The sequence below is a fragment of the Hymenobacter cyanobacteriorum genome, from assembly GCF_022631375.1.
GTDB classification, from domain to species: Bacteria; Bacteroidota; Bacteroidia; order Cytophagales; family Hymenobacteraceae; genus Hymenobacter; species Hymenobacter cyanobacteriorum.
Map to the genome: position 1 here is coordinate 802,800 of NZ_JALBGC010000003.1, position 56,254 is coordinate 859,053.

At 61.4% G+C, this 56,254-nt stretch carries 52 protein-coding genes (2 of these 52 only partly in view); 19 read left to right on the plus strand and 33 right to left on the minus strand.

The genetic code is table 11. The features are described from left to right. A protein-coding gene (locus MON38_RS13030; protein WP_241936610.1) for an acyl-CoA dehydrogenase crosses the window boundary here: on the plus strand, window positions 1–716 show its 3' portion. The gene continues 445 nt to the left of window position 1, outside the view; only the last 716 of its 1,161 coding nucleotides appear in the window; its start codon lies off the left edge, out of view; the stop codon is at window positions 714–716. Between the two features lie 158 nt (window positions 717–874). After that, window positions 875–1,801 (plus strand): helix-turn-helix domain-containing protein, encoded by a 927-nt coding sequence (locus MON38_RS13035; RefSeq protein ID WP_241936611.1) that lies wholly within the window; start codon window positions 875–877, stop codon window positions 1,799–1,801. A 92-nt stretch (window positions 1,802–1,893) separates the two neighbouring features. Here MON38_RS13035 and MON38_RS13040 read toward each other — a convergent pair whose 3' ends face one another. Then, the gene (locus MON38_RS13040) at window positions 1,894–2,712 is read right to left on the minus strand and encodes a hypothetical protein (RefSeq protein WP_241936612.1); all 819 of its coding nucleotides are present in this window, start codon (window positions 2,710–2,712) and stop codon (window positions 1,894–1,896) included. 142 nt (window positions 2,713–2,854) lie between these two features. Continuing rightward, window positions 2,855–3,205, minus strand: a complete 351-nt coding sequence (locus MON38_RS13045; RefSeq protein ID WP_241936613.1) for a DUF4157 domain-containing protein — start codon at window positions 3,203–3,205, stop codon at window positions 2,855–2,857. A 337-nt stretch (window positions 3,206–3,542) separates the two neighbouring features. Between MON38_RS13045 and MON38_RS13050 the strand changes: the two genes are divergently transcribed. From MON38_RS13050 to MON38_RS13065, 4 genes are all read left to right on the plus strand, one after another. After that, entirely contained in the window at window positions 3,543–4,256 is a 714-nt protein-coding gene (locus MON38_RS13050; protein WP_241936614.1) for a C40 family peptidase, read from the plus strand. Window positions 4,257–4,473: 217 nt separating this feature from the next. After that, complete coding sequence (locus MON38_RS13055; protein WP_241936615.1) at window positions 4,474–6,213, plus strand: DUF1800 domain-containing protein; 1,740 nt, start codon at window positions 4,474–4,476, stop codon at window positions 6,211–6,213. Between the two features lie 101 nt (window positions 6,214–6,314). After that, window positions 6,315–7,892 carry a DUF1501 domain-containing protein gene (locus MON38_RS13060; RefSeq protein ID WP_241936616.1) on the plus strand — a complete coding sequence of 526 codons (1,578 nt, stop codon included), beginning with the start codon at window positions 6,315–6,317 and terminating at the stop codon, window positions 7,890–7,892. Between the two features lie 185 nt (window positions 7,893–8,077). Then, window positions 8,078–8,317 (plus strand): hypothetical protein, encoded by a 240-nt coding sequence (locus MON38_RS13065; RefSeq protein WP_241936617.1) that lies wholly within the window; start codon window positions 8,078–8,080, stop codon window positions 8,315–8,317. 101 nt (window positions 8,318–8,418) lie between these two features. On the opposite strand, the gene MON38_RS13070 is transcribed toward MON38_RS13065, so the two are convergent. The 4 genes from MON38_RS13070 to MON38_RS13085 all read right to left on the minus strand — a co-directional run bounded on the left by MON38_RS13070 (window position 8,419) and on the right by MON38_RS13085 (window position 13,532). Then, the gene (locus MON38_RS13070) at window positions 8,419–9,540 is read right to left on the minus strand and encodes a TonB family protein (RefSeq protein WP_241936618.1); all 1,122 of its coding nucleotides are present in this window, start codon (window positions 9,538–9,540) and stop codon (window positions 8,419–8,421) included. A gap of 48 nt (window positions 9,541–9,588) precedes the next feature. After that, window positions 9,589–9,801, minus strand: a complete 213-nt coding sequence (locus MON38_RS13075; RefSeq protein ID WP_241936619.1) for a hypothetical protein — start codon at window positions 9,799–9,801, stop codon at window positions 9,589–9,591. Between the two features lie 256 nt (window positions 9,802–10,057). Beyond that, window positions 10,058–12,505, minus strand: coding sequence for a penicillin acylase family protein (locus tag MON38_RS13080; RefSeq protein WP_241936620.1), 2,448 nt, complete (start codon window positions 12,503–12,505; stop codon window positions 10,058–10,060). Window positions 12,506–12,668: 163 nt separating this feature from the next. Further along, window positions 12,669–13,532, minus strand: coding sequence for a septal ring lytic transglycosylase RlpA family protein (locus tag MON38_RS13085; RefSeq protein WP_241936621.1), 864 nt, complete (start codon window positions 13,530–13,532; stop codon window positions 12,669–12,671). Window positions 13,533–13,877: 345 nt separating this feature from the next. On the opposite strand from MON38_RS13085, the gene MON38_RS13090 reads away from it, so the two are divergent. Further along, entirely contained in the window at window positions 13,878–14,801 is a 924-nt protein-coding gene (locus tag MON38_RS13090) for a DUF72 domain-containing protein (protein WP_241936622.1), read from the plus strand. Between the two features lie 66 nt (window positions 14,802–14,867). Here the strand turns inward: MON38_RS13090 and MON38_RS13095 are convergent, their stop codons facing one another. The 12 genes from MON38_RS13095 to MON38_RS13150 form a co-directional block, all read right to left on the minus strand. Next, window positions 14,868–15,440 (minus strand): arylesterase, encoded by a 573-nt coding sequence (locus MON38_RS13095; protein ID WP_241936623.1) that lies wholly within the window; start codon window positions 15,438–15,440, stop codon window positions 14,868–14,870. 192 nt (window positions 15,441–15,632) lie between these two features. Continuing rightward, window positions 15,633–15,935, minus strand: coding sequence for a DUF4286 family protein (locus MON38_RS13100; RefSeq protein WP_241936624.1), 303 nt, complete (start codon window positions 15,933–15,935; stop codon window positions 15,633–15,635). Between the two features lie 154 nt (window positions 15,936–16,089). Beyond that, window positions 16,090–16,536: a DUF6526 family protein gene (locus MON38_RS13105; protein WP_241936625.1), complete on the minus strand. Its 447-nt coding sequence runs from the start codon at window positions 16,534–16,536 to the stop codon at window positions 16,090–16,092. Window positions 16,537–16,673: 137 nt separating this feature from the next. Next, the gene (locus tag MON38_RS13110) at window positions 16,674–17,078 is read right to left on the minus strand and encodes a hypothetical protein (RefSeq protein ID WP_241936626.1); all 405 of its coding nucleotides are present in this window, start codon (window positions 17,076–17,078) and stop codon (window positions 16,674–16,676) included. Window positions 17,079–17,194: 116 nt separating this feature from the next. Further along, window positions 17,195–18,445, minus strand: a complete 1,251-nt coding sequence (locus MON38_RS13115; protein ID WP_241936627.1) for an MFS transporter — start codon at window positions 18,443–18,445, stop codon at window positions 17,195–17,197. Between the two features lie 92 nt (window positions 18,446–18,537). Further along, on the minus strand, window positions 18,538–19,503 hold the full coding sequence (locus MON38_RS13120; protein ID WP_241936628.1) for a cation diffusion facilitator family transporter: 966 nt from the start codon (window positions 19,501–19,503) through the stop codon (window positions 18,538–18,540). 71 nt (window positions 19,504–19,574) lie between these two features. Next, the gene (locus MON38_RS13125) at window positions 19,575–20,264 is read right to left on the minus strand and encodes a ClpP family protease (protein ID WP_277881465.1); all 690 of its coding nucleotides are present in this window, start codon (window positions 20,262–20,264) and stop codon (window positions 19,575–19,577) included. Between the two features lie 175 nt (window positions 20,265–20,439). Next, window positions 20,440–20,694 carry a hypothetical protein gene (locus MON38_RS13130; RefSeq protein ID WP_241936629.1) on the minus strand — a complete coding sequence of 85 codons (255 nt, stop codon included), beginning with the start codon at window positions 20,692–20,694 and terminating at the stop codon, window positions 20,440–20,442. 3 nt (window positions 20,695–20,697) lie between these two features. Continuing rightward, window positions 20,698–21,276: an RNA polymerase sigma factor gene (locus MON38_RS13135; RefSeq protein ID WP_241936630.1), complete on the minus strand. Its 579-nt coding sequence runs from the start codon at window positions 21,274–21,276 to the stop codon at window positions 20,698–20,700. Between the two features lie 118 nt (window positions 21,277–21,394). Then, window positions 21,395–23,098, minus strand: a complete 1,704-nt coding sequence (locus MON38_RS13140; RefSeq protein WP_241936631.1) for a flavin monoamine oxidase family protein — start codon at window positions 23,096–23,098, stop codon at window positions 21,395–21,397. A gap of 170 nt (window positions 23,099–23,268) precedes the next feature. Continuing rightward, on the minus strand, window positions 23,269–25,698 hold the full coding sequence (locus MON38_RS13145) for a TonB-dependent receptor (RefSeq protein WP_241936632.1): 2,430 nt from the start codon (window positions 25,696–25,698) through the stop codon (window positions 23,269–23,271). A 129-nt stretch (window positions 25,699–25,827) separates the two neighbouring features. After that, a complete protein-coding gene (locus MON38_RS13150) occupies window positions 25,828–26,178 on the minus strand; it encodes a hypothetical protein (RefSeq protein WP_241936633.1) in 351 nt (116 codons plus the stop codon). A gap of 177 nt (window positions 26,179–26,355) precedes the next feature. Here MON38_RS13150 and MON38_RS13155 point away from each other — a divergent pair, with 177 nt between their 5' ends. Further along, window positions 26,356–26,841 (plus strand): hypothetical protein, encoded by a 486-nt coding sequence (locus tag MON38_RS13155; RefSeq protein WP_241936634.1) that lies wholly within the window; start codon window positions 26,356–26,358, stop codon window positions 26,839–26,841. A 123-nt stretch (window positions 26,842–26,964) separates the two neighbouring features. Then, entirely contained in the window at window positions 26,965–28,794 is a 1,830-nt protein-coding gene (htpG, locus tag MON38_RS13160) for a molecular chaperone HtpG (RefSeq protein ID WP_241936635.1), read from the plus strand. Window positions 28,795–28,933: 139 nt separating this feature from the next. Here the strand turns inward: htpG and MON38_RS13165 are convergent, their stop codons facing one another. Beyond that, a complete protein-coding gene (locus MON38_RS13165; protein ID WP_241936636.1) occupies window positions 28,934–29,848 on the minus strand; it encodes a class I SAM-dependent methyltransferase in 915 nt (304 codons plus the stop codon). A 105-nt stretch (window positions 29,849–29,953) separates the two neighbouring features. Here MON38_RS13165 and MON38_RS13170 point away from each other — a divergent pair, with 105 nt between their 5' ends. Next, a complete protein-coding gene (locus tag MON38_RS13170) occupies window positions 29,954–30,919 on the plus strand; it encodes a YpdA family putative bacillithiol disulfide reductase (RefSeq protein ID WP_241936637.1) in 966 nt (321 codons plus the stop codon). Window positions 30,920–31,015: 96 nt separating this feature from the next. Here the strand turns inward: MON38_RS13170 and MON38_RS13175 are convergent, their stop codons facing one another. Both MON38_RS13175 and MON38_RS13180 read right to left on the minus strand, forming a co-directional pair. Then, window positions 31,016–32,422 (minus strand): SGNH/GDSL hydrolase family protein, encoded by a 1,407-nt coding sequence (locus tag MON38_RS13175; protein WP_241936638.1) that lies wholly within the window; start codon window positions 32,420–32,422, stop codon window positions 31,016–31,018. A 32-nt stretch (window positions 32,423–32,454) separates the two neighbouring features. Continuing rightward, window positions 32,455–33,750, minus strand: a complete 1,296-nt coding sequence (locus MON38_RS13180) for an OmpP1/FadL family transporter (RefSeq protein ID WP_241936639.1) — start codon at window positions 33,748–33,750, stop codon at window positions 32,455–32,457. A gap of 149 nt (window positions 33,751–33,899) precedes the next feature. Between MON38_RS13180 and lptB the strand changes: the two genes are divergently transcribed. The 3 genes from lptB to MON38_RS13195 all read left to right on the plus strand — a co-directional run bounded on the left by lptB (window position 33,900) and on the right by MON38_RS13195 (window position 36,720). Further along, a complete protein-coding gene (gene lptB / locus MON38_RS13185; protein WP_241936640.1) occupies window positions 33,900–34,631 on the plus strand; it encodes an LPS export ABC transporter ATP-binding protein in 732 nt (243 codons plus the stop codon). 145 nt (window positions 34,632–34,776) lie between these two features. Further along, entirely contained in the window at window positions 34,777–36,327 is a 1,551-nt protein-coding gene (locus MON38_RS13190; RefSeq protein WP_241936641.1) for a GH3 auxin-responsive promoter family protein, read from the plus strand. A 153-nt stretch (window positions 36,328–36,480) separates the two neighbouring features. Then, complete coding sequence (locus MON38_RS13195) at window positions 36,481–36,720, plus strand: hypothetical protein (RefSeq protein WP_241936642.1); 240 nt, start codon at window positions 36,481–36,483, stop codon at window positions 36,718–36,720. Between the two features lie 14 nt (window positions 36,721–36,734). Here the strand turns inward: MON38_RS13195 and MON38_RS13200 are convergent, their stop codons facing one another. Further along, window positions 36,735–37,517, minus strand: coding sequence for a TIGR00266 family protein (locus MON38_RS13200; RefSeq protein WP_241936643.1), 783 nt, complete (start codon window positions 37,515–37,517; stop codon window positions 36,735–36,737). A gap of 154 nt (window positions 37,518–37,671) precedes the next feature. Between MON38_RS13200 and MON38_RS13205 the strand changes: the two genes are divergently transcribed. Beyond that, window positions 37,672–38,280, plus strand: a complete 609-nt coding sequence (locus MON38_RS13205; RefSeq protein WP_241936644.1) for a toxin-antitoxin system YwqK family antitoxin — start codon at window positions 37,672–37,674, stop codon at window positions 38,278–38,280. 23 nt (window positions 38,281–38,303) lie between these two features. Here the strand turns inward: MON38_RS13205 and MON38_RS13210 are convergent, their stop codons facing one another. The 6 genes from MON38_RS13210 to MON38_RS13235 all read right to left on the minus strand — a co-directional run bounded on the left by MON38_RS13210 (window position 38,304) and on the right by MON38_RS13235 (window position 45,454). Then, a complete protein-coding gene (locus tag MON38_RS13210; protein WP_241936645.1) occupies window positions 38,304–38,693 on the minus strand; it encodes a hypothetical protein in 390 nt (129 codons plus the stop codon). Between the two features lie 167 nt (window positions 38,694–38,860). Next, a complete protein-coding gene (locus MON38_RS13215) occupies window positions 38,861–40,876 on the minus strand; it encodes a tetratricopeptide repeat-containing sensor histidine kinase (protein ID WP_241936646.1) in 2,016 nt (671 codons plus the stop codon). Between the two features lie 295 nt (window positions 40,877–41,171). After that, a complete protein-coding gene (locus tag MON38_RS13220) occupies window positions 41,172–42,890 on the minus strand; it encodes an FG-GAP-like repeat-containing protein (protein WP_241936647.1) in 1,719 nt (572 codons plus the stop codon). A 222-nt stretch (window positions 42,891–43,112) separates the two neighbouring features. Continuing rightward, entirely contained in the window at window positions 43,113–44,663 is a 1,551-nt protein-coding gene (gene gltX / locus MON38_RS13225) for a glutamate--tRNA ligase (protein WP_241936648.1), read from the minus strand. A 155-nt stretch (window positions 44,664–44,818) separates the two neighbouring features. Next, on the minus strand, window positions 44,819–45,010 hold the full coding sequence (locus MON38_RS13230) for a hypothetical protein (protein ID WP_241936649.1): 192 nt from the start codon (window positions 45,008–45,010) through the stop codon (window positions 44,819–44,821). A gap of 60 nt (window positions 45,011–45,070) precedes the next feature. Then, the gene (locus tag MON38_RS13235) at window positions 45,071–45,454 is read right to left on the minus strand and encodes a RidA family protein (RefSeq protein WP_241936650.1); all 384 of its coding nucleotides are present in this window, start codon (window positions 45,452–45,454) and stop codon (window positions 45,071–45,073) included. A gap of 331 nt (window positions 45,455–45,785) precedes the next feature. Here MON38_RS13235 and MON38_RS13240 point away from each other — a divergent pair, with 331 nt between their 5' ends. Further along, complete coding sequence (locus MON38_RS13240) at window positions 45,786–46,220, plus strand: 3-hydroxyacyl-CoA dehydrogenase family protein (RefSeq protein WP_241936651.1); 435 nt, start codon at window positions 45,786–45,788, stop codon at window positions 46,218–46,220. A 40-nt stretch (window positions 46,221–46,260) separates the two neighbouring features. On the opposite strand, the gene MON38_RS13245 is transcribed toward MON38_RS13240, so the two are convergent. The 4 genes from MON38_RS13245 to MON38_RS13260 form a co-directional block, all read right to left on the minus strand. Continuing rightward, the gene (locus MON38_RS13245) at window positions 46,261–47,709 is read right to left on the minus strand and encodes a hypothetical protein (RefSeq protein ID WP_241936652.1); all 1,449 of its coding nucleotides are present in this window, start codon (window positions 47,707–47,709) and stop codon (window positions 46,261–46,263) included. Between the two features lie 57 nt (window positions 47,710–47,766). Beyond that, window positions 47,767–49,602: a glutamine--fructose-6-phosphate transaminase (isomerizing) gene (gene glmS / locus MON38_RS13250; protein ID WP_241936653.1), complete on the minus strand. Its 1,836-nt coding sequence runs from the start codon at window positions 49,600–49,602 to the stop codon at window positions 47,767–47,769. A gap of 61 nt (window positions 49,603–49,663) precedes the next feature. Continuing rightward, window positions 49,664–51,196, minus strand: coding sequence for a DUF4270 family protein (locus tag MON38_RS13255; RefSeq protein ID WP_241936654.1), 1,533 nt, complete (start codon window positions 51,194–51,196; stop codon window positions 49,664–49,666). Further along, a complete protein-coding gene (locus tag MON38_RS13260) occupies window positions 51,180–51,992 on the minus strand; it encodes a glycogen/starch synthase (protein WP_241936655.1) in 813 nt (270 codons plus the stop codon). Before MON38_RS13260 ends, MON38_RS13255 begins: the two co-directional genes overlap by 17 nt. Before the next feature lie 121 nt (window positions 51,993–52,113). Between MON38_RS13260 and panC the strand changes: the two genes are divergently transcribed. The 4 genes from panC to MON38_RS13280 all read left to right on the plus strand — a co-directional run bounded on the left by panC (window position 52,114) and on the right by MON38_RS13280 (window position 55,433). Then, entirely contained in the window at window positions 52,114–52,962 is an 849-nt protein-coding gene (gene panC, locus MON38_RS13265; protein WP_241936656.1) for a pantoate--beta-alanine ligase, read from the plus strand. A gap of 116 nt (window positions 52,963–53,078) precedes the next feature. Further along, window positions 53,079–54,125 carry a lysylphosphatidylglycerol synthase transmembrane domain-containing protein gene (locus MON38_RS13270; protein ID WP_241936657.1) on the plus strand — a complete coding sequence of 349 codons (1,047 nt, stop codon included), beginning with the start codon at window positions 53,079–53,081 and terminating at the stop codon, window positions 54,123–54,125. Window positions 54,126–54,215: 90 nt separating this feature from the next. Continuing rightward, window positions 54,216–54,695 carry a D-glycero-beta-D-manno-heptose 1-phosphate adenylyltransferase gene (gene rfaE2, locus MON38_RS13275; RefSeq protein ID WP_422388745.1) on the plus strand — a complete coding sequence of 160 codons (480 nt, stop codon included), beginning with the start codon at window positions 54,216–54,218 and terminating at the stop codon, window positions 54,693–54,695. A gap of 69 nt (window positions 54,696–54,764) precedes the next feature. Further along, window positions 54,765–55,433 (plus strand): zinc metallopeptidase, encoded by a 669-nt coding sequence (locus MON38_RS13280; RefSeq protein WP_241936659.1) that lies wholly within the window; start codon window positions 54,765–54,767, stop codon window positions 55,431–55,433. An 81-nt stretch (window positions 55,434–55,514) separates the two neighbouring features. Here MON38_RS13280 and ettA read toward each other — a convergent pair whose 3' ends face one another. Further along, window positions 55,515–56,254, minus strand: the 3' end of a protein-coding gene (gene ettA / locus MON38_RS13285) for an energy-dependent translational throttle protein EttA (RefSeq protein WP_241936660.1). Its footprint extends 925 nt past the window's final position; the window shows 740 of its 1,665 coding nt (coding positions 926–1,665); the start codon falls outside the window, past its right edge; its stop codon occupies window positions 55,515–55,517.

Here is a 56,254-nt window from a genome sequence, read left to right on the forward strand (position 1 = left end):
AAGACAAAGGCGACTACTACCTCCTCAACGGCACCAAGAACTGGATTACCAACGGCACCACCGCCTCGGTCTACCTCGTTATCGCCCAAACCAACCCCGAACTGAAGTCGCGCGGTATCAACGTCCTCATCGTGGAGAAGGACATGCCCGGCTTCATTCAGGGCCCGAAGGAGAACAAGCTCGGCATCCGCGGCTCCGACACCTGCTCGCTGATGTTCACCGACGTGAAGGTGCCCAAGGAAAACCGCATCGGTGCCGACGGCTTCGGCTTCAAGTTCGCCATGCAGGTGCTGGCGGGCGGCCGCATTGGCATCGCTTCGCAGGCCCTCGGCATCGCTTCCGGCGCGCTCGAGCTCAGCCTGAAGTACTCGAAGGAGCGCAAGGCTTTCGGCGTGCCGATTTCGCAGCACCAGGCCATCCAGTTCAAGCTGGCCGACATGGCCACCAACATCGACGCCGCCCGCCTGCTTTGCCTGCAAGCCGCCGCCGATAAGGACAACGGGGCCGACTACGCCAAATCGGGCGCCATGGCCAAGCTCTTTGCTTCAAAAGTGGCCATGGATTCGGCCGTTGAGGCCGTCCAGATTCACGGTGGCTACGGCTTCGTGAAGGAGTACCACGTGGAGCGCCTGATGCGCGACGCCAAGATTACCCAGATTTACGAAGGCACTTCTGAGATTCAGAAAATTGTGATTTCTCGGGAATTGCTCAAATAAACTCGGAATTGCCTAAAAAACAGATTCATTGCACTAAACCCAGCCGGTTTTCGGCTGGGTTTCTTGTTTTTGTGAATTTCAAGGTGTTATCTTGCACTGCGGTAGCCAGCTTGTTACCCATTCCGCACCTTACATCGGTCTTTTAGACCAGTTCAATTATGGAAGATTACAATAAAGTCATCGAGTCGTTGGGCGTCCGCTACATCAAGGCCAAAAACCTGGTGTTGCACCAGCCTTTCACTGTGCGCAATTCTTATGATGTTGGTAATAACCTGATTCTGTTGCACAAAGGCCACCTCACTTTCGGCGAAGAGCAGCTTGTGGTGGAGGAAGGCGAGATGCTGTTTATTCCCGGTGGCCGCCCCACCCGCGTGAGCTACGGCGTGGATACGAAAAACCGCCTCATCAGCAACGACGACCTGATTTCGAACAAGGACAAATTCTTTCATTCCAACGACAGCCTCGACCTCATTGGCGACGCCCCCGAAAGCCACAGCTTCGTGAGCTTCGAAGCCAAGGTGTTCGACTCGGTGAACTTCTTCGCCTCGCTCGACGTGCCGGCCTTCCTCATCTCGGGGCAGCCCAAACTGGCCAACCTCGTTATTAAAGTGGTGGAAGAGAGCATGCAGGACCTGCCCGGCCGCGAGCGTCTCATCAACATCTACACCGAGAACATTGTGGTGGAAGTGGTGCGCTACGTGCTGCGCAACAACATGTTTGTGGAGCAGTTGGCCACCAACAGCACCTATTTCAAAGACCCGCGCCTCATCGACCTGTTCAACTACATTAAGGAGAACCTCGGCGGCGACCTCTCGAACAAGGTGCTTTCCGGCGTTGCCAACGTGAGCGAGGACTACGTGGGCCAGTATTTCAAGATGCTGACCAACATCAACCCGCAGGACTACATCGAGTACCAGCGCATGGAGCGCGCCGTATTCCTGCTGCGCACCACCAAGAAGAGCATCCGCGACATCGGCAAAGAAGTGGGCTACAAAGACACCGCTTACTTCTGCCGCCGCTTCAAGATGATGTTCGGCATCCCAGCCGGCAAGATGCGCCGTCGTGAGTCGGCCATGAACATCTAAGCAAATGACTGGCAGTAAGGCTGCCAGCAGTTCACAAAAAAGCCCCGCTTCAGCAATGAAGCGGGGCTTTTTCGTTTTGCTAATCAGGCAGACTACTCAATGCTGCGGTAGTCGGTGCTTTTAGCCTTGTAATCGGTGCTTGAGGAAGACTGCGAGCCGTGGTCGGTGCGAGCCGAGGCGTGGCCGTACGCGGCGCCGCTGTCGTCGCGGCCGCTGCCCGCCTTAATTCCGGTATTGCTGGCCGAGCTGGCGTCGGTGTTGTAGCTGCCGCTGCTGCCGAAGCGGCTGCCGCTGTTGCCGTAGGGCGAACCGCTGTCGGTGCGGCGGCTGGCGCTGGCGTCGGGGGCCTGATAGCCGTAGCTCTTGCGGCCGTAGCTGCCGGCGTCGCGCTGCCGGCCGTAGTTGTAGGCGCTGCTGTCGCTGCTGCCCGACGACTTGCCTTTGCGGGTAGCCAGCCAGCCAATGCCAGCGGCCAGAATAGCACCGCCCACTACTTTTTGGGTGGTGCTCAGGCCATTCACGCGGTCGAGGGCGCGGTTGCCGAGGTCTTTCAGCGACTGGGGCAACTGGTTCACGCTGTTAAGTACGCCGGAATCTTCAATCCATTTTTTGCCGCTGTTCAGCGCGGTGTCGAGCAGGGTGCCTTCCTGGTCGTTGGTTTGCTGGCCTTCGCCCTGGCGGTTGGTGCCGGCGTTGGCGGTGTTCTGCGATTGGGCGTTGGGCGTGGCGGCCGTGCTTTGCGAAGTGAGGTTCGAAGTTGAATCCGAAGCGCTGGGCATCGGGGCCGACTTGCGCGAGGCGGCCGAAGCACCGCTGGCCGTGGGGGCTGCAGTGGGGTTGTTAGCGTTGGTGTTGCGGCTGGCGTTGGTCTGGTCCGGCGTGGTGCCGAACTGGTCTTTCTGGTTATCCATGATGTTTGGGCGGGAAAAGGAGATGAAAGGAATAAAACGCGGCCCCGCTGCCGAAGCTGGGTGGGGCGTGGGGTTTTATTCGTAATCGCACCCCGCGGGGTTGCTGAATGCCCACTTTATTTTCGAGCCTGCGCAGTCAGAGTCAGGGCTGTTGTGCATGGCGCGGCAGCGGGCGCAACACGTGGTTGGGGTCGGCGAGCACCACGCGGCGGGCTTCTTCGCGGGCCTCGGCCTCGAACTTGTTGTGGTAGTAGCCCACGCGGGCCGACTCAATCAAGTATTTCCAGAGGAAGGGGAGGAGGCCGTGCTCGCGGTACTGGCGCAGGTGCACGGCCTCGTGGGCCACCCATTCGGCATCGGCCAGAAACTCATCGCGGGTAGTGCCGCTCAGGTGCACCGTCTGGCCCACCACCATGGCCACGCGCGGGGCTTTGAGCACCAGCCGGGCAATGCGGGCGAGGGGCGAATTGACGTGAGTGCGAAGGTTTTGCATGCGAGCAAGATAACAAGGAATTGGCAGCGCGCGTTTACGAAGCCGCCCGGGGGATGGTTGCAAGTTGTAAAGGTGCTTTTCCTGTATAATATTATATTTAATGAAGAATTTTAGAATTTTTTTTATCAAAAGGGATGATGGTCTGGATTATTAGCCCTAGTTTTACCCAGCGACCCGTGCTAATACCAATATAATTTCAACGGGTTGCAGTTGATTTTCCACTTCTTCACTCGGCTGCATTCAGCCTTGCCTATCGCCTAAGAAAGCTACTAGCCGGCTCTTCCTCTTCACCAATCGGAACCCGGATTTTGCCCCTACTACCCTCTAACGACGGACAATGAAAAACAGCCTCCTGTATTGCCTCGCCGCTGGTTCGCTAGCCCTCTCCTTCTTCTTTGAACGTCCGGCCGATGCTTCGGCTGCGTCCCGTGCCTCCGTGGCACCGGTCGCGGCCGAAGCATCGTTGCTTCCGGACCTGATGACGGTGCTGCCCGCTAATGACCCTACGCTGCCCGGCACTACGCCCGCTGCGGAAAAGCCCGCCCCCACGCCCGCCGAACTGGCCGCCTCGCGCGACTCGCTCGCTTACCATTACTACGCCCAGACGCTGGGCCTGCACCTGTCCTTCGACGAGAACAAGGACCTGCTGCGCACGGTAACCGACTGGATTGGCACACCTTACAGCTTCGGCAGCAACTCGCGCCGCGGCACCGACTGCTCGGGCTTTGTTACCCGCGTGTTCCGCGAGGTGTATGGCATCACGCTGCAGCGCTCGTCGCGCTCGATGTTTGGCACCACGCAGCGCGTGCCCAAAGCCGAGATGCAAACCGGCGACCTCGTGTTTTTCCGTCGCGGCAAAGGCCCCATCTACCACGTGGGCATTTACCTGAAGGATGGCAAGTTTGCCCACTCGGCCTGCAATGGCGGCGTGATGGTGAGCTCGCTGAACCAGCCCTATTACCACCACAATTTCTACGCCGCCGGCCGCGTGCCCGCCGTGGCAGCCGCCGCTACCCGCGCCGCCGAGGCCCTGATGGCCCGCGCCGAGTAGCCATTCTGGCTTTTCGCCTTCCTACGACGCCCGACCCTTACCGGTCGGGCGTTTTTTTTGGGCCAATCGCCGGGCTTCACGCGGCATTCACCGAAACAAAAGTAGGCTTGCATTAAACTTGGCAGCGGCAGCAGTATCATAGCTAATAAATTGGCAATGAGGCCTGCGCGGAGCTGTCGGGCCGGGTTGCTACTTTCATCTTTGATGGTGTTTCGCAATGAATCGTAGACATTTCCTCGAACGAAATTCGGCCGTATTAGAGAAGTCAGTGCGGGCGGTGGCAGCCCCGGCCGCGCCAGCCGCTGCGCCGTTGCAGCAGGACCCGCCCGAAACCATCAGCCGCTACGCCAACAAGACCCTGCCGACCGGGGTAGCCCGCACTGCGAGCACGCTGGCCCCCTACACCGGCACCTGGGGCTACGCGCAGGCGGCGCACCTGCTGCGCCGCAGCCTGTTCGGGCCCACCCGCACCGAGATTCTGGCGGCGGCTGGCTCCAACCTCACGGCCGTCCTCAATACGCTGCTGACGCCGGCCGCCACGCCGGCTCCGCCCGTGAACGTGTCGGCCACCGATACCAGCGTGGCCATCGGGCAGACCTGGGTGGCGCAGGCCTTCGACCAGAATTTCGAAGGCGTGCGCCGAACCTCGCTGCGCGACTGGTGGCTGGGCCTGCTGCTGAACCAGAACACCTCGCTGACGGAGAAGATGACGCTGTTCTGGCACAACCACTTCGTGGTCGAGCTGGCCGACATCAACGATGCGCGCATGGGCTACGAATACTGCCGCCTGCTGCGTCAGCACGCCCTCGGCAACGTGAAGCAGCTGGCCAAGGACGTGACCGTGACGCCCGCCATGCTACGCTACCTCAACGGCAACCAGAGCACCGCCGGCGCGCCCAACGAGAACTACGGCCGCGAGCTATTGGAGCTGTTCACGGTAGGGAAGGGGCCGCTGATTGGGCCGGGCAACTACACCAACTACACCGAGGCCGACGTGCAGGCCGCCGCCAAAGTCCTCACCGGCTGGCGCGACCAGGCCACCGTGCCCATCGGCAGCTACTACACCGCCAGCCGCCACGATACCAGCACGAAGGTGTTTTCGGCCGCCTTCGGCAATGCCCGCATCGCGGCCAACGGCGCGGCTGAGTACCAGGATTTGGTGAACCTGATTTTCCAGCAGGCCGAAACGGCGCGGTTTCTGGTGCGCAAGCTCTACCGCTGGTTTGTTTATTATCTGATTGATGCCCAGGTCGAAACCGACATCATTCAGCCGCTGGCGACCATTCTTATCAACAACAGCTTCGACATCGTACCGGTATTGCGGGCGTTGCTGGGCTCGCAGCATTTCTTCGATGTGCTGAACATGGGCTGCCTCATCAAAAGCCCGCTCGATTTCACGGTGGGCCTGCTGCGGCAGATGGAGGCGGTGTTCCCGACGGCCGCCAGCAACCTGACGGCGCAGTACGGTATGTGGAACTACCTGAACTCGGCCAGCTTCGTGATGCAGCAAACCCTGGGCGACCCGCCCAACGTGGCCGGCTGGGCCGCCTACTACCAGACGCCGCAGTTCCACGAGCTCTGGATAAACGCCGTGACGCTGCCCCGCCGCAACCAGGTTACGGACCTGTTCATCGGCACGGGCTACACCCGCAGCGGCGTGAAACTGGTGATTGACCCGGTGGCGCTGACGCAGTCATTCCCGGCCGCCACGGCTTCGGATTGCAACCTGCTCATCGACGAGTTTGTGCGGCTGATGCTACCCATTGCCCTTACCGCCAATCAGCTGGCTTATCTTAAAGGAGCGCTGCTGCCGGGCTTGCCCGATTTTGAGTGGACCGTGGAGTGGCAGGCTTTCCTGGCCGCGCCCACCAACACTGCCAAAAAAGCGGCCGTGACGACCAAGCTGCAAGCCATGCTGCGCGCCCTAATGGGCCTGGCCGAATATCACCTCTCTTAAGCTGTTAGCTGGCAGCTATTAGCTGTTAGCCCTCCCACTATCCATCCCGTCAATTGAAGCCATTAGCTAATAGCTAACGGCTAATAGCTAACAGCTTAATCATGAAACGTCGCGAATTTCTCCAGACTACGGCTGCGGCTACGGTGGGCACTGCTTTCCTGAGCGGGCTGCCCATTGGCGCTTACGGCTACTCGGCCCAGCTGGCGGCCCTCACCAACGCCACCACACAATCTGATAAGGTGTTGGTCATCATTCAGCTGCAGGGCGGCAATGATGGGCTGAACATGATTATCCCGCTCGACCAGTACCCGGCCCTGATGGCCGCGCGCAGCAACATTGTCCTGCCCCAGAACCAGGTGCTGGGCCTGACGACGGCTACCGGCATTCATCCGGCCATGGCCTCGCTCCATAACATGTACCAGAACGGCAAGCTGGGCGTGGTGCAGAGCGTGGGCTACCCCAACCCCAACTTCTCGCACTTCCGGGCCACCGATATCTGGACGTCGGGCTCCGACTCGAACGTGACCTGGACCACGGGCTGGGCCGGGCGCTACCTCAACGGCGAGTACCCGGGCTTTCCCACCGGCTACCCCAGCACCCAGAACCCCGACCCGCTGGCCATCAGCATCGGCTCGGTGGTGAGCAACTGCGTGCAGGGCCCGACGGTGAACATGGGCATGGCTATTGCCAGCACGTCCTCTTTCTATCAATTACTTAGCGGCGGCGTGGATGCCGCGCCCAACACGCCGGCCGGCCACGAGCTCACCTTTATCCGGCAAGTGGTGAGCCAGACGCAGGTGTACACCACGGCCATTCAGGCGGCGGCCGGCCGTGCCCAAAACCTCTCGCCGCTGTACCCCGCCGCCGGTCAGAATTCCCTGGCTGACCAACTCAAAATCGTGGCCCAGCTGGTGGCCGGCGGTCTGCAAACCCGCATCTACGTGTGCCAGCTCGGCGGCTTCGATACGCACACATTGCAGGTGCCGGCCACGGGCAGCACCACCGGCGGCACGCACGCCACGCTGCTGGGCAAGATTGCCGAGGCCGTGAATGCCTTTCAGGACGACCTGCAGCGGCACAGCATTCAGGACCGGGTGGTGGGCCTCACGTTCTCGGAGTTTGGCCGTCGTATCCGGTCCAACTCGGGCTACGGCACCGACCACGGCGCGGCGGCCCCGCTGCTGGTATTCGGCTCGAAGGTGAACCCCATCGTGCACGGCCCCAATCCCACGCTGCCCGCCAGCGCCGGCGTGAACGACAACATCCCGATGCAGTTCGATTTCCGCAGCATCTACACCAGCATCCTGAAAGACTGGTTCCAGGTGACTCCGAGCACGCTCACGCAGCTATTCGGGCAAACTTTCCCCTACGTGCCGGTGCTGCGTGCGGGCACCGCCACGGCCACGGCCAGCGCCGCCCAAGTCGCCGAATTCACGGTATACCCCAACCCGGCCCCGCGCGACGGCCGCACCACCGTGGCCTACGACTGCGCCGGCGGCCATGTGCAGGTGGTGCTACTCGATGCGCTGGGCCGCGAAGTTCGCCGCGCCGTCGACCGCGTGCTGGCGGCTGGCCCGCAGTTCCTGCCTGTTGACCTGAGCGGTTTGGCGGCCGGGGCTTACTACTGCCAGGTGCGTGAGGCCCAGCGCACCGGCTCGCGCATTGTGGCGGTTGAGTAGTGGGTAATTAATTGTCAGCCAGCCGTTGCACCGGCCGCCTCCGGAGAAGCTGGCTGGTGCAACGGCTGGTTATTTTTTGCCCGGAATCGAAAAAAGACAGCCCGGCCGCAAGCTTTTCCGTACAGGCCTTGCGGGGCTTCGGCCCGGCATTCTTTCATTACTCCTTCTCAAGCCATCCCAGCATCATGGAAGCTAAACTCGAACAAATCGAAAAAATTCTGCCCGAAGACCTGGCCCGCACTTTCGAGAGCGCCTACAACGTATTCCAGGGCAAAACCGAACACGTTGACGACCTGCTGAAGCACGGCGGCGTGCTGCTGCGCAAGGCATCCAACAAGTTCACGCCCACCCAGATGGTGATTGGCATTGCTGCGCTGGCGGCCGTGGCCGTGGTACTCATCAACCGCGCCAGCGACGACAACTAAGCTCCGGCTTTCAGTTTGCGGCCTGCGGCCGTAACCGCCCTAAAAAAGCAGTTTATCCGAACCCGGATAAGCTGCTTTTTTGTGCCCGATAAAGTTGGTTTCTAATGAATCTGGATGCTGACGGGCACCCGTAGGCGCACGGCTACGGCCTGCCCGCGCTGGCGGCCGGGCTCGAAGCGCGGCAGCCGCAGCACGGCATCGAGAATGGCTTCATCGGTGCTGGTGCCGAGGCTGTTGAGCAGCACGGGGCGCGTTACGCGGCCGTCGGGCTCCACCACAAAGCTTACCCGCGTGTCGCCGCTCACTACGTGCTCGGGGTAGTGAATCAGCTCCTGAATGGCCGTCTGAATGGCAGCCTCACCAACACTGCCGGGCAGGCCAGGCATTTGCTCAACCTGGCTGAAAACCTGGTTTTCGGGCACGGGCGGTGCCACGCCAGCTGCTGGCGGCCCGGGCCGGAACCAGATGTGTAATACCTGATATTGAGCCACAGGCTGGTCGTCGTAGCCCAGGGCCGGCTGCCAGCGTGGAAAGCTGCGCACGAGCCGCAGGGCTTCGTCGTCGCAGCTGGGGCAGAGAGAGTTGATGACTTCGGTGGCACCCACACGGCCATCGGGCTTCACCACGAGGCGCACCGATACGCGGCCCTGCAAGTCGCGCTGCTGCACCTCGGCCGGTACGGTTTTGTGCTGTAGCAGCCAGGCTTCGAGCGCCGCGTCGCCGCCGGGGAAACGCGCCGGCCGCGCTACCTCATTGGCCACAAACACGTGGCGCGGCGACAAAAACATGACCGGAATAGTGAGCAACGTAGCCACTGGCTGGCCCTGATAGAGGCCGGGCAGCAGGCGCGGCATGCGCCGCACCGCCGCCAGCGCGGCGGCATCGCAGGCGGGGCTGAGCGACTGCACTACGGTGGCCTTGCGCCCCACGCCGCTCACGCCCACCACTACGCGCACAAACACGCGGCCTTCCACGCGGCCCTCGCGCACCTCGGCGGGCAATTGCAACTGCTTCTGAATGGCTTTCACCAGGGCCACGTTGTCGCCGCCGTCGGGCAGGGTAGGCAATTGGTCGACGTAGCTGAACACCTGGCTGGTGTCGGTAGCATACTGGCCGTAGCGCTGGGCGGCGGCGGAGTGGGCAATGGCCAGCAGCAGGCCGCCCACGAACAGCCGCCGAAGCCAGCCGCCGTGGGGCCGAAAAGGAATAGAGCAGAAGTCCATGCCGCGAATTTACAGTCGGGCTGCACCTGTTGCCAGTGGTGGCAGCCGCTACGGAAAGGGCGGATTGATGGTGCCGTCGCCGCCCCGGGCGGCCGTACTGCCGTCCTCAAGGCCGGGGCGGGTGCGGGCGCTGCGCAGCTTGCTGGGGTCCTCGTCGATTTCCAGCTCCAGGTCGTCGGCGTCTTCTTCCTGCTGGTTTTCCGACTGCTCGCCCGGCCCCACGAGGCGGGGCGTGGGCGGAGTTGCGGCCGTGCCCAGCATGATTGTCCAGCCCGGGGGCAGACAACCGGAATTTGGTCGTCGCGCATCAGTAAGAGACGTTGCAGCTGGCCTGCGCCGGGCTGGCTGCGCGCCAGCTAACAGCCAGCTGGCCAAGCCAGTATCTGGAAACGGTAGTACGGGGAATGGCTTCATCTTATCAGAGAATTAAGAATAAATAATCTTCCACGAGTAGCCGTCGGGCAGAGAGGCTGCTTGAGACAGTGAATATATGAAAATATCTACAATATATTTATTTTCACTGCAATGTCCATGAAGCGCCAACCCGCGAATTCGTTTCCTGGGCCGAGCGCAGGAATACCAGCTCATCGAGCTTACCCACACGCCAGGTTTCAACCAGGTTGTTGTAAAACGGCGAGCCGGGGTTGCCGCTCTGGCCGCCGGGGTACACGCCGTACGCTTTCACCTGCGGGCCCAGCGCCACTACCATGCGCCAGCTCGGGCCGTTGCGCTCGGAAGTGGCGTTCACGATACCCGCACCGCCGCCACATTCAAGGTCCATTTCGCCGAAGCCGGGCAGCTGGAGCAGGTGCAGCACGTCGGTGCTTTTCTGGGCGGACCAGCGCCACTTGGGCGAAAGTGGGCCGAATTTGCGGGTGAGCGAGTCGGTGGCAAAGCGCAGGCTTTGCAGCGCCAGCTGCGGCAGCGTTTCGTGGCCGGGTGTGCGGCGGTCGTCCACCCAGGGCGAATTGGGCTCGCTCAGCAGCAGCGTGTTGGTGCGGTCGCGGCTAGGGTAGCGCAGGGCCGGGCCGGTGGCGGTGATGGGAAAGTCATCATCCCACAGCTTCTTGACCAACGTGTTGTACCAGAGGTTGAAAACGGTCGGACCCACGGCATCGGCAGTGTACTGGTAGGGCCAGCGGCGCAGCTCGGCCAGCACCTGGCCTTCGGCCGAAGTGGCGGCGGGCGGCGTGGCCCCGAGGGCTGGGTCGCTCACGAGGGCCAGCATTCGGGGCAGCATGAGTTGGGCGTTCAGGTCGAGCACATCATTCTGCAGCTGACGCAGGCTGTCGGGCGTCACCCGCGTCATAGCGGCCAGGCGCTGGTTGATGCGGTGGCCGCGCTCGTAGTTGGCGTAGTTCCAGTTGAGGTAGTACGGGTAGTCGGGGCCAGCCGAAAACTGGTTGGCCGAACTCACGAAGCCGCGGGCCGGGTTCTTCACGTGGGGGTTCTGGGCCGCCGGAATCCAGCCCTGCCAGTCGTAGGCCGGGTCGGTGCCGTCGAGGATGAACTTGCCCTGGTCGCGCCATTTCAGCGGGAAGCGGCCGTTGGGCCAGATGGCAATGTCCTTCTCGTTGTCGGCAAAAATGAAATTCTGAGCCGGCGAGCCGTAGGTGGCCAGCGCGGCGGTGTAGTCGCCGTAGGTGCGGGCGTGGTTCAGGCGCACGAACGTGCCTACTTCGTTCGCACCGTCGTGCGCCGTCCAGCGCATGGCATGGCCAATGGGCGTCTGGTTGATAAAGGGCTTCTCGTTCTTGTCGTACACTACCGGGCCGTGGTGGGTGTAGAGCACGGTGTCGAGCCGGTCGGGCTGCCCGCGCACCTTGATGTGCTCCACCACGCGGCGCACGGGTTTCCAGCGGCCGTCGTGCCAGTACTCGCGCTTGGTGTTGTCCTTGAATTTCAGCTGGTAGAAGTCGAGCACGTCGGCGGCCACGTTGGTCACGCCCCAAGCCACGTTCTCATTAAAGCCGATGATGACGGCCGGCGCGCCCGGAATCGTCACGCCGTACACGTTCAGGCCCGGCGCGTTCAGCTGCACCTGGTACCAGATGCTGGGCAGGTTGAGCTGCAGGTGCGGGTCGTTAGCCAGCAGCGGGTAGCCCGAGGCCGATTTCAGCCCGCTCACGGCGAAGTTATTCGAGCCTAGCTCGGCATCGGGCTCGTCGCGCAGTTGCTGCATGGCGTAGGCAGCCTCAAATGACTTGGGCACCGGAGGCGCGGCCAGGGGCTGGAAATCGAGTGGTGTGCCCACCGGCACAATCGGGTCTTCGCGCGTGGGGTAGTCCGGAAACAGGTCCTTCACCACGGCCGGGCCGTACTTGCGCAGAATATTGCTCATGCGCAGGTCGTCGGTGCGGCCGCTCAAATCCCAGGCCATGTACTTGAGCAGCAGGGCGCATTTCAGCGGCTGCCAGGGCTCGGGCCGGTAGTCGAGCAGCTTGTACTCGAAGGGCAATGTGGCGGGCGTGAGCTGACTGATGTAGGCATTCACCCCGGCCGAGTAAGCCTCCAGCACGGTGCGGGTGGCGGGGTCGGCCATCATGGCCTTCAGCGAATTGGCCGCGCCGAAGGGCAGGCCCATGCGCCGGAAAAACCGGTCGGTTTCGAGCCGGGCCGGGCCCACAATCTCACTCAGCCGACCGGCGGCCACGTGGGTCTGAAACTCCATCTGCCAGAGGCGGTCGCGGGCCGTGAGGTAGCCCTGGGCGAAGTAGAGGTCAGCATCGTTCTGGGCAAATACGTGCGGCACACGGTGGTCGTCGTAGCGCACCGTCACGGGCTGGCGCAGGCCGGGCAGGGCCAGCGTCTGGCGGTCTGGGAAGTCGCCGGGCCGCTCGCCGTTTTGCCAGAAGCCGCGGTAGGGGCTCAAGAGCTTGCCAAACGGCGGCAGGTCGCCGTGCTTGGTGTTGAGCATCCATACGAGCGTAATGCTCGCGGCCAGGGCCAGTAGGGCTTTCATCATTCTGGTTGTCAGTTGTTCGTTGTCAGTTGTTAGGCCCTCGGTAAAAGGAAAGGCCAATTAACGACAATGTCATCAATTGGCCTTTATAATAACCGTTTTAGAAGCTTAGCCAGGATATTAATCCTCACTGACAACCAACAACTACTAGCAAACAACTAAAAACTCACCGCAGCGCCACTTCGCGCACCAGCCCGCCGATGCCCCACAGCAGTAGCTGCTGGCGCACGGCTTCGGCCTCGGGGCGCTCGCCGAAGTTGCCCACGAGCACGCGGCTGCGCTGGCGACCATCCACCAAATCCTGGGCGATGGTAACGGCAATATCAGGCAGGTGCGATTTGATGCGGGCCTGCACGGCTTCGGCATTAGCGGCTTCTACAAACGAGCCGGCCTGGATGAGGAAGCCCGCGGGGCAATCCACCGATTCGGCCACGTCAATAACCTCGGCGGTGGTCACGGGGGCGGCGGCTAGCAGGGCGGCCTCGGTGCCGGCGGCGGCCGTCGTTACCTTATAAGTAGTGTAGGCAGCATCGGGGTTGGGGTCGGCGTCGTAGAGGGCGGCCAGGTTGGCGGGCGTGGTGGCCGGCCCGAGGGGCGTTTCGTCGGCTACTACTTCGGCCACCACGGTGGCGGCGCCGCAATCAACCACGCCGAGCGGACGGGCGGCGGCTTCCGACAAATCGAGAATGCGCTGGTGGCGGAACGGGCCGCGGTCGGAAACCCGTACGATGACGGACTTACCGTTTTTCACGTTCGTTACCCGCAGGCGGGTGCCGAAGGGCAGCGTTTTGTGGGCGCAGGTGTAAGCGTGGCGGTTGTAGCGCTCGCCGCTGCTCGTGCGCTTGCCCTGAAAATAACTGCCGTACCAGGAGGCCCGGCCGCGCAGCACGGTGGTGCTGTTGGCGGAGATAGTGGGTTCCGTTTTAGTGGTACGAGGGGCGCGGGCGAAGGCCGGCGAACCCACAAAACCCAGCAGCAAGAACAGGCAGCTGGTAAGGGCGGTTAAAACAGAGCGTCGAACTAAAATCATGCGAATTTGCAGATGGTGAGCAGGACAAACATAGGCCGCCCTACCAAGCAATGCTAAAAAACAGCCGCACGCTACTAAGCCAATTGGATTAAAAATTATCCTTTTCCCATAAAACTTGTATTTAATTAATCTAAGATGAGCTTGCAAAACCGGCCGTGAGGCGGCTCAAACTATATTTTGCTCAAGCCGCCTCCAACCCTTGCGCCGACGCTAAAATTAGATTATGCGACGGGTACAAAATTTCGGCATTAGTCCTAAAACTACCTTTGAAACCGGGTTGCAGAAGTCCGGATTTTTTCGTAAGCAATTGCTTTCCAGCCCTCGCCCCAACCCTACCTTTGCCCCATGGATTTTGGCCGCCTGCCCGACCTGCGCTACGTTGATTTCGGCCTGCCGCCCGACCACCCCGAAACTGCCCGCGTGCTGGCCCGCGCCCGGCCCACGCAGCCCGCGCCGGCTAAACTCTATGTGGGCTGCCCCATCTGGACCAATAAGGAATGGCTGGGCTCCTACTTCCCGCTCGGCATCAAGGAACCCGACTACCTGCGCTACTACGCCCAGCAGTTCAACAGCATCGAGCTGAACACCACCCACTACCGCATTCCAGACGCCACCACCGTGCGGCGCTGGCGCGAGGCCGTGGGGCCCGATTCAGGCTTTAAGTTCTGCCCCAAGCTGCCGCGTAGCATCAGCCACGAGCGGGAGCTGTTTCAGGCCGATGACCTTGTGGTAACCACGGCGCGGGCTTTCGATGGGCTGGGTGAGAACCTGGGCTGGGCCTTTTTGCAACTGCCGCCGCACTTCGGCCCCGAACACCTACCGCGCCTCGAGCGCTTCCTGCTCGACTTCCCCGAAACCGTGCCGCTGGCTGTGGAGCTGCGCCACCCGCGCTGGTTCGCCGACCGCGGGCTGGCCGATGCCGTTTTCGCCACCCTCGAAGCCCTCAACAAAACGCTGGTGATAACCGACGTGGCCGGCCGGCGCGACGTGTTGCCCATGCGCCTGACCACCCCCACGGCCTTCATCCGCTTCAACGGCCACGGCCTGCACAGCACCGACTACCAGCGGGCCGATGCCTGGGCCGAGCGCATTGCCGCCTGGGTAGCCCAGGGCGTGCACGAAGTCTACTTCTTCATTCATCAGAAGGACGTGCGGCACGCGCCCATCTTCACTCAATACTTGCTCGAGAAGCTGAAGGGCCTCACGGGCATTGCCGTGCCGCCGCCGCGCATTATTCCGCAGGCGGTGCAGGGGAGCTTGTTTGGGTAGTAGCGCGAACTTTTAGTCCGCGAGTAGTGTGGCGCGCCCGTTCAACTCGCGGACTAAAAGTCCGCGCTACAGCAGCGGCTCCAGCACCTGCCACACGTTATTGGCCAGAATCTGCTGGCCGGCGGCATTGGGGTGCACACCGTCGGGCAGGTTCAGCTCGCGGCGGCCCAATACTCCTTGTAATAGGAAGGGAATGAAGGGCAGCGAGTTTTTATCGGCCAGGGTGCGGAACAGGGCTTTGAACTCGGTGGCGTAGTGCGCCAGGCGGTGGCCGCCGAGCGGGCCAAGGTCGAAAGGAAACTCCAGGCCGGCCAGTACGATTTGCGCCTGCGGGTATTGGCGCTTCACGGCGTCGATGATAAACTGCAGGTTCTGGGTGGTTTCGCGGACGGGGATGCCGCGGATGCCGTCGTTGGCCCCGAGGGCCAGCACAAATACATCGACCGGATGGCGGGTGAGCACCGAGGCCAGGCGCTGGCGGCCGCCGGCGCTGGTTTCGCCGCTCACGCCGTAGTTGTAGGCTTTATACGGAAGCTGCTGCGCATCGAGGCGCTGCTGTAGGAGACTGGGGAAGCTTTGGGCGGCGGGCAGGCCGTGGCCGGCAGTGAGGCTGTCGCCGAAGAAGAGGAGGTTTTTCATGGAGTGCTGTTTCAACAGCAGGAAGGCCGTTTTCGTGCCGGGCGGCTGGGTTGAACAGGAATCAAAAGAGAACGTCATGCTGAGCTTGTCGAAGCATCTCTACTGTGATAGTAAATGGATTACTACTGCGGTAGAGATGCTTCGACAAGCTCAGCATGACGTGCTAGCGGGTGTTCCAGAGCAACAAGCGACTTACTCCACCACTTCCAGCAGTGTGCGGAACGAGACGTACTTGCCGGCGAAATGCTTTTCCATATCGGCCCGCAGCGCCGGGGCGCAGATGGTCTGGTATTCCTCCAACTGCTCCAAGCTGATACAGTAGTACTGCGCGGCGTAGGTGATGCCGCCTTCTTCCTCGTTCAGTAAGCGCAGGAGCTGGCTTTTGATGAAAAAGCCGGTGTCCATCACCTCCGGAATATGGGTGGAGCGCATGTATTCCAGCCATTCGTCGGCCACGGCGGGCTCGATGCTGGTGGTAACGTTGTAAAGAATCATAGTTGGATGGGTGAATTGTCGGATGGGTGGATTGTTGGGTGGGTGGATAAATTGGCTGGCGGAAGTTGGGTGGTTGTAGCAGCCGGAGACGGTTTAACCATCTATCCATTCACCCATTCACCTATCCAACAATTCACCCATCCACCAATCCTCATCAGACGCGCATCGTGTCGAACTGAAAGTCGGTGATACGGGCCTGAATGTCTTTGGGGCTAAGTTTTTGCTGCGCGGCGGCTTGGGCCAGGGCGGGTAGCTCGGCATCGCCGGCCAGGCGCAGGCTCAGAATCTGGGCCAGGCTGAGCTGCTGTTCGAGCGGAGCGAAGCGCTGGCCGCTTACCTCAAAGTAGCGCTGGCGCACTTCGAGCCGACAGATGCGGTCCTGCAGCTGCAGGGCGTAGTGCTGGCGCATCATGATAAGGGCCCCGAGGCCGATGACGGCCAGGGCGGCCACCGTGAACCAGAGCCGGGCCGTCTGGTCGTCGTCGCCGGCCACTTTAATGTAGCGCAGCACGGCGTAGCCGGCCATGAGCAGGGCCAGCGGCACCAGCACGAAGTGATGCCACGGGTAGTACATGGCGGTGTTTTTAGTTGGCGTGGCCATAATGAACAGAGGTTTGGTGGGCGAAAGTAGACGGCCGGGCCGAAAGCCGGGCCATAAAAAAACTCCGGCCGGGGCCGGAGCTTTTTAGTAGACGGAAAGCGGGCACGCTTGTTTCAGGGGCGCGGCGCTTGCCGTGGTTATTTCATTTCCTTGGCGCGCTTTTTCTCGGCGCGGGCCATGTCACGGGCGGCGCGTTCCTGCTTTTTGGCTTCTTTGGCGGCGTCGCGCTGCTGCTTCAGCTGGTCTTTCTGGGCGCTTTCCTGCTTGCGCTGCTCGCGGAGCTGGCGTTTCAGGTCGCTTTTGGCGTTGGCGGTTTCCTTAATTTGGTTGCGGCTGTCGCGCACGGCCTGGTCGCTGGCGTTGGTTTGCTGCTTCTGGGCGTCGTAAGTGGCTTTGGCATCGGTAGCGCGCTGGGCCTGCTGCTCGGGCGTGAGCACATTGGGCGCGATGGTGGGGTCGGGCGGGTTGGGGGGCGAAGTTTGAGCGTGCGCCGAAAAGGCCGAAACGGCGAGAAAGGCCAGCAGGCCGAGGAATTTTTTCATGGGGAAGGGCGCGGGTGGCCCGGTTAGGTGTGGGCCGTGTACGCCGGGCTTCCGCCAAGGTTTTCAGGAAGTTTCGTCCGAAAATAGTTGAGGCAATATAAGCGGCACCGTAGCAGCTATTCCTCCACGTAGTCCAGGTCTTTGTGGAAGCTCTCGGGCAAGGTGCTCACGGCCCAGAAAGCCACCAGCAGCGTGAGGCCGCCCAGCGCCGCCGCGCCCAGCAGCCGCCCGCCCAGGTGCGCTTCGGCCCAGCGAAAGGCCGGCACCAGCGCCACCACCGAGCCCCGGGCAAAGTTGGGCGCGGTAGTAGCCACCGTGGCCCGCAGGTTGGTGCCAAACTGTTCGGCTGCCACTGTTACAAACAACGCCCAGAAGCCCACCGAAATGCCGATAACAAAGCACGCGGCGTAAAAAACCGTTTGCGAAACGCCGTGCAGGCCGAACAAATACACGCCCACCATCAGGGCGCAGAAGGCGAGAAATAGCTGCAGCGCCCGGTTGCGCGAGCGCAGCACCTGGCTGAGGGCTCCGCTGGCGAAGTCGCCAAACACCAGCCCGAAGTAGCACCAGAACACGGCCAGGCCGGCATCGAGCGGCGCGGGGCCCGGCTGCACGCCCAGCGCCTCGCCAAACTCGGGGGCAAAGGTGATGAGAATGCCCACCACAAACCACAGCGGCACCCCAATCAGCAGGCAGCGCAGGTAGCGCCCCAGCCGGGCGGGGTTGGTGAACAGGCTCAGGAAATTGCCCCGGCTGACGTGCGTGGCCGCCTGCGCCTTCTGAAACATGCCCGACTCGAACACGCTCACGCGCAGCAAGAGCAGTGCCAGGCCCAGGCCGCCGCCCACGAAATAGGCGTTGCGCCAGCCCCAGGCGTGGCCCACCCAGTAGCCCAGCAGGGCCCCGCTCACGCCCACGGTGGCTACTATCATGGTGCCGTAGCCGCGCTTTTCCTGCGGCAGGCTTTCGCTGACGAGGGTGATGCCGGCGCCCAGCTCGCCGGCCAGCCCGATGCCGGCAATGAGCCGCAGCCAGGCGTACTGGTCAAGTGTCTGCACGAAGCCGTTGGCGAGGTTGGCCAGCGAATACAGCAGGATGGAGCCGAACAGCACCGACAGCCGCCCCTTCTTATCGCCCAGAATGCCCCACAGAATGCCGCCGAGCAACATGCCACCCATCTGCATCGAAATCAGGTATTCGCCCTGGGTTTTGAGGGCTTCCTTGCTGACCACGCCCAGCTCTTTGAGACTGGCCACGCGCACGATGCTGAAGAGAATCAGGTCGTAGATATCGACGAAGTAACCCAGCGCGGCCACGATGACGGCAGCGGTGAGGACGGTGTTTTTAGTAGGGTGGGACGCTTGCATGCCCGAAATGTAGCGCGGACTTTGTCGTCCGCGTTTCCGCAGCGCTAAACTCGTTCGGGTTTCCGTCGGGGTCGCGGACTAGAAAATGCGCGCTACTGGTGGGCTACTTCGGCCACTTCGCAGTGGCTGTGGCAGCCGCCGGGTAGCTCGCCATCCTCCACCTGCACGGTGCTGTGGCGGATGTTGAACTGGGTTTCAAGGCCCTTGGTAAGGGTGCCGAGCCAGGCGGCATCGGCCCCGCCGGGGCGCACGAGGTGGGCCATGAGGGCGGCATCGTGGCCGGCGCTGCTCAGGCTCCAGATGTGCAGGTCGTGCACCGATTTGACCTGCGGCTGGGCCAGCAGGTAGGCGCGTACGGCCTCGGGGTCGATGCCGTCGGGCACGGCCTGCAGGCCCAGGCGCAGGCTGTCGCGCAACAAGCCCCACGAGCTGAAGGCGATGATGCCGAGGATGATGAAGCTGATAACCGGGTCGAGCCAGGCCCAGCCGGTGAGCAGCACCAGGCCGCCGCCGGCCACTACGCCCACGCTCACGAGCGCATCGGTCATCATATGTAAGTAGGCTCCGCGCACGTTCACGTCGGACTTTTGCCCACTGCGGAAGAGCAGGGCGGTGATGCCGTTTATCAAAATACCGATTCCGGCGAGTATCATCACCCAGCGGCCGTTCACGGGCTCGGGGTGGCGCAGGTGGTCGATGGTTTCCCACAGAATGAAGCCCAGCGCAGCGTAGAGCAGGGCCGTGTTCAGCAGCGCGGCCTGAATGGTGGCCCCGCGGTAGCCGAAGGTGTAGCGCTGCGTGGCCGGGCGGCCCGCCAGCCAGGCGGCGCCCCAGGCCAGGGCCAGGCTCAGCACGTCGCTCAGGTTGTGGCCGGCATCGGAGAGCAGGGCGCTGGAATTGGCCCAGAATCCGCCAATGGCTTCGGCTATCACGAACACCAGATTCAGGCCAATGCCAATGGCAAAGGCGGCGCTGAACCCGCCGCCGGCCGGCGGGGCGGCGTGCTGGTGGCCGGCGTGCGAGTGGCCGGGGGCCGAGTGGTCGTGGTCGTGAGGCATAGGAGCGGAAAAAACCGTGGGGGCTGCGCTCTAAACGCAGCGCCGCGGCTTTAGATGCAGCGCGGCTACGGCTAGCGGGTCAGCACCTCGTCAATCAGGCCGTAGGTCTGGGCTTCATCGGCGCGCAGCCAGTAGTCGCGGTCCGAGTCGGCGTGGATTTGCTCGTAGGTTTTGCCGGTGCGCTCGGCGTAGATGCCGTAGAGCTCCTCGCGAATTTTAATGACCTCGCGGGCGGTGATTTCGATGTCGGCCGACGGCCCCTGCACGCCGCCCGAGGGCTGGTGAATCATGATGCGGGCGTGGGGCAGGGCCGAACGTTTACCAATGGCGCCGCCGCATAGCAGAAACGCCCCCATACTGGCCGCCAGCCCGGTGCAGATGGTGGCCACGTCGGGCCGCACGTACTGCATGGTATCGAACATCCCAAACCCGGCATATACCGAGCCGCCCGGCGAGTTGATGTAGAGCAGAATGTCCTTGCGCGCATCAACTGATTCCAGAAACAGCAGCTGGGCGTTGATGATGTTGGCAATGTTGTCGTCGACGGCCTGCCCGAGAAAGATAATGCGGTCCATCATCAGACGCGAAAACACGTCGATTTCGCGGAAATTCTGCGGCCGCTCCTCGATAACTGAGCGGGTCATGTTGGTGATGAAGGGCCGGGCCAAGCCTTCGGCGTGGCGGGTGTAGTGGTCCACGGTCAGGCCGTTGAGGCCCCGGCCGTGCACGGCAAATTTGCGGAATTCGCTTTGGTTGAGCATGAGGTTGTTGGTTTGGAAAAGGGCAAGGCGGGGCCAGCCTTGCCGGAAAGCATGGGGATGGAAGCCCGGGGAGGGTAGGGGTGTAGAGACGCGACCCATCGCGTCTCCGGCAGCGGCACCGTTTGGGAATTTTGCAGCGAAATCGTTCAACGCCGAGACGCGAAGGGTCGCGTCTCTACATCGGCCAGAGGCGGCGCAGCCAGGCCCAGCGCCCGCCATAGAGCCGCGCATGAATCTGGCGCAGTTCCTGCCGCAGCTGCTGGCGGCCGGCGGCGCGCAGGCCGTGGTAGAGCTGCTGCTGGGCGGCGGCATCAGCGGCCAGCTCGCCGTCGAATAGCTGGCGCAGTTGCCACTCCCCAGCCGGCAGGGCGGCGGGGCCGTTCAGGAGCTGCTGCTCAATCAGGTGCAGGCGTTCGAGTTCGGGGCGCATGGCTTAGTATTCGATGGTTTCGGTGCAAAAGGCAGCGCGTACCGATGCGCGCAGCCGCTCCAGACACTTGAATTTCTGCACCGTAGCCGAGCGCACCGAGCGGTAGCCGTTGGCTTCGGCAATCTGGGTGAGGGGCTGCTGGAAGTAGTAGAAATTGAGGAGCATATCCCGGCATTTCACGCCCAGACGCTCCACATAGTCGCGCACGGCGAAGGCAGTTTCTTCGGCGGCTTCCGGTTCTTCGGCGGCTAAGGCGTCGGATTCATCCGGCAATGCTTCGTTGGGCAGGCGGGCGCGGCGGCGCAGCTCGTGCTGCCAGCGGTGGCGGGCAATGCTCACCAGGTAAGTGCTGGCCGAAGCCGTGAGCTCCAGCGTGCCAAGTACCGCCTGCTCATAAAACACCACCAGCGCATCCTGAAACACGTCCTGCGCATCCTGGGCCGAACCGCCCTGCCGCTGCACCAGCCGCCGCACCGCCGGAAAAGCCTGCCGGTATAGTTGCGTGAGGGCGCGCGCACGGTCGGCCAGCAGGGCCTGGCGGAGCGTGGTAGCGGGTGGCGCGGAGAGGAGGGAGGTCGTCATCGGAGCAAGCATGTACCAATTAATCCATTTTCGGCGCAACTATCACCCCCTGCCAGTAAAAAAAAGTCGGCCGCACCCCAAGCGGAATGCGGCCGACCAAGCGCAAACGTCATGCAGCCTAAACTGCCAAAACCTGCTCGCGGCGGCGCATAAAGCGGTGCAGCACGGCGGCTGTATTGCCGCGCAGGGCGGCCTGCACGCTGCCGGCGGCCATTCGGCCGGTTTCGGCGGCACCGTTCATGTATCCCTGATACCAGGCGCTGCAATGCTCGCCAGCGAAGAACATGTTGCCCACGGGCTTGATTTCGGCCCCGGCAATGGTGCTGTACTGGCCCACGCGGTAGCAGGCATAGCTGCCCAGCGTGTGCGGGTGCGTGGGCCAGTGGAAGCGCTCGACGGTGCCGTTGAAGGCGGCGCGGGTGCCGGGCCAGGCGGCCTCCAGCACGCGCAGGTGTTGGTCGGCCTGCGATTGGGGCGAGCCCGTGCCCATGGCCACGCCCACCTGGCCGCCCACAAACACGGTGTAGGTGCCCACGCTACCGGGCTGCAGCTGCGAGCCATCCCAGCCGCCCTGCGTCACGGTGTCGGAGAAAAAATAGCCCGTGTAGCCATTGGTGCGCCAGGGCCGGCCGTTGAAGCCGAGGAACAGCTTGGCGTTGGTGCCGTAGCCCAGGTTCTGGATGGCGTTGGTTTTCCAGGCAGGCAGCGGCAGGTTCAGGGCCACGGTGCGGAGCGTGGTGAAGGGCAGCGTGAGCACCACGTAATCGGCCGTTACCACGGTGCGGCTGCGGTCGGGCAGCTCAAAGGTGAGCTGGTACTCGCTGCCGGTCTGGCCCAGGGCCACCAGCTTGCGCTGCAAAGTAATCTGGCCCGGCAGCTGCGCGGCCAGCGCATCGGTGAGCTGCTGGTTGCCGCCTTTTATCTTGTACCGCTCGTCGCTGACGCCGAACATCGCCAGCGTGCCCTTGTTCACGTCGGCCTGAAACATCCACAGGAAGTTGATGGCCGTCTGGTCGTTGGCCTCGCGGCCGTACTCGGTGATGTATGCTTCTTCGAGCAGCGTGCGAATCCAGCCCGTCATGCCCAGCGTGTCGAAGTAGCCCGCAATCGAGAGCTGGTCGAAGCGCGCGGCACTGTTGCTGAGCTGGTCGTAGGTGATGTTATTGTTGGGCAGCGAGCGGCTGTCGGCCTGAATCTGGGCGGCGTAGGGCTGAAGCACCTGAATGACCTGCGCCACGGTATGGTGCTGCCCGCCAAAGAAAAAGGCGTCCTTGATGAGGGCCGTTTCGCTGGGCGCTTCTACGTCGTAGAGCGGCAGGCCAAACTCCTGCACCAGGTTCAGCATGTCGGCGTGGCCCGAGTCGATGAACTCGCCGCCCAGCTCAGTGGTCAGGCCCGGCCCCATCAGCCCGCGGGCCGTGAAGATGCGCCCGCCGGCCCGGTTGCTGGCCTCGTAAATGTCGGCCCGCACCCCGGCCTTCTTCAGCTGGTAAGCGCAGTTGAGGCCGGCCATGCCCGCGCCCACAATGGCCACGCGCGGCGAGGTGCCCTTGGCATCGGCAAAGCCGGTAGCACCAGGCTTGGTGGGCTCGATGGCTACAGTTTCGCAGGCGGCCAGCAGGCTGCCTGCGCCCACCAGCACGCCCAGCTTGGCGGTGGTGGCCAGGAAATCGCGCCGGTTCTGGCTGGTGGCCAGCTCAGCCAGCTCGTCGGCAGACGGCGCGCCCGGCTCGTTGGCCACCACGGCCAGCTGAAAGGCTTTTTGTAGGGAGCGCAGCAGGGTGGTGCGGGCTTTGGGTAAGTGCGTAAGCGGTTCAATCATCGTCGGACAGAAAAAAGAATAAGTTGGGAATTCCCACGAAAGAAAGCGCATTTTCCCGGCATAAAAAAACCGGCCCGCCGCTTCATGCAGAAGCAACGGGCCGGTACAGGGAAAAGCATCGCAACAGCACCTTCGGGAGCTTCAAAAGCTCCTAAATTCCTCCCCAAAAATTACTTAAAACTCAGTGGCACCACCAGCCGCACGCTCACGTTGCGGCCTTGGTTAAACACGCCGGTGCGGCCGTTGGCCACGTTGTAGTCGGCGTATTTCAAGCGGCTGAGGTGGCTCTGGTAGCCCACGTCGAACAGGTTGTTGGCCGTGAGGTAGAGCGAAAACAGCGTGCGCCCGGCGGCCGAAGCCACGTCAGTGCCCACGCCGGCGTTGATGAGCGTGTAGCCTGGCGTGGCCGTTTCGGTGCCGAACGCCGAGTAGAACCGGTACTGGGCAAAGGTGCGCTCCAACTGCACGCGGGCATAGGGGTTGGTGAGGTGCTTGCCCGAGCGGCGGAAGTTGGCCCGCAGCTCCGACTGCAGCCGGTCGCCGGGAATGAAGGGCAGGTACTGCTCGTCGGGCGCCACGTTCAGCTGGCGGGCGCGCACCATCGAAAACGAGTTTTCGAAGTGCAGCCAGTCGAGTGGGTGGGGGTGGAAGTCGAGGCTCACCTCGCCGCCGTAGAGGCGGGCCTGTCCCTGGTCGTACTTATAGGCCAGCGTGCCATCGCGCAGCGAGTCGGCCCCGCCGGCCGCCAGCAGGCGGCGCGTGAAAATGTAGTTACTGATGCTGTTGGTGAAGGCATCAACCCCGAAGCGCACGTGGTCGGTCACGTAGCTCACGCCCGCATCCACCTGCAGGCTGGTTTCAGCGGCCAGGTTGTCGTTGCCTATTTCGTAGCGAATGGTGCCCTCGTGCTGGCCGTTCGAGCCCAGCTCGGCAATATTCGGGGCGCGGAAGCCGCGCGAGAGGTTGGCCTTCACCGTCAGCTTCTCGTTCACGTTATAGGCTGCGCCGAGGCTGCCGCTGTAGTTGCGGAAGGTACTGCGGAAGCCCGGAAACTTCATCTCGGCCGTGGGGTCTTGGCTCGGCCGTTCGTCGCCGTCGAGCATAAGCTTATCAGCTGAAATCTGGCGCACATCGTACCGCAGCCCACCACTAACATCCAGCGAGCCAATATTTTTCTTAGCCACGCCGAACACGCCGGCTTCGTTGGTGCGATAGGCCGGAATCAGGAATTCGACGCCCAGGTTGCGGTTTTGCTGATGCAGGCCGCTGGTGCCCACGGTCAGGTTCCAGCCGTTGCGCTCGGGCAGGAAGTAGCGCAGCGAGTAGTCCACGGTGCGCAGCTGGAAGTAAAGCGAGGTTTCGGCGGGGTCGAGCACGTTGCCATACTCGCGGCGCAGGTTCTGCTGGTAGCTCACCTGCAGGCCCAGCCGGCCGCCATTCGAGCCCAGAATAAAGCTGTTATCGGTGCCCAGGCGCAGATGGTTAATCTGTTGCTGGGGCACGGCCAAGCCGTAACCGCGCAGGTCGCCGTCGGTCACGGGCACGCTCAACGTTGAGTCGCCGCTCGGCACGTCCTTCAGGAAGCGGCCGGTTTGCGGGTCGCGCGCGCCTTCCGTCAGTCCCAGGCGCTGGTTGAAGCTGCTGAAGGTGAGGTGCGAGTAGCCCCAGCTCTTGTTCAGGCCCACGTAGCCGTTGGCATCCCACTCGTTGAAACCCGAGTTATACACCCGGCCATCGTAGCGGTTCTGGTAGTTGCCGGCCACTTTGCGCGTGCCCCGCGCCAGCCAGTTGAAGCCGTTCAGGTTGCCTGCATTCTCAAAGGAATAGGCTTGCAGATGGTTATTGGTTTGATAGTTAGCCGTAGCCGTGCCCTTGATGCGCCCCTCCGCAATGGGGTCGGGGGCCACGAAGTTGATGACGCCCGCCATCGCATCGGAGCCGTATAGCAGCGAGCCCGGGCCTTTAATAATCTCCGCCCGGTCCACGCTGAATTCGTCGATTTCGATGCCGTGCTCGTCGCCCCACTGCTGGCCTTCCTGCCGGGCCCCGTTATTCAGGGTGATGACGCGGTTGTAGCCCAGCCCGCGCACCACCGGCTTGCTGATGGCCGCGCCGGTCGTAATCTGGGCCACGCCGGGCGTGTGGGCAATGGCATCCACTAGGTTCGAGCCCGAGGTCTGGTTCAGCCGCGTGCGGTCGACCACGGCCGTGGGCACCGGCGAGCGCCGTAGCTGCGTGGCCTGCGACACACCCGTGACCACCACCTGCCCAATCTCAGTGGCTGCCACCGTCAGCTTAAACTCCAGCGGTTGGCCGTTGCCCGTGTCCACGGTCTGCGTCACGGTGTTATAGCCCAGCGAGCGCACCTGTACTGTGAAGCGCCCGCGCGGCAAACTGGCGAAGCTAAACGCTCCATCGGGCCCGGTCGCGGTGCCCTGCTTCAAATCATCAAACAACACGGTCGAGCCTGGCAAGGCTTCGCCAGTAGCCGCATCCACCACGCGGCCGGTAAGTGCCGGAGCCGCCGCCCGGCTCCGCGGGGTCGGGGCCACATTCTGCGCAAAAAGCACCGCCGGCCCGATAGCCAGCGCGGCGCTCATAAAAAAACGATAAAAGCCTGAAAACATGAGGATATGCCAAAAACAGCCCGGCCCGCCAGCCAGCTGCATGAAGCCTGGCCGCGGGTGAGGCGGAGTATTACCAAAAAGGAAAAAGGAATGCGCCGATGCTTAGGCGTGGGCGGGCGGCCCCCGCAGCGAGCGCGCAAACAGCGCCTCGCCAGCGGCCGGCCGCACCGGCGGCAGGGCAGTCGCCACTGCGTAGCGCGGGGCTACCGGCGGGCACGGCATCGGCACGGGCACTGCGGCCTGGTAAGCCACGTCGTAGAACTGCTCGACCGGGCAGTGCTGGTGAGCTTTGCTAACCAATGCTTTCCCCTTGTGCCGGAAGGCCGGAGTCTGCGCCGGTTCCTCGGTGGTGTGCTCGTGGCGGTGCAACGCCAGTACCCATGCCTCCGGCAGCAGCGTGCGCACGAGGCACAGCAGCAGCAGCCAGGCTAAGAGGAAACGGAGTGTTTGCACAATGCAAAGATGCAGCTAAAAGTGTGCTTGCACAAAAGGAAGTCAAAGCGCGACCATCTTCATCTGAGCGAACTAAAAAAATAACTTTTACGAGGAAATGGTCATCCGAAAAAACCGAATTTCTCGTTTGGCCATTGTATCTTTCGCACCAAGTGGCTGGTTTGCCTGTGAATTCTTGTGATAATTACCTCAATTCCTGATTTTTCCCTACAGTACGACGAGGAATTGAGCTTGTTGCGCGTAGAGTGGGCGGCGGGCGACGACACCCGCAACCTGCGCGCCAGCGCCACGCAGCTGCTGTGCCTCGACCGCGAGCTGGGCATGCACAACCTGCTGCTCAACATGAACACCTTCCCCGACATTTCGGTGTATGACCAGGTGTGGCTGGGGGCCAACTGGATGCCCGGCATCGTGAAGCTGCCCCTGCAGCGCGTGGTGCTCATCAACAACCGCCACCGCGTGCACAACCAGCTGGCCATCGAGTCGATGCTGGCGCTGGTGCGGCCGTTTATCAAGTTCGACATTCAGTTTTTCCCGAATGCGGCTTCGGGCATGCGCTGGCTCAGCGACTTCTCGCCCCGCCTGCCCGAGGTAATGGCCGAGTGGGACGCCGTGCACGCCCCCGAAGACCTCACGCCCCGGCACCAGTCCGAGCCGCTGTAACTCCCCGCTGTCAACTTGACAGCCAATTACCCCTTGGAACGTCCTTTGAAAGCCAGGCAAGCCGTGGCCGGTGCCCCTGCGCCCGGCCATTCCGTCTGTATTCAACCGTTTCCAACTTATACCATGCAAGAAACCGGCTCCATCTCCATCCACACCGAGAACATCTTCCCGATTATCAAGAAGTTCTTGTATTCCGACCACGAAATCTTCCTGCGGGAGTTGGTTTCGAACGCCGTCGATGCTACCCAGAAGCTGAAAAGCCTGGCCCAGCTGGGCGAGTACCAGGGCGACCTGGGCGAACTGAAAGTGCGCGTGACCGTGGACAAGGAAGCCCGCAAAATCACGATTTCCGACCACGGCCTGGGCATGACGGCCGAAGAAATCAAGAAGTACATCAACCAGATTGCCTTCAGCGGCGCCACCGAGTTTGTGGAGCAATACAAGGAGAAGGACGCCAACGCTAAAGACCAGATTATCGGTCAGTTCGGCTTAGGCTTCTACTCCGCCTTCATGGTGGCGAAGGAAGTCGAAATCTGGTCGAAGTCGTACAAAGACGACACCCTGACGGCGCACTGGATTTGCGACGGTAGCACGCAATTCACCCTCGACGAGCCCACCGGCGAGCACGCCAAGGCCGAGCGCGGCACCGACGTGGTGCTGCACGTGGCCGAAGATTCCGACGAGTTTCTGGAGGAAGCCCGGCTGCGCACCATCCTCACTAAGTACTGCAAGTTCCTGCCCATTCCGATTGAGTTTGAAGGCGAGGTTATCAACCAGACCACGCCCATCTGGACCAAGCAGCCGAGCGAACTGACCGACGAGGACTACAAGAAATTCTACCAGGAGCTGTACCCCATGAGCATGGACGAGCCCCTGTTCTGGATTCACCTGAACGTGGACTATCCGTTCAACCTGACGGGTATTCTGTACTTCCCGAAAGTGAAGGATGAGCTGCAGTTCTCGCGCAACAAGATTCAACTCTACTCGCGTCAGGTGTTCATCACCGACGAGGTGAAGGACGTGGTACCTGAGTTCCTGATGTTGCTGCACGGCGTCATCGACTCGCCGGACATTCCGCTGAACGTGTCGCGCAGCTTCCTGCAGGCCGACGCCGCAGTGCGCAAAATCAACACCTACATCACCAAAAAAGTCGCCGATAAGCTGAGCAGCCTGTTCAAGCAGGACCGCGCCGGCTACGAGGAGAAATGGGGCGACATCGGCATGTTTGTGAAGTACGGCATGCTGAGCGACGAGAAGTTCTACGAGAAGGCCAAAGACTTCGTGCTGCTGAAAAATGTGGACGGCAAGCTGTTCACCCTCAACGAGTACACGGAACATATCCAGGCCAACCAGCAGGACAAGAACGGCAACACCGTGGTGCTTTACACCAACGACGCCGAGCACCAGCACAGCTTCGTGGCGGCCGCCCAGGAGCGGGGCTACGACGTGCTGAACTTCGACCAGGTGCTCGACCCGCACTTCGTGGGCCAGCTGGAGCAGAAGCTGGAAAAAACCAGCTTCAAGCGCGTAGATGCCGACACGGTGAGCAAGCTCATTGAGAAGGACGATGCCACCGAAAGCGTATTGACCGAGGACGACACCAAGAAGCTGGAGGAAACCTTCACCACGGCAATTGCCAACCCGGCCATGCACGTGAAAGTGGCCGCCCTCTCGCCCCAGGATGCCCCGGTGGTCATCACCCAAAACGAGTTTATGCGCCGCATGAAGGACATGCAGCGCACCGGCGGCGGAGGCGGCATGCAGATGTTCGGCGCCTTCCCCGAGTCGTACGACGTGACCGTGAACGCCAACCACCCGCTGGTAACCAAAGTGCTGGCCGACGGCGGCGATAAGCTCGCCAAGCAAGCCTTCGACCTCGCATTGCTGGCCCAGGGCCTGCTGAAAGGCGAGGCCCTCACGGCCTTCGTGAAGCGCAGCACCGAGCTGCTGTAATTGTAGGCAGACGTCTGAAAACCAGAACGTCATGCTGAGCTTGTCGAAGCATCTCTACCGAGGGAGTAAATAATTACTCGCACGGTAGAGATGCTTCGACAAGCTCAGCATGACGTTCTTTTTTATCTGCTGGTTCGCGCTACTTCACGTTCCGCGCCACTACGAACATGCGGTCGCCAAACCGGCCGGTCAGCTTGTTCAGGTAGTAGGTGGGGTATTGCCCGGCCAGCTTGCTCACCTTCTCCACCACGCTGCCGCCCAGGCGAATGTTCTTCGGCGGCTTAACCGGATTTAGCAGCTCTACCACTTCAAAACCCTGCTTCTTGAGCATTTTGGTGATGGTAGCGGGCGTGAACTCAAACAGGTGATAGGGCGGAATGTCCATCTTGCGCTCCTTGCCCAGCGCGCCGTAGGCCGCGAAGCCCAGGCGAACGGTGGGCAGGTTCAGCGTGGCCGGCAGGGCCAGCACCAGCAGCCCGCCCGGCTCCAGAATGCGGTGAAACTTGGCCAGCGTGGCGCTGGGCGACAGCAGGTGTTCCAGCACGTCGCCCATGTAGGCAAGGTCGAACTGGTTTTCGTGGAAATCCTCTGTGGTTTCGATGTTGCCCGTGACGACGGGCAGGTGCAGCTCGCGGCGGGCGAAGTCGGCGGCGTGCTCCGATATTTCCAGGCCGTGAGCTTCCCAGCCCAGCGCCTCCAGGCTTTTGAGGGTGTAGCCGGGGCCGCAGCCCACGTCGAGGTAGCGGAACTTGCGGCCGGGGTACTTGGCCAGAATGTAGTTTGTGAACTTGTCGGGCCGAACCTGGTTTAACGCAGCCTGCTTCTGGCCTTCCTCGATGAACACGACTTCCTGTTGCGTGCGGTCGTAGTTGGGGCGCTCGGTGAAATAGTCTTTGCCGTAGAGCCGTTCCAGCTGCGCGGGCGTGGGCTGGGGGTCGAGGAACATCAGGGCGCAGCTGCGGCACTGGGTGCCTTGCAGCCGCTGGCCTTCAAATTCGTAGTAAAAGGGCAGCTTCTTAAAATCGGTGCTGCCGCACAAGTCGCAGGTACGCATGGCTGTAGCGCGAACTTTGTAGTTCGCGTTGCTGCACGCTCATTTTCGTAACAACAACGCGAGGACGCGAGCTACAAAGTTCGCGCTACTTCGCCCAAGATTCTCATGCTCGACGTTCTCATCATCGGAGCCGGCCCCGTGGGCCTCGCCTGCGCCCTCGAAACCCAGCGCAAAGGCCTCAAAGTGGCCATCATCGAAAAGGGCGCGCTGGTCAATTCTCTGGTGGGCTACCCCACTAATATGGAGTTTTTTTCCACGCCCGAGCTGCTCGAAATCGGTGGTTACCCCTTCCCAACGGCGCACTACAAGCCCCTGCGCGAAGACGCCCTCGACTACTACCAACGCGTGGCTCGCGACGAAAAGCTCGACGTCCGCCTGCACGAAAAGGTGCTGAAGCTTGAGGGCGAGCAGGGCAATTTCATCATCACCACCAGCAAGGGCGAAATCCCAACCCGCAACGTCATCGTGGCCACCGGCTTCTACGATTTGCCCAACCTGCTGGGCGTGCCCGGCGAAGACCTGCCGCACGTCAGTCATTATTACAAAGAGCCCTATCAGCACGTGCTGCAAAACGTCGTCGTCATCGGGGCCAAAAACTCCTCGGCCAAAGCTGCGCTGCAAATGACCCGCGCCGGCGCCAAGGTCACGCTCATCGTGCGCGGCCCGGCGGTCAGTGATTCCGTGAAATACTGGATTCGTCCCGACCTCGTCAACCGCATTGCCGAGGGCCGCATCACGGCGCACTTCAACACCACCGTCACCGCCATTACGCCGGAGGCCATCGAAGTGCTCACGCCCGACGGCCCGCTGCGTGTTCCCACCGATTTCGTGTACGCCCTCACCGGCTACCACCCCGACGAAGCCCTGCTTGGCCGCCTCGGCGTGCAGCCCGACCCCGACGACGAAGCCTGCGCCCCGCTCTTCGACCCCGCCACCCACCAGACCACCCGGCCCGGCCTGTTCGTGGCTGGCACCGTGTGCGGCGGCCGGGCCACCAGCCGCTGGTTCATCGAAAACGGCCGTCACCACGCGCAACTGATTGCCGCGCACTTGGCTGGTCAAACGGCTTGATGCGGCCAGCATTCGCGTTGCCGCATAAAAAAGCCCCTTCTCCGGCCGGAGAAGGGGCTTTTTGCTTTCGCATTCGCCTGAAGGCGCCGCGCCTAACTATTGCGGGAACACGGCCCCGCGGTAGTTGTTCGGGTTCACGGTCGGTACCGACGCGCGGTAGAAATCGTTGATAACCCGGATGAACTCGTTGGCTACCACCGCGTAGCCACGGGGCGTGGGATGCACGCCATCGAGGCTGAACAGGTTGCCCGAAGCAAACGTCGCGCTGTTGTTCACGGTGCTCGTCACAAATCCCGATTGCGAGATGGTGTTGAAGAACGTGTTCATGTCGGCCAACGCTACTTTGTTCTGACGAGCGGTTTTGGCGATGATGGCGTTTAACTGATTGGTTCGGTTGATTACCGTCGTTACTTCGGCAGCATCGAGCACATATTTGCTGGGCAGCGGGTTGGTTGGCGTACTGCCTGCCCCGGTAGCGGCAATGTAAGCCTGGGCCGTAAGCGTCAGCAAGTCGGCCGAAGTGGCCAAGCGCACCGGCGTGGTGCCGGCTACCGAGATGAATACCCCGGGCGAAGCAGCGTTCTGGGCCTTGAAAGCGGCCGCTACGGCCGCTACCGTTACCGTGTTGAAATACGGAATGCCGGTTACGTTCGGAATGTTGGCGCACACGCCGCCCACCGTGCCATTCTTCGAAATCGTGGCCACGATGTTACGGTAGCCCTTGCCGAAGCTGGTGGTGTCGGTGAGCCCGCTGAACGGGTTAGCGGCATCGACTACGGCACCGTTGGTGGCGTAAGTCAGCACATCGTTGTTGCCCATCCAGCAGGTGAAGAATGTGGCCGACTTCTGGCCGATGTACGTCACGTAGTCCTTCGTGCCGCGGTCGGCCGCGGGCAGCAGGCGTTGGTAGAAGGGATTGATAATGCCGTAGGCCGCGGCGGCCCCGCGGGTAGCCGCGTCAATGGCCGCTACTCCGGTCGAGGAAGCCGTTTTATCGGCGCTCAGGACCGAAATGCCGGGCACACCCAAGTTGTCGGGCTGGTTGCCGCTGTAAGCTTCGAGCTCGTCCTGGCCCGAACCGGCCAGTTTGTTGCCCGTAAAAGCGACCGCCTCGCCGAGGTAGCTGTTGCCATTCGGGTTGGTGGTGCTGGGCGGCGGCGTGGGCTGCACGGGGGTCAGCGCTCCGTTTACCAGCAGTAGCTTGATGTAGCCCGAGCCGTCCTTCTTGGCGGCCGAAAACGAGGGCTGCACAAAGTTGGCGGGGCCTTTGCCGGTTTTGGCAAACTGCTGGGCCAGCAGGGCCGGGTAGGAAGCAGACTGTGCCTCGTTGTAAAGGCCACCATCGGAATAGCCCGAGGTGAGCGAGTTGCCCACGGCCACGTAGCTGGAGAAGTTGGCCGAGCCGGTCGAAGCCGTTGGGGCATCGATGTCGGGCTGGCAGCCGGCCAGGCCCAGGCCCAACAGGGCAAGCGCCGGCGTGGTACGGTTAATAAGCAGGTTCATATCGAAAAGAGTCTAAAGTCGGGTGGGAGGAATTAGAACTTGTAGTGCAGGCCGATGCCGGGCACGTACACCTGGGTTTTGTAGGTGCCGGCCACGCGGTCGGTGGTGCCGTTGTCGAGCAACTGGGCCTGGGTCTGGGTGCGCTTGAGGAAATCCTCGAACAGGAACGACGCATCCACGCCGAGGTGCTCGGTTACCTGGTAGCTCAGGCCAGCCGTCAGAATCACGCGGTCAGCATCGGGCGTTTCGGGGCCCACGTAGCCGTCTTTCACCGCCGTGAAGTCGTAGCTCGCGCCAGCGCGCACGGCCAGCTTGTCGCTCACCTTGTACTGGCCGCCCACCCGGAAAGCCAGTGCATCCTGGTAGTAGCGCTTCGAAGAGCTGGTGGTGTTGCCGCCAACCAGGCCATCGGTGGTGCCGTTGCCGTTGTTGCCGCTAAAGGCAAAGTCGAGCGAGCGGTAGGCGCTCCAGAAAGTCAGCGAAGCATCGAGGCCAATGGTCAGCTTGTCGGTTGGCGTAATGCCCACGCCCACGCTGGCCACGGCCGGCAGCGGCAGGGTAGCCGAAAATTTGTTGGCCGTGAAGCCGCGGTTGACGGTGGCCGCGCTGGCTCCCGTGGGCAGGCCCGAGTAGGTCACGTCGCCGCTTTCCACTTCGGCGTTGATGCGCGAGCGGTAGCTCACGCCGGCGCTCAGCTTGTCGGTGGGCTTGAAGAAAATGCCCACGTTGTAGCCGAACTGGGTTTTGGCTTTGCCATCGAGGGTGATGTGGCCGTTGCCGGTGGGCAGGGGCAGGTCCTTCTGCAGGTTCACGTTGCCGTAGGCCAGAATCGTCAGGCCCGCGCCCACGCTCAGGGTCGGGGTGATGGCGAACGAGGCCGTGGGCTGTACGTAGATGGATTGCAGCGTGATTTCGGTGAGGGCGTAGCGGCCGTCCCAGTTGTCGTTGTATTTCAGGGTGCTGCCGTAGGGCGTGTACACGGCGATGCCCGCCTTGAACTTGCCTTCTTTAGGGCCGAAGCCAGCGTAGAAGTTGAACGGCGTCACCACTTTGTGGTCGATGCCGGTCTGGTCGCCACCGTATTGGCTGCTGTAGCTAACGCGGGCAATAGCGGCGTTCACGCCTACCTGCACGCCGTTTTCGCGCACCATGGCCAGCGCACCGGGGTTGTAGAACATGGCGGCCTGGTCGAGCGACAAGCCTACGCCTACTCCGCCCATGCCGATGTTCTTTTGCCCGCCCAGGTTCACCTGGAAGCCGCTGGCGGACGCCGCCGACGCGCTGACCAGCAGCGCGCCCCCCGCGAGGAGTAGTGTTTTTACCGTCATAATCTAAAAAGAGTGGTGGTGGGTTAGTTGTGAGCCTAAAAGTAGCGGAAAAATTCAAGTCAACTACTCGGCGTGCCGAATAAATGTGCAGCCGATTGCGTTTGCTTTCGCGGCGGGCTGCCTCCGGCCCGCGCCTTACCTTTGCTCACATGATTCTTCGCGCCGACCATCTCGTTAAAAAATACAAAGCCCGCACCGTCGTCAACGACATGTCGGTGACCGTAGGACAGGGCGAAATCGTGGGCCTGCTCGGGCCCAACGGGGCCGGCAAAACCACCTGCTTCTACATGATGGTGGGCATGGTGAAGCCCAACAGCGGCCGCATTTACCTCGACAGCACCGAGATTACGACCATGCCCATCTACCAGCGGGCGCGGCTGGGCGTGGGCTACCTGGCCCAGGAGGCCAGCGTGTTCCGCGACCTGAGCGTGGAGGAAAACATCATGGCCGTGCTCGAAATGACGAGCATGAAAAAGGATGCCCGCCAAGCCAAGGTCGAGGAATTGCTCGAAGAATTTAGCTTGGGCCACGTGCGCAAAAACCTGGGCAAAGTGCTGAGCGGCGGCGAGCGCCGCCGCACCGAAATTGCCCGCGCCCTGGCCGTCGACCCCAAATTCGTACTGCTTGATGAGCCCTTTGCCGGCGTCGACCCCATTGCCACCGAAGAAATTCAGGGCATTGTGGCCAAGCTCAAGCACCGCGGCATTGGCGTGCTCATCACCGACCACGACGTAAACTCCACCCTCAGCATCGTCGACCGCGCCTACCTGCTCTTCGAAGGCAAGCTGTTGAAAGCCGGTACCGCCGAAGAGCTGGCCGGCGACGAAACCGTGCGCCGCGTGTACCTGGGCAAGAATTTCGAGCTTAAGCGCAATGTGTAAGAAGTAAGCTGGTAGAAGAGAACGTTATGCTGAGCGCAGTCGAAGCATCTCGCGTGCAACAGTAAACGAATTACTCTCGCGGCAGAGATGCTTTGGCAAGCTCAGTATGACGTTCTTTTGTGCCCGCTTCATCCAATCCAAATAAATGCTCGACCAGCTTATTGCCCGCGCCGTGCAGCTCGGCAGCTTGCCCCGGCTGGCGCGCATTCGGGCGCAGCCGCACGAGGCGCAGGCGCACCTGCTGCGGGGGCTGCTGGCCCGGGCACAACGCACCGACTGGGGCCGGCGCTACAGCTACGGCGAGCGGCTGAGTGCGGCAGAATTTGCCCGGCGCGTGCCCGTGAGCACCTACGAGCAGCTCTACCCCGAGCTGGAAAAAGTGCTGCGCGGCCAGGCCGACGTACTCTGGCCCGGCCGGCCGCAGTGGTTTGCCAAAAGCAGCGGCACCACCAACGCCCGCAGCAAGTTTATCCCCGTGACGAAGGAAGCCCTGCACCACGGCCACTACCGTGCCGGGCGCGACATGCTGGCCTTGAGCACCTACCTCTACCCGCAGGAGCGGCTGCTGGCTGGCAAAACCCTTTCGCTGGGCGGCGCGCTGGGCCCCAACCCGTTCCGGCCCTCGGAGCCGGCGGCGCGGGCCGGCGATGTGTCGGCCGTCATCATGGCGCAGCTGCCGGGCTGGGCCGAAGGGCTGCGCACGCCGCCGCTGCCCCTGGCACTGCTCGGGGAGTGGGAAGAAAAGATTGAGCGCATTGCCCGCCACGTGCTGCGCCAGGATGTGCGCGTGCTGGCCGGCGTGCCTACCTGGATGGTGGTGCTGCTGCGTCGCGTAGTGGCCCTGGCCGGGGCCGAGCACATCGGGCAGGTGTGGCCGCAGTTGCGGTTGTTTCTGCACGGCGCAGTGGCGTTTGGGCCCTACCGTGAGCTGTTTGGCCAGCTGATTCCGGATGCGCGCATGCGCTACCTCGAAATCTACAACGCTTCGGAAGGCTACTTTGCCCTGCAGGACCAGCCCGAAACCGAAGACCTGCTGCTGCTGCTCGACCACGGCATTTACTACGAGTTTCTGCCCGCCGACCAGTGGGCCGCGCCAGAGCCGCAAGCCGTACCGCTGGCCGAAGTAGCGCTGGGCCGACCCTATGCTTTGGTTATCAGTACCAACGCTGGGCTGTGGCGCTACGTGGTGGGCGACACCGTGCGCTTCACTTCGCTGGCGCCCTACCGGGTCCGCATCACGGGACGTACCAAGCACTTCCTCAACGCATTTGGCGAAGAAGTGGTGATTGAGAATGCCGAGGCGGCCGTGGCTGCCGCCTGCCGGGCCACCCACGCGGCAGTGCGCGACTTTACGGCCGCGCCGGTATGGTTTGCGGCCGACAGCGCCACCTCACGGGGCGGCCACGAATGGGCGGTAGAGTTTGTGGGCGACGCGGTGCCCGACCTGGCCCGCTTCGGGGCCGTGCTCGATGCCACGCTGGGCGAGCTCAATTCCGACTACGCTGCCAAGCGCCACCGGGGCCTGGCCCTGGCCCCGCCGCGCCTGCACGCGGTGCCCGCCGGCACGTTCGAAGCCTGGCTGGCCCGGCAGGGCAAGCTGGGCGGGCAGCACAAAGTGCCGCGCTTGCTCAACTCACGCGAGGTGCTGGAGGCGGTGCTGCAAACGGCGGCCACCCCTGGCGCGCCCAACCGGTAGCCTTGCGTAAGCTCGGCCACTTAACGGCTACAATGTGGCATTTAGCCAGTTGTTTGGGCCATTAGTAGATTTATTATAAACAATGCAATCTGAATAAGTAATATTACCGTAATAATTACACCGTTCTTCTTTTTCCCACCCGTCCTGCATTGTATGCCTTCGACTACTGAAGTTTCGGCCAGCCAGAAATCGGCCTACCAACGGCCGTACAAAACCCGCAGCCAGCGCCGCGAAATGGCCCGTCGCAAGCACGACGAAAATGCCGACCATAAATTTCTGATTCGGGTGGCTATTGTAGCAGGAGTATTGCTTTTAGTGGCAGTAGGCGCAGCAATTAAGAGTTGGTCCGACCGCGAAGCGCAGGCCCCAGCCCCGGTCGAGTCGCTGCAGTAAGCTGGCCGGAAGCGCTACTCATCGAGCATGCCGCCGAGCAGGCCTCCCAATACGCCGCCGCTCTCCTTCTGGGCATTGCCACCCATTGGCGACAGCGCCTGAATAAGTTTTTTGACGGGCATGGATTGCAGCCACACGCGGCCGGTGCCGCGCAGCGTGGCCAGCAGCAGCCCCTCGCCTCCGAATATCATGGATTTGAGGCCGCCGGCCCGGGCCACGCTAAAGTCGATGCCCGGCTCGAAGGCCACCACGCAGCCGGTATCTACGCGCAACAGCTCGTTGTTTAGCCGCTTTTCGATGATGGTGCCGCCGGCGTGTACAAAGGCTTTGCCGTCGCCAGTGAGCTTTTGCAGGATGAAGCCTTCGCCGCCAAAAAAGCCAGCCCCGAACTTCTGGTTGAAGTGCAGGCTGATTTTGGTGCCCCGCGCGGCGGCCAGAAACCCGTCCTTCTGCACAATGAGGCCCTGCGGCATGTCGCGCAGGTTAATCGGGATGATGGTGCCGGGGTAGGGGGCCGAAAAAGCCACCTTGCTTTTGCCGTAGCTGCCGCGGTGCGTGAAATGCGTGAGAAACAGCGACTCGCCGGTAAGCAACCGGGTGCCGGCCGAAAACAGCTTGCCCATAAAGCCCTGCTCGGGCTCGGAACCGTCGCCCATCTTGGTTTCGAAGGCGATGGCTTCTTCCATGTACACCATGGCCCCGGCCTCGGCAATCACGGTTTCGTTGGGGTCGAGCTCAATTTCGAGCACCTGAATGTCGGAGCCCAGAATGCGGTAATCAACGTCGTGCGAGGTCATAGCATAAGCTGGCGAGGGAGTTGGCGTGGCCAAAGATATAGGCAACAGGCTATTTTTTGAGCTGAACAGGTGGCCGGCACAATATTTCCGGGCGGGTGCGTTGGGGAAATATCTTTCAACTAACTTTATAGTTCAACCTTTTTCCTTTCCCGCTATGCGTGCTTCTCACTTGCTGCTGCTGCTCGTTGTCAGTGCCTTACTTGGCAGCTGCGCCAACTCGCGTTTTGCCACGGCTCCGCCCGCCTGGGCGTTCTGGAAAACCAACCGTTTCGACCGGCACGGCCTCGAAACCGGCCGTTGGCGTACTTATTACGACGATGCCAAAAAGCAGCCCTACACGGCCGGGCGCTACCGCCACGGGCGGCCGGTGAAAACGTTTCAATACTACGACCCCACGGGCAAGCTCGACCGCACCGAAACCTATAGCCAGGACGGTTACTGCGAGGTAAGCTATTGGCACCCGGGCGGCCAGCTGGCCCGGCGCGGCCCCGCCCAGTGGGTAACCGGCCGGGGCAAGGCCCCGCGCTTTTACTGGTACGGCACTTGGACGAGCTACGAACCCGACGGGCAGGTTTCGGCGGTGCAGACCTACGTCGACGGCGCTATTACCCGGGCCGAAACCTACGAGAAAGGCCAGCTCACCCAAGTCGAAATATTTGAGCACAACAAGCGCAGCCGCGTCGAAACCTATTCCAACGGCCAGCTTATCAAAGTAGAATCTTTTGAAAAAGGGCTGCGGGTGGGGACCACAAGCACGCTGTGAGCCCTAGTAGCAGCGAGCAACCGCTACTCGTCCTGCGGTAGCTCGCTGCGGGTTTCGGCGGCTTCCTTTTCGGGGTCTTCTACCGTTTTTTTGCGCTTGGCTTCGCGGCTGGTGCGCTTGATGAAATCCTCGTCGGTTTCTTCTACTTCCTGGTGACCGTCTTCTATGGGGAAGGCGTCGTCTTCGGTTTCGCCAGCCCCTGGTTTTTCGCCAAACTGGCCGGCGCGGTCCACCAGCTTTTTGTCGCGCACGTGGCGGCCCAGAAACTGGTTAATCTGCTCGATGCTGTAGTTGGAAGTGATTTCGCCCAATGGGTTCACCCCAATCTCAAAGCCTTCGAGCTCTTTGTGCACGCGGGCTTTCTTGGTGGGGTCGGTGGTGGCTTTCTTCGGTTTAACGGGTTTCTTGGCCATGATGCAGGATGCGGAAGCAAGAGAAATACTGCGCTGCTCTACGTGAAAAGCACCTGCTTGGGTGTTGTCTGCTTCCCGAAACTACCGCAAAGTCAGACTGGCATTGCATGTTGGTGCGCTGCCAGTCTGACTTTGCGGCACGGCGCCGCCGGGTGTCAGTCACCTCCCTATAGTCCGAACGAACGACGCGGGGCCGCCAGCGGCACGGCTACCTGCACCCGGAATCCGCCGCCGGCCACTGGTCCGGCCGTGGCGGCGCCGCCCATGGCTTCGGCCCGCGCCGCCATGTTGCGCAGGCCGTGGCCCGGGCGGCGGCTGGTATCAGTTTCCGGCCCAAACTGGCCATTGTCGCGTACTTCCAGCACCAGTTGGGGCAGGCTGCTGGCCACGTAGCGCAGGCTTATGGCCACGGCCGTGGCAGTGGGGGCATGCTTCAGCACGTTGTGCAGGCTCTCTTTGTAGATGAGGTAGAGGTTGCGGCGCAGCAGCACCGACAGCCGCTGGTCGGGCAATTCCGTTGGCAAGTCGAATGTAGCCTCCAGGCCTGCCACGCCCATCACCTCGTAGGCATAGTCACGCATGCGGTCGAGCAGGTTGGGCAGGTAGTCGTTGTGAGCATCAAGGCTCCACACCACGTCGTTGAGCTGCCGCACGGCCAAGCGGCTGGCTTCGGTAATTTCGTCTAGCTGCTGGCGCTGGCTGGTGGTATCGGCCAAGCCTTCCTGCAGCAGGCCGCTCTGCCGGGCAATCTGGCCTAACAACGTGCCCACGTCGTCGTGCAGGTCGGCGGCCAGGGCGTTGCGCAAATCGGTTTCGCGGCGGCGCTGGTGCTGGCGGTAGCGCCAGAGCAGCGCCGCGGCCCCGCTGCCCGCTACCAAGGCCAGGGCCAGCAGGCCGGCGGCCAGGCGTTGCCGTTTTAGGCGGGCCAGTTCCTGCTGCTGGCCCAGCAGCACCAGTTCGGCGCGGTGCTGGGCAGCGGCGTGGTTGAAGCGCAGGGCGGCCGTGCGGCGGCTCACGTCGGTGCCGTTCAGGCTGTCGTTGTAGGTATCGAAGCGGCGGTAATTTTGGTAGGCCGCGGCCCAGTTGCCGCGCGCGGCTTGGGCGCGGGCCAGCACTTCGTAGGCCGCACGCAGGCCTTCGAGCGATTGCGCCCGGGTGCTGGCCTGGCGGCTACGCTCGGCGTAAGCCACGGCGCTATCGGGGCGGCCTTGGTGCAGCCAGGTGCGGCCCAGCAGCGCCAGCAGCTGCGGCACGAGCAGCACGTCGTGGGCTGCCACGGCTTCGCGCAGGGCCGCGTGGGCCTGGCTAAGTGCTTCGATGCCCTGGCCCAGGCGTTCGGTCACATCGGCCAGATGGAAACGTACGGCCCGCACCGTGGCTTGGTCGGTCACCACAATCTGGCGGCTCACGGCAATGCTCAGGCGGTAGTAATGGCGGGCTTTGGCCCACTGGCCCTGCCGACGAGCCAGCTCGCCCAATTCGCCCATTATCAGGTTGATGCGGTCGGGGTATTCGTAGCGGCGGGCAATATCCAGCGCCTCGCGCAGGTAGGTGTCGGCCGTGGCGTACTCGCCCAGCCGGGTGTAGAGGCTTGCTGCGTGAATCTTCAGGCTGGTATGAAAGCGGCGCTGGTCGCCGGTCGAACTCATGGCCATGGCCCGCAGGCAGTAGTCGAGCGCTTGGGCCAGGCGGCCCTGCTGGTCGGCCATACGGGCGCGGCGGCCCAGGCAGCGCATTTGCCCGCCCAGGTCGTGCTGCCGGGTGAAAATACGCTGGGCCTCGCGCAGGAGGGGCCGCGCCGAATCGTATTCGGCCAGGGCAATGTGGTAATCGGCCAGGTCGAGCAGGGTTTCATCCAGCAAATCGGGCAGGCCAACGCGGCGGGCCAGCGCGCAGGCCGCGCGGCGCGTAGCACCGGCCGCGCGCACATCGGTTACCATCATCTCATCGGCCAGATGGGTAAGTAGCAACACCCGCATGCTATCGGGGCTTGGGTGGGCCGCCAGCAGGTTCCGCACACTGTCTACGCGCGCCGGCTGGCTCAGGGCCGATGGGCGCACCGGGGGGGCAGTGCCCCGGTGCCAGTTGCGGTCGAGCTTGGCAACAGAGTCTTCGAGCGTTTCCGGCAGGGCCTGGCCAGCGGCCGGCTTGCCGCCCGGGCCAAGCAACAGCACTACGGCCACCCCGGCAATAAACCAGCGGTAAAATGCGTCGAAAAAAGAAAAAATCCGCGCCAATGCTGTTGTCTGAATGCAAGCTCCGGCAACAAGCCGGTCAGTAGGAATACGGAAGCGTTAGAAACGGCCCGTTGCGGGCTTAGCTAAAGGTACAAGTAAACCTTTCAGGTCAAATTAATTACCCTGCCTAAACAGGCGAAGCAACCTTCGGCCTGAGTCAACAAAAAGGCCATTCCGCTGCAGCAGAATGGCCTTTTTGTTGAATTAAGTAATGCACTTATCAGGTCCGGGGCCTGGTTATTTATTCCAGCAGCAGCCGCCGGCTCTGCGGGCCGGAACGGAGGATATAGAAACCGCGCGGCAGCCCGTCCGGTAGGGTTAGCAGAGCGTGGTCGCCAGGATAAGGGAGCGTGTACACCAGCCGGCCGGCTACATCGAACAGGCAAACCGGGCACTGGGCCGCCAGCCCCGCCACCCGGAGCACCGACCGTGCCGGATTTGGACTGACTACCAGGGCGCTTTCTGGCTGGTTTGCCGGCGCCGTGGCCAGTACCCTGCTGCTGCCATTCAGCCGGATGAAGGCGCCGCCACCTGCATTGGGACCCAGGAAATCCAGGTCGCCGTCGCCGTCCAGGTCACTCAGCGCGATGTTGCCGCCGCAACCGTTGGAAATGGGAATGGCGTTGTACGGGGCCGACGAAAAAAGGCCTTGGCCATCGTTGAAATACAGGGCGATGGTATTGGTGTTGACTACCAAGTCAATGTCGCCGTCGCTGTCTACGTCGCCCAGGGCCAAGCCTTTCGGGTAGCCACCCACTGTTATTTCGGCGCCGGTAGCCGGTGCTGTAAACAGGCCCTGCCCATTGTTCAGGCGGAGGCTGACTGTGCCATCGTGGTTATTGGCCGTAAACAGGTCGACATCGCCGTCACCATCGGCATCCCGCAGCACTACCAATTCCGGAAACATGCCCACGGGCAATTCCGCCCCGACCGTTGGGTCCGCAAAACTGGCCGAGCCGTTGTTGACACGGATGCTCACGCTGTTGCTCGAAACGTTGGCCGCGGCAATGTCAAGGTCGCCGTCGCCGTCTATGTCGCCCAGCGTAACGCCCTGGGGCGAACTGCCCACCTGCACATCGGCCGCCGCCACAAACGTGCCCGTGCCGTTGTTGAGGCGTACACTCAACCGCCCATATACGGCCTGGCTGGAAGTTACAAAATCCAGGTCGCCGTCGCCATCCAGGTCGCCCAGAGCAATGTCGGTGGGCCCATACGCCACGGCCACTTCGGGGTGCAGGGGATGCGGGGTAAAGTTGCCCGTGCCGTCGTTCAGCCGCACGCTTACCGACCGGTCATTGACGTTAGCCGTCACAAAATCCAGGTCGCCGTCGTTGTCCAGGTCACCCAAAGCCAGGCCGTAGGGGTTGTTTCGGACGCTGGGACTGGGGTTGCTTGGGGCAAGAGAAAAAACGCCCTGGCCGTTGTTGAGGCAGACGTTTACGGTTTGGTCGCCGATGTTGGCAGACAGCATATCCATGTCTCCGTCGTTGTCGACATCGCCCGCAACTATCGTCTTCGACCCGGTAAATAATACGGGGTCGGAGCCCGTGCTGAAATAGCCGCGCCCCGGGCCCGTCGCTGCCACCACAAATTGCCAGCTATACGGGGGGATGATGGCCTGGCCCGCCGTGTTTTTAACTCCCGCAATAGCCGTCACAGAGATTACCTCTCCCGCGCTGAAGCCGTAGGTAGGCGCAAAAGTCAGCGTGTTCCCGTTGGTGCTAACCACTCCCGTATGGCCCGCGCGCATGCCGCCGCGCTGCATCGAATGCACTTTCAACGCCGCGGCCGCTCCCACCCCAAGTGCCTGGCTGAAGGTGGCGCTGACGGCTGCGTTTGGCGCTGAGTGAAGCTGGTTGGCCGTGGGCACCGTCGCTGTTGCTGCCGACTGAGCCACGGCCAGGGCCGGAAGCAGAAAACTCAGGCAGCATGCTCCATGAATAAGTAAGTGCTTTTTCATTAGGAAGATGGTTGGGAAAGGAGGAGGGTTGTGCCGCGATATTTCTGGCCGCTTCGGGTAAGCAAGGCCGCCTCGATAGGTTCGCGAATTATATGACAAGCACCATGTCCAAAAGGCTGCTCCCAAGATTCCAGAAATGCCAAACGCCCTGAGAAAGTCACACTTGCCAAAACAAGTGCGGGCTTCCTCAGGGCGTTTGGCGCTGGTCGTTGCTCCGGCGGCTTAGGCAGCTGGCGCGATGGTGGCCACGGCCGTGCGCAAGCGGTCGGCCACTTCGGGCACGCCCAGAATCACGAGCGTTTCGAACAGGTCGGGGCCGGCGGCCGCGCCGGTCACGGCCACGCGCAAGGCCTGCAGTACTTGGCCGGGCTTAAGGCCCTGGGCCGCCATGGTATCGTTGAACAGGGTTTTCAGGCCTTCAGCCGAAACTTCAGTCGCGCTGGGCAGCGCCTCGGCGTAGGCCGTGAGGGCAGCGGCCACGGGGGCGTTCCACTTCTTGCTGATAACCGCTTCGTCGTACTCCGTCGGGGCCTGGAAGAAATATTTGGCCTCCTGCCAGAAGTCGTTCGGGAAGCTCACGCGCTCCTTCATCACGCCTACAATCTGCTCGGCTTTCTCCGGCGAGCACACAATGGCGTGCTCGTGCAGGGCCTGCAGCAGGTAGGGGGCCAGCTCGGCGTTGGACTTGGCGCGCAGGTAGTGCTCATTGAACCACTTCACCTTGTTCTGGTCGAACTTGGCCGGCGACTTGCTCACGCGCTCAATCGAGAAGGCCTGAATCAGCTCGTCCATCGAGAAAATCTCCTGCTGAGTGCCGGGATTCCAGCCCAGGAAGGCCAAGAAGTTCACCAGCGCCTCGGGCAGGTAGCCGTCTTCGCGGTAGCCGCGGCTGATGGTGGCTTCGCCGGTTTCGGCGTCGGTTCCGTGCCACTCCAGCGGAAACACCGGGAAGCCTAGGCGGTCGCCGTCGCGCTTGCTCAGCTTGCCGGTGCCGTCGGGCTTCAGCAGCAGGGGCAGGTGGGCAAACTGTGGCATGGTGCTTTCCCAGCCCAGGTAGCGGTAGAGCAGCACGTGCAGCGGCGCACTCGGCAGCCATTCCTCGCCTCTGATGACGTGCGAAATCTCCATCAGGTGGTCGTCCACGATGTTGGCCAGGTGGTAGGTCGGCATGCCGTCCGATTTCATCAGCACCTTGTCATCCACCGCCGAAGAGTGCACCACCACCCAGCCGCGAATCAAATCCTGAAAGCGGATTTCCTCCTTGCGGGGCACTTTCAGGCGAATGACGTACTGCGCGCCGCCGTCGAGCAGGGCCTTCACCTCGTCCTCGGGCAGGGTGAGGGAGTTGCGCATCTGAGCGCGGGTGATGGAGTTGTACTGCGGGTTGGGCACCTTGGCGGCCTGCAGGCGAGCACGCATGGCGTCGAGCTCCTCGGCCGTGTCGAAAGCGTAGTACGCGTGGCCGGCGGCAATGAGCTGGTCGGCGTACTGCTTGTACATGGGCTTGCGCTCGCTCTGCTTATAGGGGCCGTGGGGGCCGCCCACGCCCTGGCCTTCGTCAATCACGATGCCGCACCAGGCCAGCGCTTCGAGAATGTACTGCTCGGCGCCGGGCACGAAGCGGTTTTGGTCGGTGTCTTCGATGCGCAGCAGCATCTTGCCGCCCAGCTTGCGGGCCAGCAGGTAGTTATACAGGGCCGTGCGCACGCCGCCAATGTGCAGCGGGCCGGTGGGCGAGGGGGCGAAACGCACCCGAACTTCTCTCTCGGTCATAACAGAAAAAAAGCGCGCCCCGGAGTTCGGAACGCGCCGCAAAGGTAAGGCGGTGAATTGGTGAGGTGGTGAACTGGTGAGTCTGACGTTTCAATTACGCAGCTTGCGCCATCAGGATATCAAACTCACCAGTTCACCACCTCACCAATTCACCGCTAGTCCCGGTTCTTGTAGCCCAGCCACAGCGCTAGGCCCAGCAGCGTGATGCCGCCGCGAATAACCCAGGCCATAGTCGGGCCCCAGTTGTCAATCCATTTCAGGAAAACGTAATGCACGTTGGGGTTAATCAGCGGCAGTACCAGCGAAATAAGCCCAATGATGAGCAGGCCGAGTCCAAGTTCTTTCATGCGGGGGGGTGGGGTTGGAAGTGAAAATGAATCAATCCCAACGCCCGCACCGGCCGGATATTATGCGCCCACGGCGATGCACGAGATTTCCACCTGCACGTCGCGCGGCAGGCGGGCTACTTCCACCGTTTCGCGGGCCGGGGCCGTGGCTTCGTCGAAGTAGGAGCCGTACACCTGGTTGATGGTGGCGAAGTCGCCGAGGTCTTTCACGAAGATGCTGCACTTCACCACGTCGGCCAGCGTGAGGCCGGCGGCAGCGAGAATGGCCGTCAGATTCTTGAGTACTTGGTGCGTCTGGGCGGTGATGTCGCCGGGCACGAGCTGGCCGGATGCATCAAAGGGAATCTGGCCTGAAACGTAGACGGTGTTGCCCGCCTTCACGGCTTGCGAGTAGGGGCCAATGGGCGCGGGGGCCTGGTCGGTGAGGATAATCTGGTGGGCCATAATGCGGAGTCGGTTAGGGTATCTTTGGCCCAAAGTAACTACCGAAACCATGCACATTCTGGTCATTGATGGCGGCCACGTCGAAGCGGAATTCCGCGAGAAGTTCGGCCCGGCGCACGAATACAGCTTCGTTCGCACCGAAATAAAAGAGCGAAAGAAATATGAGTCTATGGAGCAGTACCTAAAAGTTGCTGTTCCTACTACGGATGTAGCTTTCTGCTTCTCGGTGCCTTCAAGTGGAATAGGTTCTTATTTCCTTCTAAAAGAAGGACGTTTCCCAATATTTACTGAAGTTCTGGAAAATTCCATAGTCGATTCCTACTGGCACCGAATGGCTAAACTTCCGGCAGGTGGACTCTTCGGCTTCTGCGGCCTGCCCACACTCCTTAATCGTCCTCTGCTAGAAGTGAGCCTCTACCACGAAGCCGACCGCGAAAAGCTGGCCGAAACCTGCGCCGCCCTCGGCACCGACTACCGCGTGGTGGCCGACCGCGTGGGCCTGGTCACGCCCCGGGTCATCTGCCAGATTATCAACGAAGCCTGCTTCACCGTGCAGGAAGGCACCGCCACCATGCAGGACGTCGACCTCGGCATGAAGCTGGGCACCAGCTACCCGCGCGGCCCTTTCGCCTGGGCCAACGCCATCGGCGTCGAGCGCGTGTATGCCGTGCTGGAGGCCCTGTGGCAGGATACCCACGACGAGCGTTACAAAGTATGCCCGCTGCTCAAGCGGCAAGCGCTGCGCGGGGAGCCGTTTGCGGTGTAAGTGACAGTTGCTGCCGGGCTTTTATAACGGCCAAGTATCGTTACTCAGCCAAGTAGTTGCGGTATCGTTTAAGAAAATCAGGATTACTCGTTTCGATAATATCAAAACTTACCAGCAAGTCCGGGCGATGCTGCAACGGAGTAATTATCACCGGAGGCGTATCCGAGGCAAAGGCCTGATAGCGGGCGCGCTGCTCCGCATCATAGCCGGCAGCATCGCCACTTAGCCATTGCCGATATGCGCGTAGTGCGTTATTGCTGCCTTGACCAAGCATAGCCGCGCGGGTTTGCATATTGTAATCGGCGAAAAAGAAGAGCACCAATACCGCTACCCAGAGCGAATACATTGGATTTGTCGAGCTTACTATAGGGCTAACATGCTGCCGCGCGGCTTGGCGGCAACACCACGTCAGCAATAACCCAAACCAGCTAATCAAAAAAATCAGGTAAAGCATAGACCGTGCCCGTAAGGGCAAACCCGTACCGCTGGCATAATATGCCGGACAGTTGGCCGCTATTAGTAATCCGATAAGTATGAAGAACACCCACCCAGTCGGAAGTTTTGCTAGCATGCGCACTACCAACTGCTGCTGCTGCTGTCCTATTCGGTACAGCGCAGGCAGCAACAATACCGAAAGCGCTAGTAAAACAGGGTTGCCAATCCAAGTAAGCAACAGATAAGCGCTGGTGCCTGCCGAATAAACCAATGTTTTGATTACACCAAAAGAGCTTCCCATGCTGCTCATGCGCATGAAGTTGCCAGGTGCCAGAAACGACACTGTACTGCCTATTATGGCTAATACTGCTAGCAGGCATACTATGCGCCCACGTCCCAGATACCAGCTCAAGCCTGCCGCTGCCAGTAGTGTTAACACAAAAGGCAGCACTAATGGCTCTGTTGTGCCCGCTACAGCAAGCGTTAGAGCTGCGACAATCATAAGTCGTAGACGTTTATGACGGTTATTTTGGCGAGCGTGGGCATAGTGCGCAAGAGCCCCCATCCACGCCACCAGCAACCAGACCGCAACTATATATGTATAAGCGCCTGTAAACCAGTATAGTCCCTCAGCCAAGCCGGGCGCGTATGTCAGCCACAAACTCAGCATAATACCAGCCATTAGCCAAGCATCCCTTGTACGTAAATGAAGTATCGCTCCAATACCGTAGCGAAGCATTAACAACGTGCCAAGTATAAACACCAACGCTACCCACCACCAACTTGCTTCCCAATGGCCATAGTATAGTGGATTTGCCAGCGCTAACAGAACCGTAGTTGTATAGCGGCCAGTATGTGAGAAGTAAAAAAACTTCTGAGCCTGCCAAAATCCTAGCTCCTGGACTTGGCTAACATCTAATATATCATCTAGAGAAGGATGGTTATAGAAGGCCAGCGCCACGAAAGGAAGCGTGGTGAAAAGCAGTCCTGCTACAATAATGCTGATGCTATAGCTCCGAAAAAGTGATGGGGTGTAGTTAGCGGAATTACCCATTATGCGTCATAATTGAGTAGTTTCGCTTACCACACCCCATCACTTTTTTTGCTATAACTACTCCACCGTCACCGACTTGGCCAGGTTGCGGGGCTGGTCCACATTGCAGCCGCGTAGCACCGCAATGTGGTAGCTCAGCAACTGCAGCGGCACCACCGAAACCAGTGGCATCAGCACTTCACTGGTATGAGGAACTTCAATCACGTACTCAGCCATGGCCGGAATCACCGTATCGCCTTCGCTTACCACGGCGATGATGCGGCCTTTGCGGGCTTTCACCTCCTGAATATTGCTCACTACTTTCTCGTACGAGCTGTCGCGGGTGGCAATCACCACCATCGGCATGTTTTCGTCAATCAGGGCAATGGGGCCGTGCTTCATCTCGGCCGCGGGGTAGCCTTCGGCGTGGATATAGCTGATTTCCTTAAGCTTCAGTGCGCCTTCCAGGGCTACCGGGAAATTATAACCCCGGCCCAGGTACAGGAAGTTGGTGGCGTCCTTGAATTCCTCGGCAATTTCCTGAATCTGGGCATCCAGCTTCAGTGCTTTCTCCACTTTGGCCGGAATCGTCTCCAACTCAATCATCAGCTCGCGCAGCTTGGTGTCGGTGATGGTGCCGCGCTTCTGGCCCATAATCATGGCCAGCAACGTCAACACTGTTACCTGGGCCGTGAAGGCTTTGGTCGACGCCACCCCGATTTCGGGACCGGCATGCGTGTAAGCACCTGCATCAGTAGCGCGGGCAATGCTGCTGCCTACCACGTTGCAGATGCCGAAAATAGTCGCTCCCTTGCTCTTCGCCAGCTCGATGGCGGCCAGCGTATCGGCCGTTTCACCGCTCTGCGAAATGGCAATCACGATGTCGCGCTCCGTGATAATCGGGTTGCGGTAGCGGAATTCCGAGGCGTACTCCACTTCCACTGGAATGCGGGCCAGGTCCTCAATCAGGTACTCGGCCACCAGGCCGGCGTGCCAGCTGGTACCGCAGGCCACTACGATGATGCGTTGGGCGTTAATAAATTTCTGCTCGTAAGCCCGGATGCCGCCCATATTCAGGTGGCCGGCCTCCAACTCCAAGCGGCCGCGCATCGAGTCGAGAATTGAGCGGGGTTGCTCAAAAATCTCTTTCAGCATGAAGTGTGGGTAACCACCCTTCTCGATGGAGTCCAACTCCATTTCCAGTTTCTGAATGTAGGGCGTCTGGCTCACGTCCTCGCGGCTACGAATTTCCAACTGTCCGTCGCGAATCACCGCGATTTCGTAGTCGTTCACATACACCACTTCGTTGGTGTACTCAATGATGGGCGTAGCATCGGAGGCGATGAAATACTCGCCGTCGCCGATACCAATCACCATCGGCGAGCCCTTGCGGGCGGCGATGAGTTGGTTCGGAGCATCTTTGCTCAGCACCACGATGGCGTAGGCTCCCACTACTTCGTGCAGAGCCAGGCGCACGGCTTCCTCAAGCGAGCAGCTATTCTGCTTTTGAATTTCCTCAATCAGGTTCACGAAAACCTCCGTATCCGTATCGGAGTGGAATACGTGGCCCTGCTGTTGCAAGTGCGTTTTCAGCGCCGCGTAGTTCTCGATGATGCCGTTGTGGATGATGGCAATGCGCTCCGACGTCGAGTAATGCGGGTGAGCATTTTCATCATTGGGTTCGCCGTGCGTAGCCCAGCGAGTGTGGCCCATGCCCACGTTGGCATGCGTGTTCTTTTCCGCAATAAAGGCTTCAAGGTCACTTACTTTGCCTTTCTTTTTATAAACGGTCAGGTCACCGTTGAGCAGGGCCACGCCGGCCGAGTCATAGCCGCGGTATTCGAGGCGATGCAGGCCTTTGAGGATAATGGGGCAGGCCTCACGATGGCCCAGGTAAGCAACAATGCCGCACATGGCAGAAAAATTTAATGGTTAAAGAGAGTAAGCTTCGTAGCAGTTGGCTACAAAGCCGCGATTAACGTTTGGAGTAGTAGACGCGCAGCTTAATATTCGCGGCATCCAATACTGCCCGGTTCAGAGTCAGCGTGTTGCTGTTGCGGATGCTGGGCACCAACACAATACCTCCGGTGGGGTTGCCCCCCAGCTGATTGTTCAGATAAGCCTGCAGGTAGCTGGTGATGGGCAGGGTGTAATACGTTTGGGTAGCCGAAACAGTGGTCAGGAAGCCTGCTGCTGGCGAGTCGGCACCGGTCTGGTTGCTGCCGTCGCTCTGCACCACCCGGTCGGTGGGTTGAAAGTTGATAAGGCGCTGCAGTACCTCATTAGCCGAGCCAACTTCTACCGCATAAAGCTGATTCGGGTTCGGAAATAGCACGTTGGTATAAGGTTTTACCGGAACGCGCAGTTCGGCGCGGTTGATGGTAAGGCCGCCCGCTGCCGCTGCTTTGGTCAGCGCATCCAAGCCCGTAAAGGTTACGCGGGTGCCAAAGCCAGTACCCTCTTGGGCGTAGCTGGTTCCATTAAGCACCGTGCTGGGCACAATACCCGACGTGCTGCTGAGCGCAGCCAGCGCGGAAGGCAAGTCGTTCGTAAGCTGAGTGTAGTAGCGGGGGTCGCTGCTGCTCGAGAGCCCGGAACTGCTGAAGGCAGGGCCGAAAAATACCGTGTACGAGCGTTTCAGCGTGTCGGCCGGCAGTATGTTTTTCCGAATTTTCCAAGCGGAAGTACTGTGGAAGTACAGTATCATCCGCGACAGGTTGGGCCGGCCAAAGCTCACAATGGCACTGCTGTAGCTGGAGTTAGGCGCAATGGCCAAGCCCTTGAGCTTGGCATCGAGCTGCGTCTGGCTAAACCCTGGCACAAGCAGTTGGGTAAACAGGGTGTTGGCAAATGGCAGCGGCATAACCGGCTGCGAGGAGCCGTTGGCGACCCGGCGCTGCAGCACCAGCCGCAACGTTGGGTCGGGCACGGTCGTCGTAACGGCCGGAATATTGGGTATCACCGAGGTATCGGCCGCCTTAATTACCTGCACCTTGGTCGCGTCGAGCCGGCCGCTCACATTGTCGACCAAAGATGTCAGCCCCGTTTCCGAAGACGTGGACGTGTATACCTTCCGGTCATCGAGGGGAGTACCCAGCGTGGATACGTCGAACCGGGCCGGCGTGCTGCTGCTACCATACACACGGTCAAAACCCATCACCAGCACCGTAGAATCGAGCGTGGGTTGCCCGCTGAAGAGCTTGGCGTCAATGAATTTAGACGGCAGCGAATCGGTCGCGCTCACATCCACCACGTTGAAAAACGCACGGGCGGTAGTAGTGCCGGCCACGTTATCGGCGAGGCGGCCAATGAGGAAATGGTCGGTTTTCTGGGTTTGAACTGGCGACAGCCGCACGGTGCCGCTGGCTACGTCGTAGTCCTGGTACTGGGTATTGGTGGTAGCCGTGTCGGGCAGGTCCACGTTGAGAGCGGTGCCGGTGTCGCAACTGGTCAGGGCCAGAGCAGCGAGGGCGGCCAGGGGAGCGCAACGGCTAGTTAGCCAATTCATTATACAGGGCTAGGTAAGAAGAGTGCAGGTTTTCATCGGTCGCTACCTGGCTGAGCTTGTTGTGGAGGGCGTATTCGTGGAACAAGCCGTTCATGTTTTCCGAGAAGTCTTCGTCGGAGCGCACCACCGTGTCCGCATACTCCATGCCCATTTTCACGAAACCGCTGAAATCAGCCGTTTTCAGCGAAGCCAGCATGTCGTCGTCGATGTCCAACATCTTGGCTTTCTCCAAAATGTTGCCTTCGAATTTGTCCATGAACTCGTTGTTGTAAATCGAGAACACCGACTTGGCATCCTTGAACACCGGGTCTTTCTTGTAGGTGGTTTTCAGGTAGAGCGGAATCAGGCCCGTCATCCAGTCGGAGCAGTGCACGATGTTGGGCGACCAGCCCAGCTTCTTCACCGTCTCGAGCACGCCTTTGCAGAAGAAAATGGCGCGCTCGTCGTTGTCGGCGTAAAATTTATCGTTCTTGTCGACCAGCGCCGACTTGCGGTGGAAGTAGTCCTCGTTGTCGATGAAGTACACCTGCAGCTTGGCCGTCGGAATCGAAGCCACTTTGATGACCAGCGGCTTCTCGTCGTCGCCGACCGCAATGTTGATGCCCGACAGGCGCACAACCTCGTGGAGGCGGTTTTTGCGCTCGTTGATGATGCCAAAACGCGGCACGAAAATGCGAATCTCGCAGCCCATCTCCTGCATGCTGGCCGGCAGCCGCCGCAGCATTTCCGCCACTTTCGTGGTCTGCAGAAACGGGTCAATTTCGGTGGCCGCGTAGAGGATTCTTAGCTTCGACATACAGGTTTTTTTGAAGAGGATGGAACAAGGCCATACTATGGGTGCACAAAATTACACAATTTTGAGCGGAATTTCAATACCCCATCGCCTGGCACCCCTTCCAGGGGCCTACTTCTTACCCATGCAGATACTGACCACCGCCGCCGGGTTGCAAGCCCACACCGAAAGTGCCCGCCAAGCTGGCCGGCGCATCGGGCTGGTGCCCACCATGGGCGCGCTCCACGCCGGCCACCTCCAGTTGGTGCAGGCCGCCCGCGCCGAATGCGACGAGGTGATTGCCACCATCTTCGTGAACCCGACGCAGTTCAACAACGCCGAGGATTTCCGCCTCTACCCGCGCGTGCCCGACGCTGATGCGGTCCTGCTGGCTCCGGCCGGTTGCACGGCGCTTTTCGCGCCCTCGGTGGAGGAAATGTACCCCCAGCCCACGGTGCTGCGCTTCGACTTTGGCGACCTGGAACGGGTGATGGAAGGAGCGCACCGGCCCGGCCATTTCAACGGCGTGGCCACGGTGGTGAGCAAATTATTTCACCTGGCCCGGCCGCACCGGGCGTATTTCGGGCAGAAAGACTGGCAGCAGGTGGCCGTGGTGCGCCAACTGGTAGCCGACTTGTCGTTCGACCTGGAGATTGTGGCCCGGCCCACCATCCGCGAGGCCGACGGGCTGGCCATGTCGTCGCGCAACCGCCGGCTCGATGCCCCGGCCCGCGCCGCCGCGCCGCTGCTCTACCAAGTGCTGACGGCCGCCGCCGAGCAGGTGCAGCAGGGCTTGTCACCACTACAGGTGCAGGCGCAAGCCGAAGCTGCGCTGGCGGCCGAGCCGCTGCTCACGCCCGAATACTTTGCCGTAGCCGATGCCCAAACGCTGCAGCCACTGGCCGCCTACGTGCCCGGCCGCGCCGTAGTGCTGTGCCTGGCCGCCCATTTGGGCGGCGTGCGCCTGATTGACAACGTGGTGGTGGAGCGGTAAAGGCGTAGGGAGCAGAAAAGTAAAATAGGAAGCCTTGAGTGCCATACACTCATCTACTCCCTTACTCATTTGCCGCAGGGTTACCTTTGTCTGATAATTACTACCGGCTATTCTAGTTGAAAACGCTTCTGAATATTCTCAAATACGGGCTGCTGCTGAGCATCTCGGGGGCTCTGATGTGGTACGCCATGCGCGGCCTGAAGTGGGATGCCATCGGGCACGCCATTCGTACGGCCAACTATGCCTGGCTGGTACTCACGCTGGGGCTGTCGGTGCTGGGTTATTTCAGCCGGGCCTACCGCTGGCGCATGCAGTTGGAGGCTTCGCAGACGCCGGCTCCGTTCTGGGCCGTGTACCACGCCATGATGGTGGGCAACCTGGCCAATATTGTGCTGCCGCGCATGGGCGAGGTGATTCGTTGCTCGGTGCTGCGGCGCACAAGCGGCGTGCCCGTGCAGGTGGCCATTGGCACGGTGGTGACGGAGCGCGTGATTGACGTGCTGGTGCTGTTAGGCCTGCTGAGCAGCGTGCTACTGCTTGATTTTAATACCTTCTGGGGCTTTGTGACGCAGAACGTGCTGGGCGGCAAGTACGATGCCCTGGCCCGCAACCGCACGCCGCTGCTCGTGGCTGCCGTTATTGCGGTGGTGTTGCTGGTAGTGGCGGGCGTGGCCCTGTTCCGCAACCTGGAGCGGCTGCGGCAGAATGCCTTTTTCAACAAGGGTGTGGTGTTCGTGAAGGGCCTGCTGGCGGGCGTGTTCAGCGTGCTAAAACTGGAGAAAAAGGGCCTTTTTCTACTGCACACCCTCTTTACCTGGACGGTGTATTACCTGATGGATTACCTGGCATTTTACTGCTTTCCCGAAACGTATGGCCTCGACATGAAGGCCGGCCTGGCAGTGCTCACCTTCGGGGCGTTTGGCATGGCCGCGCCGGTGGCGGGCGGTATCGGGCCGTTTCACGTGATGGTGCAGGGCATTTTGCTGGTGTACGGCGTCAGCAAGGAAGCCGGGATTGCCTACGCGCTGGTGGTGCACGGCGCCCAAACGCTATTGGTGGTCGTAATGGGTGCCATCAGCTTCGTGGCTGTAGCTGCCGCCGACAAAGGCACCGTAGCCGCCGAAGCCGAAGCCCTGGCCCACGAACCGCTTACCAGTGAATAGTTTCATCAATGGCTGAATGGATGAATAGTTGAATGGATAACTATGCCATCTGTATCATTCGCCCAGTCAGCCATTCAGCCATAAATAATGATGTGGACGAAAGATAAAATCCTCAGCCGCGAGCAGCTGCCGGCCACCGTGGCGGCCTGGCGGGCGCAGGGACGCAAAGTGGTGTTCACCAACGGCTGCTTCGACTTGCTGCACCTCGGGCACGTCGACTACCTGGAGCAGGCCCGCCACCTGGGCGATGCGCTGGTGGTGGGCCTGAACACTGATGCTTCGGTGGGCGGCCTCAAGCCCGGCCGGCCCATTCAGGACGAGCAGGCCCGGGCCCGCATTCTGGCGTCGCTGGCCTTTGTCGATGCCGTGGTGCTGTTTGGCGAGCCCACGCCGTTGGCCCTCATCGAATTGGTACAGCCCGACGTGCTGGTGAAGGGCGACGATTACGCCCTGAGTGGAATTGTGGGCCACGAGCTGGTGTTGAGCCGGGGTGGGCAGGTGCGCACGGTACCGCTGGTGCCGGGCTACAGTACCTCCCGCATTGTCGAAAAAATTATGAAGCACGAGTAGCGGTGGCGCGTCTGAAGCGGTACCGCTGTTAACTCGGCATTCATCCCTCACCCTTCAACACTTTTTAAGATGTACCCTCTGCTAATTCTGCTCACGCTGGCCAGCTGGCTTATCCAGTGGCGGCTGCGCAGCAAGTTCAAACAATACTCCCAAGTGGGCCTGAGCTCGGGCCTGAGCGGGGCCGAAATCGCCGCCAAAATGCTGGCCGACCACGGCATCTACGATGTGCGCATCATCAGCACCGAGGGCCAGCTCACCGACCATTACAACCCCACCGATAAAACCGTGAACCTGAGTGAGGGCGTGTACGCTGAGCGTAGCGCTGCCGCAGCGGCCATTGCGGCGCACGAATGCGGCCACGCCGTGCAGCATAGCACTTCCTACGCCATGCTGCAGTTCCGCTCGGCCCTTGTGCCCACGCTCAGTGCCGTATCGAAATGGGTGCCGCTGCTGATTCTGGCCGGCTTCTTCCTAATTAACCGCACGCCGGTGCCGCTGCTGCTGGGCATTGGGCTGTTCGGGCTCAGCACACTGTTTTCGTTTATTACGCTGCCTGTCGAGTTCGATGCTTCGCGCCGCGCGCTGGCCTGGATGGACCAGCGCGGCGTGGTAACCCCCCAGGAGCACAGCATGGCCAAAGATGCGCTCTGGTGGGCGGCCATGACCTACGTGGTGGCGGCGCTGGCGTCGCTGGCTTCGCTGCTGTACTACGTCAGCATTTTCATGCGTCGCCGATAGATTTCGGTCTCTGATTATATAAAAACGCCGCCGTTCTGAGATGGAACGGCGGCGTTTTTTGTAAATGCGTAAGCTGGATTATTACCCCAGCTTCTTGTACCGCACGCGCTTCGGCTCCACATCGCCCAGACGCTTGCGCTTGGCTTCCTCATAGTCCGAGAAGTTGCCTTCAAACCACACTACTTCCGAGTCGCCCTCGAAGGCCAGGATGTGCGTGGCCAGCCGGTCCAGGAACCACCGGTCGTGCGAGATGATAACGGCGCAGCCGGCAAAATTCTCCAGCGCGTCTTCCAGCGCCCGGATGGCGTTGACGTCGAGGTCGTTGGTGGGCTCATCGAGCAGCAATAAGTTTGCTCCCTGCTTAAGCGTCATGGCCAGGTGCACGCGGTTTTTCTCGCCGCCCGAGAGCGTGCCCACCTTCTTCTCCTGGTCGCCGCCGCCAAAGTTGAACTTGCTCACGTAGGCGCGCGAGTTCACCGGCCGGCCGGCCAGCAGCATGGTTTCGGTGCCGCCCGTGATGGTGTCGAACACCGACTTGCTGCCATCCAGCGAGTCGTGCTGCTGGTCGATGTAGGCGGTTTGCACCGTCGGGCCTACTTCAAACGAGCCGGCATCCGGCTGCAGCTGGTCGGTTATCATGCGGAAGAGCGTGGTTTTGCCCGCGCCGTTGGGCCCGATGATGCCCACGATGCCGCCCTGCGGCAGCGCAAAGCTCAAGTTCTCGAACAGCAGCTTGTCGCCAAACGACTTCGTGATGCCCTCGGCCTCAATCACCTGAGCCCCCAGGCGCGGGCCGTCCGGAATGAACAGCTCGAGCTTCT

What these genes read in the sequence shown, in the direction of transcription:
- MON38_RS13070 (WP_241936618.1), bottom strand. Translation starts at nt 9,540, where the DNA reads ATGGACTTCTGCTCTATTCCTTTTCGGCCCCACGGCGGCTGGCTTCGG.
- MON38_RS13190 (WP_241936641.1), top strand. Translation starts at nt 34,777, where the DNA reads ATGCTCGACCAGCTTATTGCCCGCGCCGTGCAGCTCGGCAGCTTGCCC.
- MON38_RS13230 (WP_241936649.1), bottom strand. Translation starts at nt 45,010, where the DNA reads ATGAAAGAACTTGGACTCGGCCTGCTCATCATTGGGCTTATTTCGCTG.
- MON38_RS13050 (WP_241936614.1), top strand. Translation starts at nt 3,543, where the DNA reads ATGAAAAACAGCCTCCTGTATTGCCTCGCCGCTGGTTCGCTAGCCCTC.
- MON38_RS13135 (WP_241936630.1), bottom strand. Translation starts at nt 21,276, where the DNA reads ATGACGACCTCCCTCCTCTCCGCGCCACCCGCTACCACGCTCCGCCAG.
- MON38_RS13205 (WP_241936644.1), top strand. Translation starts at nt 37,672, where the DNA reads ATGCGTGCTTCTCACTTGCTGCTGCTGCTCGTTGTCAGTGCCTTACTT.
- MON38_RS13065 (WP_241936617.1), top strand. Translation starts at nt 8,078, where the DNA reads ATGGAAGCTAAACTCGAACAAATCGAAAAAATTCTGCCCGAAGACCTG.
- MON38_RS13045 (WP_241936613.1), bottom strand. Translation starts at nt 3,205, where the DNA reads ATGCAAAACCTTCGCACTCACGTCAATTCGCCCCTCGCCCGCATTGCC.
- MON38_RS13125 (WP_277881465.1), bottom strand. Translation starts at nt 20,264, where the DNA reads ATGCTCAACCAAAGCGAATTCCGCAAATTTGCCGTGCACGGCCGGGGC.
- MON38_RS13095 (WP_241936623.1), bottom strand. Translation starts at nt 15,440, where the DNA reads ATGAAAAACCTCCTCTTCTTCGGCGACAGCCTCACTGCCGGCCACGGC.
- MON38_RS13105 (WP_241936625.1), bottom strand. Translation starts at nt 16,536, where the DNA reads ATGGCCACGCCAACTAAAAACACCGCCATGTACTACCCGTGGCATCAC.
- gltX (WP_241936648.1), bottom strand. Translation starts at nt 44,663, where the DNA reads ATGACCGAGAGAGAAGTTCGGGTGCGTTTCGCCCCCTCGCCCACCGGC.
- MON38_RS13240 (WP_241936651.1), top strand. Translation starts at nt 45,786, where the DNA reads ATGGCTAAACTTCCGGCAGGTGGACTCTTCGGCTTCTGCGGCCTGCCC.
- panC (WP_241936656.1), top strand. Translation starts at nt 52,114, where the DNA reads ATGCAGATACTGACCACCGCCGCCGGGTTGCAAGCCCACACCGAAAGT.
- MON38_RS13140 (WP_241936631.1), bottom strand. Translation starts at nt 23,098, where the DNA reads ATGATTGAACCGCTTACGCACTTACCCAAAGCCCGCACCACCCTGCTG.
- MON38_RS13130 (WP_241936629.1), bottom strand. Translation starts at nt 20,694, where the DNA reads ATGCGCCCCGAACTCGAACGCCTGCACCTGATTGAGCAGCAGCTCCTG.
- MON38_RS13085 (WP_241936621.1), bottom strand. Translation starts at nt 13,532, where the DNA reads ATGATTTTAGTTCGACGCTCTGTTTTAACCGCCCTTACCAGCTGCCTG.
- MON38_RS13195 (WP_241936642.1), top strand. Translation starts at nt 36,481, where the DNA reads ATGCCTTCGACTACTGAAGTTTCGGCCAGCCAGAAATCGGCCTACCAA.
- MON38_RS13090 (WP_241936622.1), top strand. Translation starts at nt 13,878, where the DNA reads ATGGATTTTGGCCGCCTGCCCGACCTGCGCTACGTTGATTTCGGCCTG.
- MON38_RS13040 (WP_241936612.1), bottom strand. Translation starts at nt 2,712, where the DNA reads ATGGATAACCAGAAAGACCAGTTCGGCACCACGCCGGACCAGACCAAC.
- htpG (WP_241936635.1), top strand. Translation starts at nt 26,965, where the DNA reads ATGCAAGAAACCGGCTCCATCTCCATCCACACCGAGAACATCTTCCCG.
- MON38_RS13180 (WP_241936639.1), bottom strand. Translation starts at nt 33,750, where the DNA reads ATGACGGTAAAAACACTACTCCTCGCGGGGGGCGCGCTGCTGGTCAGC.
- MON38_RS13170 (WP_241936637.1), top strand. Translation starts at nt 29,954, where the DNA reads ATGCTCGACGTTCTCATCATCGGAGCCGGCCCCGTGGGCCTCGCCTGC.
- MON38_RS13210 (WP_241936645.1), bottom strand. Translation starts at nt 38,693, where the DNA reads ATGGCCAAGAAACCCGTTAAACCGAAGAAAGCCACCACCGACCCCACC.
- lptB (WP_241936640.1), top strand. Translation starts at nt 33,900, where the DNA reads ATGATTCTTCGCGCCGACCATCTCGTTAAAAAATACAAAGCCCGCACC.
- MON38_RS13055 (WP_241936615.1), top strand. Translation starts at nt 4,474, where the DNA reads ATGAATCGTAGACATTTCCTCGAACGAAATTCGGCCGTATTAGAGAAG.
- MON38_RS13255 (WP_241936654.1), bottom strand. Translation starts at nt 51,196, where the DNA reads ATGAATTGGCTAACTAGCCGTTGCGCTCCCCTGGCCGCCCTCGCTGCT.
- MON38_RS13120 (WP_241936628.1), bottom strand. Translation starts at nt 19,503, where the DNA reads ATGCCTCACGACCACGACCACTCGGCCCCCGGCCACTCGCACGCCGGC.
- glmS (WP_241936653.1), bottom strand. Translation starts at nt 49,602, where the DNA reads ATGTGCGGCATTGTTGCTTACCTGGGCCATCGTGAGGCCTGCCCCATT.
- MON38_RS13145 (WP_241936632.1), bottom strand. Translation starts at nt 25,698, where the DNA reads ATGAGCGCCGCGCTGGCTATCGGGCCGGCGGTGCTTTTTGCGCAGAAT.
- MON38_RS13200 (WP_241936643.1), bottom strand. Translation starts at nt 37,517, where the DNA reads ATGACCTCGCACGACGTTGATTACCGCATTCTGGGCTCCGACATTCAG.
- MON38_RS13165 (WP_241936636.1), bottom strand. Translation starts at nt 29,848, where the DNA reads ATGCGTACCTGCGACTTGTGCGGCAGCACCGATTTTAAGAAGCTGCCC.
- MON38_RS13080 (WP_241936620.1), bottom strand. Translation starts at nt 12,505, where the DNA reads ATGATGAAAGCCCTACTGGCCCTGGCCGCGAGCATTACGCTCGTATGG.
- MON38_RS13220 (WP_241936647.1), bottom strand. Translation starts at nt 42,890, where the DNA reads ATGAAAAAGCACTTACTTATTCATGGAGCATGCTGCCTGAGTTTTCTG.
- rfaE2 (WP_422388745.1), top strand. Translation starts at nt 54,216, where the DNA reads ATGTGGACGAAAGATAAAATCCTCAGCCGCGAGCAGCTGCCGGCCACC.
- MON38_RS13100 (WP_241936624.1), bottom strand. Translation starts at nt 15,935, where the DNA reads ATGATTCTTTACAACGTTACCACCAGCATCGAGCCCGCCGTGGCCGAC.
- MON38_RS13175 (WP_241936638.1), bottom strand. Translation starts at nt 32,422, where the DNA reads ATGAACCTGCTTATTAACCGTACCACGCCGGCGCTTGCCCTGTTGGGC.
- MON38_RS13075 (WP_241936619.1), bottom strand. Translation starts at nt 9,801, where the DNA reads ATGCTGGGCACGGCCGCAACTCCGCCCACGCCCCGCCTCGTGGGGCCG.
- MON38_RS13110 (WP_241936626.1), bottom strand. Translation starts at nt 17,078, where the DNA reads ATGAAAAAATTCCTCGGCCTGCTGGCCTTTCTCGCCGTTTCGGCCTTT.
- MON38_RS13115 (WP_241936627.1), bottom strand. Translation starts at nt 18,445, where the DNA reads ATGCAAGCGTCCCACCCTACTAAAAACACCGTCCTCACCGCTGCCGTC.
- MON38_RS13245 (WP_241936652.1), bottom strand. Translation starts at nt 47,709, where the DNA reads ATGGGTAATTCCGCTAACTACACCCCATCACTTTTTCGGAGCTATAGC.
- MON38_RS13035 (WP_241936611.1), top strand. Translation starts at nt 875, where the DNA reads ATGGAAGATTACAATAAAGTCATCGAGTCGTTGGGCGTCCGCTACATC.
- MON38_RS13235 (WP_241936650.1), bottom strand. Translation starts at nt 45,454, where the DNA reads ATGGCCCACCAGATTATCCTCACCGACCAGGCCCCCGCGCCCATTGGC.
- MON38_RS13060 (WP_241936616.1), top strand. Translation starts at nt 6,315, where the DNA reads ATGAAACGTCGCGAATTTCTCCAGACTACGGCTGCGGCTACGGTGGGC.
- MON38_RS13280 (WP_241936659.1), top strand. Translation starts at nt 54,765, where the DNA reads ATGTACCCTCTGCTAATTCTGCTCACGCTGGCCAGCTGGCTTATCCAG.
- MON38_RS13260 (WP_241936655.1), bottom strand. Translation starts at nt 51,992, where the DNA reads ATGTCGAAGCTAAGAATCCTCTACGCGGCCACCGAAATTGACCCGTTT.